This window comes from Leuconostoc sp. UCMA20149, assembly GCF_030400235.1.
GTDB lineage: Bacteria > Bacillota > Bacilli > Lactobacillales > Lactobacillaceae > Leuconostoc > Leuconostoc pseudomesenteroides.
The window spans coordinates 1-53,211 of record NZ_VJYC01000014.1; the positions used below are offsets into that span (position 1 = coordinate 1).

General features: G+C 38.8%; 50 protein-coding genes, 1 tRNA gene and 1 pseudogene. 13 read left to right on the forward strand and 39 right to left on the reverse strand.

Annotated elements, in window-relative coordinates; genetic code table 11:
- A partial coding sequence (locus tag FF105_RS11665) for an IS3 family transposase (RefSeq protein WP_143470347.1) occupies window positions 1-86 on the forward strand: 86 nt, incomplete at its 5' end.
- A gap of 42 nt (window positions 87-128) precedes the next feature.
- On the opposite strand, the pseudogene FF105_RS09255 reads toward FF105_RS11665, so the two are convergent.
- From FF105_RS09255 to FF105_RS09295, 9 genes and pseudogenes are all read right to left on the reverse strand, one after another.
- Window positions 129-548 (reverse strand): annotated as a pseudogene (locus FF105_RS09255) (CpsB/CapC family capsule biosynthesis tyrosine phosphatase); the annotation flags it as partial.
- Window positions 549-690: 142 nt separating this feature from the next.
- Window positions 691-1,479 (reverse strand): type I methionyl aminopeptidase, encoded by a 789-nt coding sequence (gene map / locus FF105_RS09260; protein ID WP_010296397.1) that lies wholly within the window; start codon window positions 1,477-1,479, stop codon window positions 691-693.
- Between the two features lie 84 nt (window positions 1,480-1,563).
- The gene (locus tag FF105_RS09265) at window positions 1,564-2,526 is read right to left on the reverse strand and encodes an LCP family protein (protein WP_010296400.1); all 963 of its coding nucleotides are present in this window, start codon (window positions 2,524-2,526) and stop codon (window positions 1,564-1,566) included.
- A 122-nt stretch (window positions 2,527-2,648) separates the two neighbouring features.
- A complete protein-coding gene (upp, locus tag FF105_RS09270; protein WP_010296403.1) occupies window positions 2,649-3,278 on the reverse strand; it encodes a uracil phosphoribosyltransferase in 630 nt (209 codons plus the stop codon).
- A gap of 140 nt (window positions 3,279-3,418) precedes the next feature.
- Complete coding sequence (brnQ, locus tag FF105_RS09275; RefSeq protein ID WP_010296406.1) at window positions 3,419-4,771, reverse strand: branched-chain amino acid transport system II carrier protein; 1,353 nt, start codon at window positions 4,769-4,771, stop codon at window positions 3,419-3,421.
- A 362-nt stretch (window positions 4,772-5,133) separates the two neighbouring features.
- Complete coding sequence (rplT, locus tag FF105_RS09280) at window positions 5,134-5,553, reverse strand: 50S ribosomal protein L20 (protein ID WP_004914648.1); 420 nt, start codon at window positions 5,551-5,553, stop codon at window positions 5,134-5,136.
- A 44-nt stretch (window positions 5,554-5,597) separates the two neighbouring features.
- A complete protein-coding gene (gene rpmI, locus FF105_RS09285; protein WP_002815120.1) occupies window positions 5,598-5,795 on the reverse strand; it encodes a 50S ribosomal protein L35 in 198 nt (65 codons plus the stop codon).
- Between the two features lie 65 nt (window positions 5,796-5,860).
- A complete protein-coding gene (gene infC / locus FF105_RS09290) occupies window positions 5,861-6,400 on the reverse strand; it encodes a translation initiation factor IF-3 (protein ID WP_336621646.1) in 540 nt (179 codons plus the stop codon).
- Between the two features lie 163 nt (window positions 6,401-6,563).
- Window positions 6,564-7,199: a DUF1361 domain-containing protein gene (locus FF105_RS09295; protein ID WP_010296416.1), complete on the reverse strand. Its 636-nt coding sequence runs from the start codon at window positions 7,197-7,199 to the stop codon at window positions 6,564-6,566.
- Between the two features lie 303 nt (window positions 7,200-7,502).
- On the opposite strand from FF105_RS09295, the gene rpmF reads away from it, so the two are divergent.
- The 6 genes from rpmF (at window position 7,503) to FF105_RS09325 (ending at window position 14,014) form a co-directional block, all read left to right on the forward strand.
- Complete coding sequence (rpmF, locus tag FF105_RS09300; protein WP_004914654.1) at window positions 7,503-7,676, forward strand: 50S ribosomal protein L32; 174 nt, start codon at window positions 7,503-7,505, stop codon at window positions 7,674-7,676.
- 66 nt (window positions 7,677-7,742) lie between these two features.
- Window positions 7,743-8,378, forward strand: coding sequence for a copper homeostasis protein CutC (locus tag FF105_RS09305; RefSeq protein ID WP_290046712.1), 636 nt, complete (start codon window positions 7,743-7,745; stop codon window positions 8,376-8,378).
- A gap of 132 nt (window positions 8,379-8,510) precedes the next feature.
- Window positions 8,511-9,416 (forward strand): hypothetical protein, encoded by a 906-nt coding sequence (locus FF105_RS09310; RefSeq protein WP_290046713.1) that lies wholly within the window; start codon window positions 8,511-8,513, stop codon window positions 9,414-9,416.
- A gap of 306 nt (window positions 9,417-9,722) precedes the next feature.
- The gene (locus tag FF105_RS09315; protein WP_010291797.1) at window positions 9,723-11,279 is read left to right on the forward strand and encodes a hypothetical protein; all 1,557 of its coding nucleotides are present in this window, start codon (window positions 9,723-9,725) and stop codon (window positions 11,277-11,279) included.
- 205 nt (window positions 11,280-11,484) lie between these two features.
- The gene (locus tag FF105_RS09320; protein ID WP_277950316.1) at window positions 11,485-11,613 is read left to right on the forward strand and encodes a hypothetical protein; all 129 of its coding nucleotides are present in this window, start codon (window positions 11,485-11,487) and stop codon (window positions 11,611-11,613) included.
- A gap of 703 nt (window positions 11,614-12,316) precedes the next feature.
- The gene (locus tag FF105_RS09325; protein WP_147651869.1) at window positions 12,317-14,014 is read left to right on the forward strand and encodes an NFACT RNA binding domain-containing protein; all 1,698 of its coding nucleotides are present in this window, start codon (window positions 12,317-12,319) and stop codon (window positions 14,012-14,014) included.
- A 21-nt stretch (window positions 14,015-14,035) separates the two neighbouring features.
- Here FF105_RS09325 and argF read toward each other — a convergent pair whose 3' ends face one another.
- From argF to serC, 9 genes are all read right to left on the reverse strand, one after another.
- Window positions 14,036-15,052 (reverse strand): ornithine carbamoyltransferase, encoded by a 1,017-nt coding sequence (gene argF / locus FF105_RS09330; RefSeq protein WP_010291807.1) that lies wholly within the window; start codon window positions 15,050-15,052, stop codon window positions 14,036-14,038.
- Complete coding sequence (gene argH, locus FF105_RS09335) at window positions 15,049-16,434, reverse strand: argininosuccinate lyase (protein WP_031941273.1); 1,386 nt, start codon at window positions 16,432-16,434, stop codon at window positions 15,049-15,051. Before argH ends, argF begins: the two co-directional genes overlap by 4 nt.
- Window positions 16,435-16,507: 73 nt before the next feature.
- Window positions 16,508-17,734, reverse strand: coding sequence for an argininosuccinate synthase (locus FF105_RS09340; protein ID WP_010291811.1), 1,227 nt, complete (start codon window positions 17,732-17,734; stop codon window positions 16,508-16,510).
- 168 nt (window positions 17,735-17,902) lie between these two features.
- Window positions 17,903-19,189, reverse strand: a complete 1,287-nt coding sequence (locus FF105_RS09345) for an adenylosuccinate synthase (protein WP_010291813.1) — start codon at window positions 19,187-19,189, stop codon at window positions 17,903-17,905.
- Between the two features lie 300 nt (window positions 19,190-19,489).
- On the reverse strand, window positions 19,490-20,212 hold the full coding sequence (locus tag FF105_RS09350; protein WP_290046716.1) for a YebC/PmpR family DNA-binding transcriptional regulator: 723 nt from the start codon (window positions 20,210-20,212) through the stop codon (window positions 19,490-19,492).
- An 81-nt stretch (window positions 20,213-20,293) separates the two neighbouring features.
- Window positions 20,294-22,063, reverse strand: coding sequence for a hypothetical protein (locus FF105_RS09355; protein ID WP_228934829.1), 1,770 nt, complete (start codon window positions 22,061-22,063; stop codon window positions 20,294-20,296).
- A 157-nt stretch (window positions 22,064-22,220) separates the two neighbouring features.
- Window positions 22,221-22,709, reverse strand: coding sequence for a phosphatidylglycerophosphatase A family protein (locus FF105_RS09360; protein WP_010291819.1), 489 nt, complete (start codon window positions 22,707-22,709; stop codon window positions 22,221-22,223).
- 10 nt (window positions 22,710-22,719) lie between these two features.
- Window positions 22,720-23,910 (reverse strand): 3-phosphoglycerate dehydrogenase family protein, encoded by a 1,191-nt coding sequence (locus FF105_RS09365; protein ID WP_010291821.1) that lies wholly within the window; start codon window positions 23,908-23,910, stop codon window positions 22,720-22,722.
- 3 nt (window positions 23,911-23,913) lie between these two features.
- Window positions 23,914-24,996: a 3-phosphoserine/phosphohydroxythreonine transaminase gene (gene serC / locus FF105_RS09370; protein ID WP_228934827.1), complete on the reverse strand. Its 1,083-nt coding sequence runs from the start codon at window positions 24,994-24,996 to the stop codon at window positions 23,914-23,916.
- Between the two features lie 235 nt (window positions 24,997-25,231).
- On the opposite strand from serC, the gene FF105_RS09375 reads away from it, so the two are divergent.
- Window positions 25,232-25,315 (forward strand) — tRNA-Leu (locus tag FF105_RS09375).
- A 181-nt stretch (window positions 25,316-25,496) separates the two neighbouring features.
- Here the strand turns inward: FF105_RS09375 and FF105_RS09380 are convergent.
- Window positions 25,497-25,781: a hypothetical protein gene (locus tag FF105_RS09380; protein WP_010291829.1), complete on the reverse strand. Its 285-nt coding sequence runs from the start codon at window positions 25,779-25,781 to the stop codon at window positions 25,497-25,499.
- A 406-nt stretch (window positions 25,782-26,187) separates the two neighbouring features.
- On the opposite strand from FF105_RS09380, the gene FF105_RS09385 reads away from it, so the two are divergent.
- Together FF105_RS09385 and FF105_RS09390 are read left to right on the forward strand one after the other, a co-directional pair.
- Window positions 26,188-27,984, forward strand: coding sequence for an ABC transporter ATP-binding protein (locus FF105_RS09385; protein ID WP_290046719.1), 1,797 nt, complete (start codon window positions 26,188-26,190; stop codon window positions 27,982-27,984).
- Between the two features lie 4 nt (window positions 27,985-27,988).
- Window positions 27,989-28,225 (forward strand): hypothetical protein, encoded by a 237-nt coding sequence (locus tag FF105_RS09390; RefSeq protein ID WP_031941276.1) that lies wholly within the window; start codon window positions 27,989-27,991, stop codon window positions 28,223-28,225.
- A 32-nt stretch (window positions 28,226-28,257) separates the two neighbouring features.
- Here the strand turns inward: FF105_RS09390 and pta are convergent, their stop codons facing one another.
- Both pta and FF105_RS09400 read right to left on the reverse strand, forming a co-directional pair.
- Entirely contained in the window at window positions 28,258-29,241 is a 984-nt protein-coding gene (gene pta, locus FF105_RS09395) for a phosphate acetyltransferase (RefSeq protein WP_010291835.1), read from the reverse strand.
- Between the two features lie 111 nt (window positions 29,242-29,352).
- Window positions 29,353-30,015: a uracil-DNA glycosylase gene (locus FF105_RS09400; protein WP_010291837.1), complete on the reverse strand. Its 663-nt coding sequence runs from the start codon at window positions 30,013-30,015 to the stop codon at window positions 29,353-29,355.
- A gap of 51 nt (window positions 30,016-30,066) precedes the next feature.
- Here FF105_RS09400 and FF105_RS09405 point away from each other — a divergent pair, with 51 nt between their 5' ends.
- A complete protein-coding gene (locus tag FF105_RS09405; protein ID WP_010291839.1) occupies window positions 30,067-30,606 on the forward strand; it encodes an LURP-one-related/scramblase family protein in 540 nt (179 codons plus the stop codon).
- Between the two features lie 67 nt (window positions 30,607-30,673).
- Here FF105_RS09405 and FF105_RS09410 read toward each other — a convergent pair whose 3' ends face one another.
- Window positions 30,674-31,813, reverse strand: a complete 1,140-nt coding sequence (locus FF105_RS09410; RefSeq protein WP_010291841.1) for a PTS transporter subunit IIC — start codon at window positions 31,811-31,813, stop codon at window positions 30,674-30,676.
- Window positions 31,814-32,183: 370 nt separating this feature from the next.
- Between FF105_RS09410 and FF105_RS09415 the strand changes: the two genes are divergently transcribed.
- Together FF105_RS09415 and FF105_RS09420 are read left to right on the forward strand one after the other, a co-directional pair.
- Complete coding sequence (locus FF105_RS09415) at window positions 32,184-32,510, forward strand: hypothetical protein (RefSeq protein ID WP_010291843.1); 327 nt, start codon at window positions 32,184-32,186, stop codon at window positions 32,508-32,510.
- The gene (locus FF105_RS09420; RefSeq protein WP_010291844.1) at window positions 32,494-33,201 is read left to right on the forward strand and encodes an SAM-dependent methyltransferase; all 708 of its coding nucleotides are present in this window, start codon (window positions 32,494-32,496) and stop codon (window positions 33,199-33,201) included. Before FF105_RS09415 ends, FF105_RS09420 begins: the two co-directional genes overlap by 17 nt.
- A 35-nt stretch (window positions 33,202-33,236) precedes the next feature.
- On the opposite strand, the gene FF105_RS09425 is transcribed toward FF105_RS09420, so the two are convergent.
- The 17 genes from FF105_RS09425 to FF105_RS09505 form a co-directional block, all read right to left on the reverse strand.
- Window positions 33,237-34,073, reverse strand: coding sequence for a DUF368 domain-containing protein (locus tag FF105_RS09425; protein ID WP_147651879.1), 837 nt, complete (start codon window positions 34,071-34,073; stop codon window positions 33,237-33,239).
- Window positions 34,074-34,138: 65 nt separating this feature from the next.
- The gene (locus FF105_RS09430; RefSeq protein WP_010291854.1) at window positions 34,139-34,669 is read right to left on the reverse strand and encodes an adenine phosphoribosyltransferase; all 531 of its coding nucleotides are present in this window, start codon (window positions 34,667-34,669) and stop codon (window positions 34,139-34,141) included.
- A gap of 35 nt (window positions 34,670-34,704) precedes the next feature.
- Window positions 34,705-36,672, reverse strand: a complete 1,968-nt coding sequence (recJ, locus tag FF105_RS09435; protein ID WP_010291856.1) for a single-stranded-DNA-specific exonuclease RecJ — start codon at window positions 36,670-36,672, stop codon at window positions 34,705-34,707.
- The gene (gene rnz, locus FF105_RS09440) at window positions 36,659-37,615 is read right to left on the reverse strand and encodes a ribonuclease Z (RefSeq protein ID WP_010291857.1); all 957 of its coding nucleotides are present in this window, start codon (window positions 37,613-37,615) and stop codon (window positions 36,659-36,661) included. The genes recJ and rnz overlap by 14 nt, the downstream gene beginning before the upstream one ends.
- Before the next feature lie 111 nt (window positions 37,616-37,726).
- The gene (gene msrA, locus FF105_RS09445) at window positions 37,727-38,248 is read right to left on the reverse strand and encodes a peptide-methionine (S)-S-oxide reductase MsrA (protein WP_010291863.1); all 522 of its coding nucleotides are present in this window, start codon (window positions 38,246-38,248) and stop codon (window positions 37,727-37,729) included.
- A 60-nt stretch (window positions 38,249-38,308) separates the two neighbouring features.
- Window positions 38,309-39,262 carry a ketopantoate reductase family protein gene (locus tag FF105_RS09450; RefSeq protein WP_010291869.1) on the reverse strand — a complete coding sequence of 318 codons (954 nt, stop codon included), beginning with the start codon at window positions 39,260-39,262 and terminating at the stop codon, window positions 38,309-38,311.
- Between the two features lie 118 nt (window positions 39,263-39,380).
- Window positions 39,381-40,121 carry a tRNA (guanosine(37)-N1)-methyltransferase TrmD gene (gene trmD, locus FF105_RS09455; RefSeq protein ID WP_010291875.1) on the reverse strand — a complete coding sequence of 247 codons (741 nt, stop codon included), beginning with the start codon at window positions 40,119-40,121 and terminating at the stop codon, window positions 39,381-39,383.
- A complete protein-coding gene (gene rimM, locus FF105_RS09460) occupies window positions 40,121-40,642 on the reverse strand; it encodes a ribosome maturation factor RimM (RefSeq protein WP_010291878.1) in 522 nt (173 codons plus the stop codon). The genes trmD and rimM overlap by 1 nt, the downstream gene beginning before the upstream one ends.
- A gap of 44 nt (window positions 40,643-40,686) precedes the next feature.
- Window positions 40,687-41,169: a methylated-DNA--[protein]-cysteine S-methyltransferase gene (locus FF105_RS09465; protein ID WP_290046723.1), complete on the reverse strand. Its 483-nt coding sequence runs from the start codon at window positions 41,167-41,169 to the stop codon at window positions 40,687-40,689.
- Between the two features lie 76 nt (window positions 41,170-41,245).
- Window positions 41,246-41,476, reverse strand: coding sequence for a hypothetical protein (locus tag FF105_RS09470; RefSeq protein ID WP_010291891.1), 231 nt, complete (start codon window positions 41,474-41,476; stop codon window positions 41,246-41,248).
- Window positions 41,477-42,218: 742 nt separating this feature from the next.
- Window positions 42,219-42,959, reverse strand: a complete 741-nt coding sequence (locus tag FF105_RS09475) for a hypothetical protein (protein ID WP_010291892.1) — start codon at window positions 42,957-42,959, stop codon at window positions 42,219-42,221.
- Between the two features lie 133 nt (window positions 42,960-43,092).
- Window positions 43,093-46,797 carry a helicase-exonuclease AddAB subunit AddA gene (gene addA / locus FF105_RS09480; RefSeq protein WP_290046725.1) on the reverse strand — a complete coding sequence of 1,235 codons (3,705 nt, stop codon included), beginning with the start codon at window positions 46,795-46,797 and terminating at the stop codon, window positions 43,093-43,095.
- On the reverse strand, window positions 46,797-50,279 hold the full coding sequence (locus FF105_RS09485; protein ID WP_147651885.1) for a PD-(D/E)XK nuclease family protein: 3,483 nt from the start codon (window positions 50,277-50,279) through the stop codon (window positions 46,797-46,799). Before FF105_RS09485 ends, addA begins: the two co-directional genes overlap by 1 nt.
- Window positions 50,279-51,070: an alpha/beta hydrolase gene (locus FF105_RS09490; protein ID WP_010291895.1), complete on the reverse strand. Its 792-nt coding sequence runs from the start codon at window positions 51,068-51,070 to the stop codon at window positions 50,279-50,281. The genes FF105_RS09485 and FF105_RS09490 overlap by 1 nt, the downstream gene beginning before the upstream one ends.
- 160 nt (window positions 51,071-51,230) lie before the next feature.
- Complete coding sequence (gene rpsP, locus FF105_RS09495) at window positions 51,231-51,659, reverse strand: 30S ribosomal protein S16 (protein ID WP_147651887.1); 429 nt, start codon at window positions 51,657-51,659, stop codon at window positions 51,231-51,233.
- 87 nt (window positions 51,660-51,746) lie between these two features.
- Window positions 51,747-51,953 carry a hypothetical protein gene (locus FF105_RS09500; RefSeq protein ID WP_010291897.1) on the reverse strand — a complete coding sequence of 69 codons (207 nt, stop codon included), beginning with the start codon at window positions 51,951-51,953 and terminating at the stop codon, window positions 51,747-51,749.
- Between the two features lie 114 nt (window positions 51,954-52,067).
- Window positions 52,068-53,030, reverse strand: coding sequence for a PH domain-containing protein (locus tag FF105_RS09505; RefSeq protein WP_290046726.1), 963 nt, complete (start codon window positions 53,028-53,030; stop codon window positions 52,068-52,070).
- Window positions 53,031-53,211: the final 181 nt, after the last annotated feature.

Here is a 53,211-nt window from a genome sequence, read left to right on the forward strand (position 1 = left end):
CATACCAAACATTAACTGAAGTCCAAGCAGCCATTGGTTGGTATATCAATTTTTATAATCGCAATCGTATCTCAAATGTCGCCTAATTAACTGAATAAAAATAGTCCAATTTATTGACTTCTGAGCATTCTTTCTGGATGAGCAATTTCGACCGTAATACCACGTTGCATGATTTGAAAAATCATATCTGTGCTGTAAGTAGGCACATCATCATCAGGAAACTCTAACAATAAGTAACGGTTAGACTCATCGGCAAACAAAATGTCATCATTATCTAAAGCTTGAAGTAAATCCCCGTTTATCCTAACTTCTTGCGAGGGAAAAACTTGCAATGGAATATGATTGTTATCTAAGTGACTTTGAAATTCTTCAGTTAACCGAATAACATCTGGTTTATGATTCACATAATGCCCATTCATATGATGGGGTGTCATAAGCGCGACCGTTACATCATTATCAACTGCTGCTTTTGCCATTCGAATCGACGCTCTAAGTGACTTTGAACCATCATCAACGTTGGGTAATAAGTGACTATGTAAATCGATCATGGTAATTACCCCTTCATTAGTAACACTTTTTATCAATAATAACACTTTTTATCAATAAAAAGACATATTTTATCATTAATTTGTTCACAAAAAAAGCACTATGCAACTGCATTAAATACAGTTGCATAGTGCTTTTTATAAATTACAAATATTTACTATCAAATTCAGGATCTTGACTGGTCAAAATTTTTGGACCATCTTTTGTGATCGCCAAAGTATGTTCATATTGTGCTGACCATGAACCATCAGCCGTTGTAACAGTCCAACCATCTTCTTCGGTATGATCTGTATTGACTTTCCAACCACCAATGTTAATCATCGGTTCGATTGTAATCACCATGCCTTCACGTAAACGAACGCCGTGACCCGGTGTCCCATAATGTGGTACATTAGGTTCTTCATGCATTGTTGGTCCAACACCATGACCAATATACTCACGCACATCGCCATAATGATGTTCAACTTCTGTATATTGTTGAATCGCATTGCCAATGTCACCAATGCGGTTGCCAACAACGGCTTGGTCAATGCCCAAGTACATTGCTTTCTTAGTAACAGCCATCAAGTCTTTAATTTCTGGTGTGACTTCGCCGACTGCATAAGACCAAGCGGAGTCTGACACAGCGCCATCTAATCCAACAACTGTATCAACTTTGACTAAGTCACCATTTTTGAGCTTCAACCCTTTACGAGGCAGTCCATGAGCAACTTCGTTATTGATACTAATTGTTGTGGCATACTTGAATCCCTCAAACCCGATTTGAAGTGGCACGCCACCATGACTTTCAATATACTCGCGTGATTTCGTTTCAATTTCCCAAGTGTCGATACCTGGCTTAATTAAGTCGCGCAACATAAGGTGCATACCAGCAATAATAGCGCCTGATTGACGCATAGCTTCAATTTCTCGTGGTGATTTTAACTGAATCATTTTTGACTTCTTTCCATTTTTAATACTCCATTTTATTATAGCATTTCACCCCCAAATAAAAAGCACGCAATTGCGTGCTTACTGTTACTGTACCATTTGCTGTGAGATAGACTCATGAACACGTTCAATCTCTGTTTGGCTCATCACTTCGGTTGAACCCAACCCACTAATAGTTTGAGTCGTTCCTTTGAGTTGATCCTGCTTGACCGTTCCGAAAGCATTACGATAGCTAAGCGCCAAATTTTTCATAGACGTTGTTGAAACATCTGTTTGAACATTGTTAGAAATTGTCGTTAGCAGTGAGTCATTAAATAATGTACCAACTTTTGCTGAGTTCTTCAAGACAGCCTTGATAACGAGTTGCTGCCTCATTTGACGACCATAATCACCATTAGGATCTTCGTGTCTCATTCGTGAGAATGCTAACGCTTCATTGCCATCCATGTGATAAGTCTTGCCGGAAACAAATGAGTATTGGCTTTTTGAATCCGCTTGTGTTGTGTCACCTGCGGTGGTAAACGTCAGTGGTGATGTGACATCAACGCCACCAACAGCGTCAACCATTTTTACCAAACCACCCATGTTAATCAAGATATAGCCACCATTGATATCAATATTCAGCAGATTTTCAACAGCTGACACCGCTGAATCAGCCGATCCATAAGCGTAGGCAGCATTGATTTTCATTTGTTGACCACCGACTGTTACTAACGTATCACGTGGGATTGATGTCATTGTCGTGACATTAGTTTTGGGATTGATGGTCATGACAATCATTGTATCTGTACGCCCTTTATAGTCGCGTCCCAATTCGCCAGTATCTGTTCCTAATAACAAATAAGAAACAGGTTTTTTGCTAGTCGTGATCTTATCCGCAGATTTTGTCGTCTTTGATGACTTCTGCATTTTAGTAATTGTGCTATTAACTTTATAATAAGCGTATGAACCTGTTGCAACGCCACCAACTACGAATAGTCCAATAATCGTTAAAATAATATTTCGTACTGTATGTCGCTTTTTTGGACGCATTTTTGAACGCCTTTGCATGAGCAATTCTCCCCTTTTATCGTTTGTTACATAATTGTAAAATAGTATAACACAAAATGAACCTTAATATTCAATACAGACAAAAAAGTTCACAAAATGTGAACTTTCATTAAACAAAAATATTACATTGTACCGAATAAACGATCACCAGCATCCCCTAGACCTGGAACAATATAGCCATGTTCATTCAGACCTTCATCTAATGATCCTGTATAGATATCAACATCTGGATGTGCATCTTGAACAGCCTTAACACCTTCTGGTGCTGACACCAATGTAATTAACTTAATATGCTTAGCACCACGCTTCTTTAAAGCAGAAATAGCATCCTTAGCTGATCCACCGGTTGCCAACATAGGATCAACCAACAATACGTCACGTTGATCAATATCTTCAGGTAATTTAATGAAATATTCCACCGGTTCAAGTGTTGTTTCATCACGATACATACCAATATGACCAATTTTGGCTGCTGGAATTAATTGTACAATGCCATCAACCATTCCCAATCCGGCACGCAGAATTGGCACGACTGCTAGCTTTTTACCTGCCAATTGCTTTTTAGTTGTTGTCGCTACTGGCGTCTCGACAACAACATCTTCGAGTTGCAAATCGCGACTAGCTTCATAAGTCATCAACATTGCAATTTCGTCGACTAATGCTCGAAAATCCTTAGTGCCAACATTTTTGTTACGAATCATTGTGAGCTTATGTTGGATCAACGGATGATCCATTTCAACAAATTTTCCCATGATAGTTTTTGAATGAACACAAACGAATCGACTGACAACGCCGTATTCATTATTTCCTTCCAATTCAATTTACTATCTTAAATTATACCAAAAAATTGCGGTATCCGGATAAAAATATCATTCACAGAATGATTTGGTGACTAATCAAGTGCGGTAGCGGCTTGTCGACTAGTAACAACATAGGCACACAAACCAACAAGCGCACCAACTGTTGCTGGGAAAACCCATCCAAATCCAAGTGCGGCAAATGGTACAAACTGGTGATAACCATTCACAACACGCTGTACACTACCCAACGACACCAAAGGCGAACTAGCAAGTGCATCTAAGGCAGCAGGTACAGTGACAGCAGCCACAACAACGCGATACACTAGCGCTGAGTGCTTGAAATATTTGCTGAAAAGTGACAATAAAATGAGCACTAAAGCGAATGGATACAATAGCATCAAAACCGGCACTGACCAAGCAACGATATTAGTCAATCCTGCATTAGCTGTGACAAATGATCCAAACGCAATCACACGCAACCACCAAAGATAACTCACTTTTGGAAACACACGATGCATGTCTTGTGAGAAGGAGACGAACAATCCCATAGCAGTAGTGAAAACCGCTAAGGTCACGATAACGCCAGTCAACGCCGTCCCAAAGTTACCCATGTAATGACCAACGATTTGAGCAAAGGCATCACCACCATTTGCTGATGGTTTGAACAATCCCAAACTACTAGTGCCAACCAGAACTAGCGCTGCGTAAATCACCGCTTCCGCGACGATACTTAACAAACCTGCCTTTGCTAATACAGTCGATACTTGATTTTTGTGGAATCCTAAGCCTTTGACAGCATATACAACTGAAACAGCTAATGCCAACAAGGCTATGCCATCCATTGTATTATACCCATCTAAAATCCCCTGAAAAGCGGCATTACTTTGATACGCCGCAGATACCGTTTGATGCGTGTTGCCCATTGGCATAACTAACGATAATACCAACACTAATAACAATAGTCCCAAGAATAGCGGATTAAGATATCGTCCCACCCATTTCAATAAGCCTGATTCTTTAACTGTTAGAAAGTAAGCCAATCCAAAGAAGACAGCCGAGAAAACTAACATTGCTAATCCTTGATATTTAACAGGCACAAATGGTGCTACGCCCATTGAAAACGCCGTTGCTGCTGTACGCGGTGTTCCAAAAAAAGGTCCGATTGTCATGTGAATAGCAACTAAAAATACTGTTCCAAACCAAGGTGCGACTGGTTTGGCAATATCGTAAACACTTTGACTATTGGTGACACTCACCGCCATCATTGCCAAAAATGGCACAATAGTACCAGTAATCAAAAATCCAACCGTTGCTGGTAGCCAGTTGCCACCCGATAATTGACCTAACTGAACAGGAAAAATTAAGTTTCCTGCTCCAAAAAACATTCCAAATATTAGTGATGCCACTAATACCAACTTTTGCCACGTTAATTTCTTTTCGTCCATTTCTTTTCTCCATAATAGTATACGTTTTTGCTTGATGTAACTCACTAAATCATCTGAATATTCATACCAATCCCTCTTCTCCCTGTATGATGAAAATAAAAAAGACTAGCCACCTTTTTTAGCAGCTAGTCTTTCAACATATCAAATCAGCTACCTATCATGTTTTGTCTGATAGGCGCAAAAAATTTCAGCACTTATCACTAACTAATGATAATAATGCTGATAATAATTTGTTTTGTTGTCGCGAATTGATTTGTCATGTTATCTTCTCATTTATTTATTACTAATATTAAACCAAATATCATTTATTTTGTCAACCTCTAATTTTAGTCAAAAAAAAAACGCTTATTGCGTTTTTTAAATTAGCGTTGTACGGCTACAGTCGTTTCAGTTGTTGCTGCAGTACGTTCTTGTACCAAAACATTTTCTGATGACAATGCAGACTTTGCTTGCTCAGCCAACTTTGAGAATGTGTCAAAATCAGAAACAGCAAGATCAGCTAACATCTTACGGTTCAATTCAACACCGGCCAATGTCAAACCATGCATCAACTTTGAGTATGACAAACCGTTCATACGGGCTGCTGCGTTGATACGAGCAATCCATAGCTTACGGAAGTTACGCTTTGTGTTCTTACGATCACGGTATGCATACAAGTATGACTTGTAAACTTGTTGCTTAGCAACCTTAAAATTAATACGACGTTGTCCACGGTAACCCTTGGCCAACTTAACAAACTTTTTACGACGTGCGCGTGATACTGTACCACCCTTAACTCGCATGGGTATTTCCTCCTAGAAATTAAATAATTAGACTTACCTTGAAATTAGAGCGTGCTCAACATCTTAGCGTATGTCTTAACAGTCGTTGAATCCATCATGCGTGTGCCACGCAATTGACGACGTTGCTTCTTTGTCTTACCGTGGAAACGGTGTGAAGTATAAGCTGAAGCTGACTTCAAGCCACCGTTAGCTGTCTTCTTAAAGCGCTTTGCTGATGCGCGGTGTGTCTTCATCTTTGGCATGTGACCAATTCTCCTACTTTACGATTTTTGTTTATGCTTGATTAAACAAGCGACTAAACCCTTACTTACTTGGCATCGCGTGGTGCCAAGACCAAAAACATTTGGCGGCCATCCATTTTGGCACGTTGTTCCACCTTGGCGATGTCATCAAGTTCTTCAGCCATGCGGTCTAAGACCCCACGCCCGATGTCTTGGTGAGTAATCATACGACCACGGAAACGCAAATTCAACTTAACCTTGTTGCCTTGCGACAAAAACTTAATCGCTGCTTTTTTGCGTGTTTCGAAATCGCCTGAATCAATCACCGGTGACATACGAACTTCTTTAACTTGAACAATTTTTTGGTTCTTACGTTGTTCTTTTTGCTTTTTTTGCGCTTCGAACTTTGCTTTACCCCAGTCCATGATTTTGGCAACTGGCACTTCAGCCTTAGCCTGTACCAATACCAAATCAAGGTCTGCATCATTCGCTAATTGTTGGGCATCACGTGTTGACATTTCTTCTTGCTTACCATCATGGATAAGCAAAACACGTGGTGCGCGGATATTTTCGTTGACTAGATCAACTTGTCGTGGTTGACGTGCTATTGTCTGGCACCTCCAAATTTATTTTGTGAATCAAGAAGAAAAGTGGGCAAGAACTTAATCTTTACCCACTTCAACACTTGCAGTACTTAACGTACAACTGTATCTGCCAAGCAACATTATCACTTGGCGAGAAGCGGGTGCTTCTACTTGTTCAACAGATACTAGTTTACTACCTCATTGATCATTTGTCAACTGTGTTCTGTATTAAACGAACGCCATAATGACTGATGACCAAAATAGCGAATTGAACGCCAGCAAACAACGTGACAAAAACAATCATATGCATGCTGAACGATTCAGCTATTAAACTTAAAACATGTTGTAATCTTGTGAAAACATCCCAAGAATTCAAGCGAAGAAAACGGCCGATATATATGCCAACACCCGATAATATCGACAAAACAGCCATAAGGAATAATTCTAACACATCGTGGCGTTTGTCAAAATAATGTTTAAAAATAAGCTCTAAACTTAAAATACCTAACACAACACCGATAAAGATACCTGCCGACAAAACCGCATAATTGAAATATTGCATACGGACTGTCAAACCAATACCGATGTATTGTAAATGAATATAATCTGTAATCATATACATCGTATTTGGATAGAATAGCAACCATAAAATACTAAAAATCGTCCCTAGCGTTACGCGCTTAGTATATGCCACGACCAAAGCAAAATCCAAAGGTAGCAGTGCCAAAAACACGTTCCAAATCAAAAACGTAAAATGTGTGGGTGTTAGGTAAACAAACAAAAAGAAAAGAACCACAATTATATGAATGGCACCTACACTAATTAAATTTTGTTTCTTCATCCGAACACCTCCTCAATTTGTTACATCTTATATTTTAACACGTCAATTCGTTATCGTTTGGCATACACACAAGGACTATAAATGTCTTTATTGTGACAAAAAGCCGGTTTCACTTGCTGTATCTACACTAACGATCGGAGTATGATATAATAACGATAATAAAGCTTTATCAAAACCTAAAATTTATAGTAACTTATGTCAAGTAAATACCCTTGACATTAAATAGAGTTTAACTATTGACAAATGTTATAAATTTCGGTAAACTTGACTAGTTGATAAATTGAAACGAAAGGAGGTGCTATCATGGCTACCCCATCAAACAAGAATTCAAAGTCTCACAAGCGCAATCGCCGCGGACACATTGGTTTGAATGTTCCAAACATTTTGTTGGATCAGACAACTGGTGAATACCGTGTTGCTCACCGCGTCTCACCTTCTGGTGTTTATAACGGCAAGCAAGTTGTTGATAAGAAGTAACAATGATGCCTGTTCTATTTGTAGAACAGGTTTTTTTGTTTGCGAAATAACTTTAATTTAGGATCTATGACTATAAAAATCAAAGAAGCCGCGGTTGACTCTGCTGATCGCGCCCAAGAAATGATTGCACGTGGTGCTAACCGAATTGAATTAAACGCCCGCCTTGATTTAGGCGGTATTACCCCTGATACTCGAACTGTCATTGACACATTAACTGTTGCTGGTAATATTCCGGTTGTCGTTATGGTTCGTCCTCGTGGCGGCGATTTTGCATACGACAATACTGAATTAAATCAAATGCTAGAAACGCTACAAATCATTGCAGATTTAGGCGGTCAATGTGTCACTTTTGGTGTCGTTCGAAACGGAGCACTCGACATGGATATGATGTCGACACTCATCGAAACGGCTAATACCCTCAAGCTAGATGTTGTTATGCACATGGCATTTGATGAGATTGTCAAAGACCAACAACAAGAAGCTATGAACTGGTTATTTACACATGGTGTTACGCGTATTTTGACCCATGGCGGCAGCCTAACAACGCCTATCACTGAACTTTTGCCACAATTAAAATTTCTTGTGGATCATGCACCGGTTGGTATGACCATTTTACCTGGCGGTGGCGTAACACGCGATAATGCTGACAAAATTGCTGATATACTCGGTATTTCTGAAGTACACGGTACTAAAATTGTATAATTACATTTAAGCTTTGGGATACATACTGATTAAGTGACTCATACGACAATCCAGAATTTTAAATCTCAAAATGACTATTGCCCGAATACGTGCCAAGCGTTCACGTTAAAAAGTTTTGGGAGAATTTTTGAGATGAAACAAAACAGTTCAAGGACTATGAATCATCATTCAAGTCCGATCATCATTTTTTTGCTGTCTATTTTTGTTAGTTTTTCTGCTTTTAATACAGTTAATTCTAATGTCGACGCAAGCACTTTTTTAACAAAACACAAACTGTATAAAGTTAAAATTACCAGTGTCAAAACAGACGACAAAGCAAAATGGATAATTAAGGGCACTTCTAAAGCCCCAACTGGCACAAAGATATATGCAACAACTGCAGATAAACAGAATGCTAACTATGGTATTAACGCTGCACAATCAACCAAAAATAAAACATGGGCAACTATGAATCATGGCAAATTCAGCTTAGCCATTGATCCGCATGTTCTAAAAAATGCAACAAATTATCAAATGAATCAGCGTTTTAAAGTATACTTATTCGCTGTTTCAAATCTAAAGTCTTCTTGGGCCAATTCAAATGCGATAGCACCGTCGGTAATGCATGATATCGCATCAAAAGCATCCTCAAAAAAACTGAAATATACTAAATCACAGTCAACGTATTATCAAAATTTAGCAGCGGAAGCGAGTTCTAAAGCAGTTAGTGCGTCAATTAAATCTTCATCCAGTATTGCTGCACGTGAATCAGCAGAAAATGAATCACGTGCAGCAAGTGAAGCTGCGTCACGGACTTCTTCAGAAGCGCTTGCATCATCGCAAGCGGCTGTTGCGGCAGCCAGCTCATCGGCAGCAGCACAACAAGCACAATCGACAGCTGCTGTAACCGATAATAATTCAGGTGCCAATGTTAATTCGACTGATCACGCTAAGTGGGCTATTCAAAATGGTTACACATGGGCTACCAGAAAAGGACATTCTCATATCATTGCACCGGGTCAACCTTTACCTGATGGTTACTACTGGCAAGTGCCTTAAACAAATTTAAAATCCAAAACCACCAACAGGTGGTTTTTTAATGTCAGCAAGTCGCTTATCATTACGTGATACAATGAAAGAGTCGATATTTAAAAATGGCAGATTGCAAAATTAAACCGAACTCTTTACATAAAAAAACTGCAGAGCCTTTAATGGTAATTGACTAAAATCAACCATAAAGGATCTGCAATCTATGTCTTACACTTTGCCGATAACGAAAAAAATTATGTTCCCATTAAAAAAATATTCACAACATTAATTTGTTTGCTAATATTGAGTTATTGAAAATAGAAAGATAACCTTAACATGACACCATTAATTTCTGAAAATAACAACTATAACCGTAATTATGTAAAATATATCGCTATATTTCTCCTTATCTTGGTTTCTTTAATAATAGTTCCGTCTAGTCCATTGAGCAAAGGAAATATTTGGGTGGATACTAATGCCATGCTAGAAATTGGCAGAGGTTGGTTATCAGGCAATATTCCATATTTACATATGTTTGAGCAGCGAGGTCCAATACTATTTATTTATAATTTAATTGCGAATGTGATAAGTTCTCACGGATATTTCGGATTGTTTTGTATTGAAATCGCTAACTTTTTAGCCATATTTTTTATAACAGATCGAATTTTAATGAAATGCTTTAACAATTCTATAAATCCCTTTATCGCTACTGTTCTACCATTTTTTATGATGATCGATAAGTCTTTTGAAACTGGTGGCTCTCCTGAAGAGTTCGCAATTACATGGTCACTGTTAGGTATATTAACCGCAATAAGTGTCAGCACTGAGCCAATGAAAAATGAATTTTATCGTGCTGTGATATTTGGAATAACAATTGGCATGGTATTCTGGATTAAATTTACGCTATTGGGCCCTTTAATTGGTGCATCCATATTTATTTTTTTATTCTTGTTAACCCATCAACGCTATAAATATTTAATAAAATTTGTGGTTGATTCGCTCCTCTCTTTTTCTGTAATGAGCTCGGTTATTTGTTTCTATTTTTTTTACCACCATGCTCTTAAGAATCTATATAACGTTTATTTTAAAGTAAACATTATGGCATATGGTGGTAATACCACTATCAACGAAAAAATTATCTCATTTATAAACACTTCATTTCAAACCATTACAACTAACAGTTGGCTATTTAGTTTAGCTTTAGCAGGCATATTTATATTATGGCGTTTACAAAAAAAATTAGCGGAACTATTGCTAGTAGTTTCGCTAATATCATTCATTGTCACATATTTAGTTGGCCAAGCAAGACTTTATTCCTTTTTACAGATTTATACAATACTAATCTTAATCATAATTATTAGCACAGTAGCATTGGTAAACAATATTAATAAATCATATCTTTGGATTTTGTTGCTTCTCGCTCTATTCCCGATTATACAAAACCCATTTTTTTCTAAAGCACCTTATATTTGGAGCAAAAATCCAGTTGCTCCAAAACTATTTGGAGAAATAATAAATAGAGAATGTTCTGATGCAAAATTAGAAAGTCTTGTATATTACAACATAGTTGATGCGGGAGTTGAAAGATATACACCAATAAAGGTGTCAGAAAAATTCAAATATTTTGAAAGGACCAATGTACCAGATAAAGCATATCCAGAACAAAAAATATATTTAGATAGGATTATCAACAATTCTGAAGCAACTTACGTTGTCATTGGATTAAATTGGGGGCGGCAAAAATCCATTAATTTAGAGAATAATCACGAAGTTGAAAGTAAAATTCCTGAACAAGTTCAAAAAAAATATAAAGTAATTTCAGCAAGTTATTCATACTACCCTGTTGAAACTGATATGAACCAATTTCAGTTAGCGTTATTAAAAAAACGGTAAAATGAACACACAGGGCGTTCTATTGGATTATAACAGATATAAGCCCCCCTTTTTTTAAGGAGGTCTTTACTATGGCTTCAATTTTCAAAACAGATACTGCTCCCACTATCTTGTTTCAATACAGAACATGGTATCAAAAAGTATTTATCAACTATGAGATTGGCTGATTTTGATAGGAGTGACTTTCAGAAGTTTGTAAATGACTATGGAAAGTAATCGCAGCAAAGAAACGGTTAACAAACGTCGTGTTCATATTGCTCAATCACTCAAAGGCGCCTATGCAGAGGGCATGATAAAACGTGACCCACCATCCGAGTTAAAACAGTTAATTTAGATGGAAAAGATAGCAATATGAAGTTTTTAGAGTTTGACGAGATGACAAAACTCGAAAACTACGCTTATGATCATTATTTAGAAAACTATGTTTTTTTGCAATGATAATTTCAATTCACACTGGATTGCGTTTTTGGTAAAGTAGCAGTACTACGATTACAAAAATAAAGAATTATCCATAACTAAGTCACTTGATAAGTTTCGCAATGAAAGAGCACCAAAAACAAAAAAAGTATCAGGACAATAAAAGTTGACGATACACTTTTAAAAATACTGAAAAATATTAAAACAAAAAAAATGATTATATTATCAATTCAAACGCTCAAGGAGTAACACGTTTTTACATGTTACAATAAAATAGTTGGGAATTAAAGATGTAACATTTCATGCATTGCGACATTTTCACGCTTCTCACTTAATTTCTAGAGGCGTTGTGATTCAATATTTATCAGAACAGAACGTTTCGGCCGTGCTGATGTGTCTATTACTCAACAAGTTTATTCTCATTTACTAAAGTCACTTCGTGACAAAGAAGAAGACAAAACGATATCTCTCTTAAACAATTTATGAAGTGTACAAATGATATAGAAAACAATAGTATTTAATAGTTATCTTTATTAAAAAAGAAACTTTATAAAACGTTGATATATCAAGGCTTAAACTGTTAAATCAACTTTTAAAAAAATTAGTCAGGAGCTAATCAAATGCCGTTAGATGGACTCTTCACTCATGCCATCGTTCATGAGCTTAATACATTGATAACGGGTGGCCGTATCACCAAAGTACATCAACCCTATTCAAACGAAATTGTCCTTGTCGTACGTAACAACGGGCAGAATTATCCACTACTTTTGAGCGCGCATCCAAGTTACGCACGCGCACAAATCACCTATATTCCGTACGAAAATCCACAAACCGCACCAAATTTTGTGATGTTTTTGCGACGCTATTTGGAAGGTACTAAAATACAACGAATTGAACAAGTTGACAATGATCGTATTATCAATTTTTATGTTAACGCACGCGACGAATTAGGCGATGTACAAGAAATCCGGCTCACGCTTGAAATGATGGGACGCCACTCTAACCTTTTTCTCGTACGTGAGCATGATAATCGTATTCTAGAACTCATCAAGCATGTACCTGCTGACCAAAATCGCGTGCGCTCATTGTTCCCAGGCGCAACTTATATTTTGCCGCCAGCGCAAAATTTGTTAAATCCTTTCCAGAGCGGTTTAGACAGCTTAGCTGCTATGATTTTAGATGAGCCGTTCGACAATTGGGCAAAGCAAATTCAAAGTACCTTTCAAGGATTTAGTCATGACAGTGCGCAGGCTTTAGCCCGCGCTATCAATCAGGATGGCGACCACTTGGCAAATGCACGCCATTGGTTGGCACAATTTGATAAGCCACAACCGACCTTGTTTACATCAGCCAACGGTGGACTCAGTTATGCAGCATTTAATTGGCAACAAGAATCTACAAGCGCGCAATCATTTGACACAATTGGCGAAATGTTAGATGCTTATTACGTTGGTAAAGCTGAGCGTGAGCGTGTTAATCAACAAGCCGGATCATTGGTCCGCGTTGTTAAAAACGAGCTCAAAAAAAATATCACAAAACGTAAAAAGCTTTTAAATACGCTATCAGACGCTGAAAATGCCGATGATTTGAAAGTCAAAGGCGACTTGCTCATCACCTATCCTCACCTTGTAGAAAAAGGCATGACAAGCGTACAAATCGAAAACTACTACGATAACAACAATTTACTGTCAATCACACTTGATCCTAAACTTAATGGGCTCAAAAATGCGGAAAAATATTTCACAAAATATCGAAAGTTGCGGACAGCAGTTGACTTTGTCAATGAACAGTTGGCGCTCACTGACGCTGAAATTTCATATTTCAACAATATTATGGCGCAATTAGATGTGGCTTCACCAAAAGATGTTGAGGATATCCGCATTGAATTAACAACAGAAGGCTATATTCGAACCAAAAAGAAAAGTAAACAGCGACCTAAAGTGTCACACCCCGACAGATTCGAAAGTAGCGATGGTACGCTCATTGAAGTCGGAAAGAATAATTTGCAGAATGAACGTCTCTCGTTTAAGCAAGCTGATCGTCGCGATATTTGGTTACACGTTCAGAAAATTCCTGGATCACACGTCATCATTCATGACGCCAATCCCTCAGAAGCAACACTTATCGAGGCAGCCAAATTAGCTGCTTATTATAGTAAAGCCAGAGATTCGGCTAATGTTCCTGTTGACTATTTACCTGCTGGTAAATTGCGAAAACCAAACGGTGCAAAACCTGGTTTTGTCATTTTTGAGGGTCAGCAAACACTCTATGTGACCCCTGATGCTGCACTTGTTTCACAATTGAAAATAAAAAAATAACAGCCTGACGGCTGTTTTTTGTTAGTTAGGATTTGGTAAATAAAGGTTCCCTAATGTCGCAGCTAACACTGCTTTAATTGTGTGCAAACGATTTTCTGCTTGTTGGAATTGATGTGCATAAGGTGCGTTAAAGACATCGTCAGTGATTTCCATTTCTGTCAGGCCGTATTTGTCATAAATATCTTGTGCCATTGTCGTTTGCACATCATGAAATGCTGGCAGGTCATGCAGGACAATGACTTGATCGTTGTGCGTTTTTACTACCAATTCATGATTGATTTGATAAGGTAACAATAGTTCGATTCGTTGTGCGAACTGGTCTTCCTCACCCATTGACGCCCAGACGTCTGTGTACAAAACATCTGCGCCTGAAACACCTAAATCAACATCATCGGTAATAGTTATTTTGGAACCAGATACGGCAGCTTTTTGTTTTGCCAAGTGTTGCACATCATCAGTTGGCTGCAAACTTTTAGGTGCCACGATATGAACATTAACACCCAAAATAGCGCCAGTCACCAACAAAGAGTGGGCAACATTATTGCGGCCATCCCCTAAATAAGCCAACGTAATACCTGACAAATGACCAAAATGTTCTTTGATGGTCAAAAAATCAGCTAACATTTGTGTCGGATGCCACTCATCTGTTAAACCATTCCACACCGGCACGCCACTCGTGCTTGCCAACTCTTCAACAATTTTCTGAGAAAAACCACGGTATTCAATACCATCATACATACTGCCTAAAACTTTTGCTGTATCTTGTAGCGATTCTTTTTTGCCAAATTGAATGTCATTGTGACCCAAAAATTCTGGATGTGCACCCAAATCATTGGCTGCAACTGTGAATGCCGAACGTGTCCGCGTTGACGTTTTTTCAAATAATAGGGCAATATTTTTACCCGCCAAATACTGGTGGGGAATATTTTGTTGTTTGAGTGACTTTAAATGCGCTGCCAAATCAATCAATGTTTCTAGCTCTGCTTTAGTATAGTCAATCTCTTTCAAAAATGATTTACCTTGGAAATGTGAATTCATTGGCGCTCCTCCAGAATTTTATAATTGCGTGTTACTTCTTTTTTGACGTTGGTTACAGCCGTACCACCAAGTGATGTGCGACGATTAACAGCCGTTTCTGAAGCCAAAATTTGATAAATATCAGCTTCGATTTGAGGTGCAGCAGCTTGTAAGTCGGTCAGAGTCATTTTCTGCAATGGTGTGTGTGTCTGAATGCCCTTCAATACTAGTTGACCAACAATCGCATGTGCTTCACGGAAAGGCACGCCTTTGGTGGCTAAATAGTCAGCGAGTTCTGTCGCATTTGAAAAGTCATCTTGCGTTGCAGCTAACATCTGTCCCTCATGAACCGTCAAGCCATTTAACATGCCAGTAAATATTTTCACCGAGGCAATCACGGTATCCATCACATCAAAAACTTGTTCCTTATCCTCTTGCATGTCTTTGTTATAAGCAAGTGGTAAAGATTTCATTGTCGTCAATAGCGCCAATAATGAACCATAAGTACGACCAGTTTTACCCCGCACCAATTCCGCGAAATCAGCGTTCTTTTTTTGAGGCATAATTGAAGAGCCTGTTGAAAAATCATCTGACAATTCAATATAATTAAATTCATAACTCGACCATAAAATTAACTCTTCAGCCATACGTGATAAATGCATCATCAAAATCGAGGCATTGCCGAGAAATTCCAATGCAAAATCACGGTCTGACACAGCATCTAACGAATTATGATAAATATCACTAAAGCCTAGCTCACCCGCAACAAATTCACGGTCAATGGGAAATGTGGTACCCGCCAAAGCTGCAGCACCTAGTGGCAGAATGTCTGTATGTTTTTGGTTAAATTCAAAACGTTCGTAATCACGTTGGAACATGTTGAAATACGCTAACAAATAATGACCATAAGTGATAGGTTGGGCATGTTGTAAGTGAGTATAGCCAGACATAATCGTGCCAGCGTGTTTATCTGCCAATGATAATAGCTCACTCTGCAAGTCGGTCACGGCTGACATCACATGTGGCAAACGGTGTTTTACCCAAAGATGAAAATCAGTTGCTACCTGATCATTTCGAGAACGCGCAGTATGAAGTTTGCCAGCAACAGCGCCAATTTTTTCTGTCAATAAAGCTTCCATATTCATATGGATGTCTTCATTTTTAACATCAAATGTCAAATTACCTGCTGTTAATTCTTGTTGCAAACTTTCTAAACCAGCCACAATTTGTGCTGATTCGTCACTTGATATAATAGCTTGTTTGCCCAGCATTTTTGCGTGGGCAATTGACCCTTCTAAATCTTCAGCCGCCATTTTTTGATCAAAATGAATCGACGCCCCAAACTCATCAACCCATTCAGATGCTTTGGCAGTAAAACGACCACCCCATAATTTATCACTCATATCAATTTTTTGCACTGCGCAATGCAACAGTGCTTTCCCTTCTTCAAAACTATGTACGCGCCGAAGCGCTTGTTTATTTCACTGTATCTTTTTTTGGTTGTGAATGAACATGGTTCACTTGTTCATACACCGTGTTACTCAACGTCCACAACTTGATGAAGCCAACAGCAGCTTCTTGATCAAAGGATGATGCAGCCGTGTAAGTTGCCAAATCTTCGTTATATAATGAATTTTGCTCTGATTGACGCGCAACAGCAATGGCATTACCTTTATAAAGCTTCATCTTAACGACACCGTTCACATTTTTTTGTGTATCATCAACGAAAGCCATCAAACTATCAAACAAAGGTGACACCCACTTTGCTTCATAAACGAGATTAGCTAATTGTTGCTCAATTAATGGCTTGAAATGAGCCACATCACGTTCGAGCGTCAAATCTTCGAGATCCTTGTGCGCGGTCATCAACACCGCAGCAGCAGGCGCTTCATAAATTTCACGAGACTTGATGCCTACCAGACGATTCTCAATATGGTCAATTCGACCAATACCATGTTGACCAGCAATTTCATTGACGGCAACAATTAGTTCAGCAAGTGGCAATTGTTCACCATTTAACGCTACCGGCACGCCTTGTTCAAATGTCACATCAATAAATTCTGGTACATCAGGTGTGTTTTCAATAGCCTGTGTTAAGGCGTATGCATCTTCAGGTGCCTGATTCCATGGGTTTTCAAGGATACCAGCTTCATTAGCACGTCCCCACAAGTTTTCATCAATTGAGTAAGGTGAGTCCAAATCAATAGGCACTGGCACGTCATGTGCATGGGCGTATTCAATTTCTTCTTCACGCGACCATTGGAAATCACGAATTGGTGCTTCAATTTTCATTTCAGGATCAAGCGCATGGATAGCTGCTTCAAACCGTACTTGATCATTACCGTGCCCAGTTGAACCGTGAGCAATGGCAACGGCATCATTTTCATGTGCAATGTCAACCAATTTTTTGATAATCAAAGGACGTGACAAAGCAGAAACCATTGGATATTCGCCTTCATACATCATGTTTGCTTTGATAACTGGTGCGACGTATTGCTCAGCAAATTCTGATTTTGCGTCAATAACAATCGACTGTGTGGCGCCAACCTGCAATGCCTTGGCTTGAATCATGTCCATATCTTTGCCATGTTGACCAACGTCTAAAACGACAGCGATAACGTCATAACCTTTTTCGTTCAACCAAGGAATGGCTACTGAGGTATCCAACCCACCTGAATAAGCTAATACTAATTTTTCTGTCATGATAATGTCCTCGCTGTTTTTTGTTTTAATTATTTGTTGATTCTATATTAGCGCGCCTTGTTTAAATATGCAATAAAATAATGATTATATACAATTTTAAGTTGTATAAAACAATTTTAAGTGTATATTTTTGCAATAAAAAAGAACCTTCGGTTCTATTGATGTACCTTATTCATGCCAAACAGGTTCCAACAAATGGGTTTGTTCCGGCGTTGGTCCTACGGCAAAGCTTAACAAATCAACTTCCAACAATTCAGAAATACGTTGGAGGTAATGTTGCGCGTTGACTGGTAATTCTTCAAATGTTGTCACACCAGTAATATCTTCATCCCAACCTGGCAATGTTTCACAGTTGATGTCCAATCCATTAAACCAAGTATCTGAAGCTGGGAAATGATGAATTTCTTCACCTTTATAAGTATACGAAGTCGCAATTTTTAATTCTTTCAAACCTGACAAAACATCCAATGAGTTAATGGCTAACTTAGTCAAACCAGAAACTTGCACCGCATGACGCAAAGCAACCGCGTCTAACCAGCCAATACGACGAGGACGCTTAGTAATCACGCCGTACTCGTGACCCACTTCGCGAATATGATCAGCAATATCATCAAACAATTCTGTTGGGAAAGGTCCTTCACCAACTCGAGATGTATAAGCTTTAATAACGCCAACAACATCTTGAATTTGCTTTGGTCCCACACCCGCACCATTCATCACACCACCTGCTGTTGGATTAGAGCTTGTCACATAAGGATACGTACCGTGGTCAACATCAAGCATCACACCTTGTGCACCTTCAAATACAACACGTTTGCCATCTTTCATCAACTGCCCCAACAAGTAAGATGTATCTGTCACATAAGGTGCCAACTGACGACCATATTCAACATAAGTTTGGTAAATGTCATCGTAATCTAACGCTTCTTCACCATACAATTTAGTCAATTGGGCATTTTTAAATGGCAAGTATTCTTTTAGCAACTTACCAAATACTTCTGGATCAATCAAATCAGCCACGCGAATACCAACACGTGAAATTTTATCCGTGTAGGCAGGACCGATACCTTTTTTGGTCGTACCAATTCGATTATTTGAAGCAGATTCAGAAGCCTTATCCAACGCAATGTGGTACGGCATAATAACATGTGCACGGTTTGAAATACGCAAATTCTCAATCGTAATTCCTTGGCTTTCAACTTCCTTAATTTCAGCTAAAAGTGCTTCGGGATTGACAACAACGCCGTTGCCAAGTACTGCTAGTTGACCTTTCGTGATGATTCCAGATGGTAATGCAGACAATTCAAATTTTGTTTGACCATGCCAGATCGTGTGTCCCGCATTGTTACCACCTTGGTAACGGACAACAGCATCCGCATGTTCAGCGAAAAAATCAACGATTTTTCCTTTACCTTCATCGCCCCATTGGGAACCAACAACAATTACACCAGACATATTTTTCTCCTGTTACGCCGATAGCTGCTTTCAGACGGGATAGGTTTGTCGGAGAAAGCCAGCATTCTGCATTCAGAATAACTAACCTGTTTGCGCCTATCCGTGAGTGTCCCTCTATCATCGTTCATTTTTGTGTAAAACACGAACATTAATTGTGATAAACGCCTTTTACCTATTTATTTTACCATAATCATAAATTTATTTTTGAGAAAAGTGATGTTAATTTCTAATATTATCGTTTAAAACGTTTGCCTCATCGAATTTATAAAAATAAAAAAGGACATATAATGTCCTTTTAAATCAGTCTGCCGTCGTATAAACAGCCAAAACGTCTTCGTTTTCTTCAAGTTCATCAACCAAATGATCTAGTTTTTCACGATCTTCATCGGTAATTGTCATTGGGTTCTGCGCAATCATCGTAATCTCTGCGTCTTCCAAGACAAAACCAGCTTCAGTCAAAGCGCCTTCAACCGTCTGAAAGTCTGCTGGATCAGTGTAAATTTCAAATACTTCATCAGCTGTTTGAACATCTTCAGCGCCTGCTTCTAATGCTGCTTCCAAAACGGTGTCTTCATCCAAATTAGGATACGCTTCACGATCAATTGCTAAGTAACCTTTTCGGTCAAATTGGAAAGCAACTGAACCAGATGTGCCTAAAGCACCACCAGCATGTTTGAATGAATTACGAACGGTAGAAACTGTACGATTAATGTTATCCGTTGATGCTTCAACTAACACAGCGACACCGGCTGTGCCATAACCTTCATAGGTCACTTCTTCAAACTTTGCACCACCGGCACCAGATGCTTTATCAAGTGCACGTTGAATGTTGTCCTTTGGCATGTTAGCTGCCTTAGCTTTTTCAACAACCAAACGCAATGATGCGTTCATCTCTGGATCTGCACCGCCAGCCTTTGCAGCAACATATAAGTCGTGTGCCAGCTTTTGAAAAATCTTACCACGCTTAGCATCTTGGGCGTTTTTACGACCTTGGATGTTATGCCATTTACTATGTCCTGACATTGTGTCATCTCCTTGAAATATGAATATTCAATCTATTTTATCAAAAAAACGAACGATTTACCAGCTTGACCGATATGATAGTTATCGGGCTAACCGTTGTAACCTCAGCTTTACTTGATCAAGGGCCCCACGTAGATTCCTGACAGCGGCTAAAATTTCAGCAGTCGTTGATGTATCATCTAATATAGACAACAACTGCTTCTGTGCTTTCTGCACGATTAACTCTTTTTTAAAAACACGTCTATTTGATTGTTTCAATAGCATAGTTGCCATCGCATTCACGCCTTGCCTAGCTGTTTGCAAATCAATAAATGTCTCTGACAAGTCACGATGTGTTTTTTTCATGGCGGCAAATCCCTCACAAGTATGAATGTGGGCAATTAATTTTTGTAAAGTGGGTTCATTGGCCACACTACTTTGATAAACTTCCTCTAAAAGAAGATCTAGCTGACTTTTCTCTGTTTTTGTTGATGCGCTAATCATTTTCTGAGTGGCTTGCAATTGCTGATAGGCAGCCATGATGGCTTTTGAATCTACTGACTTCATAGTTTGTTTTAAATATTTGATGTCGCTAACAATTTCTTTATCTTGACGCGAGCCATTCATTGTCGTGAGCAACTGACGTGCTAACTTCAACGCCTCATCCAACTCCGCTTGTTTCCGACGTACGGATGATCTCAATCGATTGGTTAGAGAATAGATAGAAGAGATTGTCGCCTTGCTATCGTATAATGTATTGTCCAACACAAGTGCATCAATTTGAACATCATTGTCTTCCGACCACCGACTCATGTAGAGACCATTAAGATAGGTCTCAGCAAACTCAACTGCTTTTTCACGTTCAATTGTTGCCTGTGTCACACGTTCAGATAATAATTTAAGCACAAATTGTTCATCTGCCATGGCGCCTTTATACATGGCTTGAATAAATTCAATGACAATTTTAACTTCAGGTTCCCTTGCAACGTTACTTGTCCCCATATTTGCCATTGTTTCTTCTAAATCACGATCGAATTTTTCACGTTGTTGCAATAATACGTCAAGTTCTTTTTCAGCATTTTGATACAATTCATCCCAATTTTCATGACGTTTTTTGGCTGCTTGCAGTAACATCGTGTTCAACTGTTGGTACACATTTTCGGAAGATAAAAGCTTATAATGCTTTAATAATGCGCCTAAATCACGACGGTATTTGGGTGCTAAATTTGTTAAATCACTAATTTGATTTGTTCGCAACAATTGTGCATCAGACATTCTCCTATATAACCTGGTACTTGGCCCCGCATTTAAATCGGTTAAAGCTATTTTTCTATCAATTCGTGCCAAAACAGTTGTACTTGTCAATTTAGAAATCGCTGCTTTTAATTCATCAACATTGGATTCAGGATGGAGTAATAACTGTGATAATGACAATACCGCTTGTCTAACTTTTGTCTCATTACCAACTGGCATGACGTCGTAAAGGGTCATCTTAGCTTGCCGAAGTGTTTTTTGATGCACTTTTTCTGATGCCAGCATTGTGTCGTGCAAGAAACGACGCGCTGTTATTAATTCATCATTGGATTTTGCTGTACTGAAACATTTTTTTAGTTTTTCCAGAGCAGTTTGAACGTCGGTATTATTAACGAGATGGGGTGGCACTTGCAATCTTCGTGTTGACTCAAGTACTTCATCTCGGACAATTTTATCAGGATGAAAAATTAAGTCAAAATCGAATTGATTCGTGAATTCGGCAGCATTTCTGTCCGAAACTTTATCAATTTTTGCTTCCCAATCTTTTTCTTTCGCTAACATAAGTGATGCAATTGTGCGCCGTTGATTGACCCAAACATAATGTTTTTGAGGTGCCATATCCATTGTTCTTTCTCCCCTTCACTTTCTAACCAGTCATATTATATTTCTATTTTAAAAAATGAAAGTGAATAATTATTGACCTAATCATGTTGAGATAAGTAAGAATTTTAGGCATTATGAAGAATTTGTGTCCAAAAAAAACGCATTGCTGCGTTTAATAGTTATTACCACCCAGTAATTCCAAGTAGGTCATAGCAGCACTGGCAATTAGCGCTGCCAAGATATCGTCAAGATAAACATTAATACTATCTGTTTTATCGTTGATAACACCAATCAATCCTGGCTTCAAGTCATCTAATAAACCGTAATGAACAGTTGCAGCTGCAGAGAATTGCTGGGTAATTGCAATCGCTAAAATTTCATCGACATTGTGGCCATTAGCATCTCGTTGCAGGCGACGTTTTAACGGTTGATCATCTGGCATCGTTTCCGCTTGCTCATCCAAATAAAGCGCTGTCAAAATAATATCTGCTACTTCATCTTTGTGTAACACACGTGAAATAGCTTGTGTCAATGTTTGTTCATCAAGCTCATCGTGGTATTTGTCAGTTAAGAAATTACGAGTGCCTTCTGCAATATCTTCAATTTCAACGCCACGCTTTGCTAACTGTGCAATGGCTTGCTCTTGTAATTCTTGTGTCATAATATCTCCTTTAATCACCAATCATCATATTTGGATTTTGATAACGTCTTGTTAAAATCACGTGTGGAATTTCATCCAAAGCTGTTTTGACATGTTCCTGTTGCGCTGATGTAAAATCATTGATGGCTACCAAAGTATAGGCGTATTGTCCAACAGCGCGGTTGCTCAATTGCTCAATGTTAATGCCATTATCTCCAAAAAAGGCAGAGATTTGACCAATCATGTTTGGTACATTCTCATGAATTATACCAACACGATAGTTGGTGGTAAATGGTTCATTAACATCAGGATAATTTACAGAATTAATAATATTACCGCTAGTTAAATATTCATCTAACTCCTTGGCTGCCATCAGAGCACTTGTATCTTCGGCTTCAATTGTTGAGCCCCCAATATGTGGTGTAATAATAACTTTAGGATTATCAAACAAAACATCATCGGCAAAATCAGTAATATACATACGAAGTTGATCACTATCTAATGCGGCTTTAGCCGCGTGATCGTCGACAATACCACCACGTGACAAATTCAATAATGCTGCTTCTGGTTTCATTAATTGCAATTTGCCAGCATCAATAAAGTGATCGTTCTTTTCTTCCATTGGAATATGGACGGTCACATAGTCGGCTCGGCGCAAAACCTCTTCAACATTACGCGCATGAACAATGTGTCGGTCTATTCGCCATGCTGTATTAGCATTTAGGCCGGGATCATAACCAATCACATCCATATCCAAAGCCAAAGCTGTGTTGGCGACCTTAGATCCCACATTCCCCAATCCAATCACGCCAAGCGTTTTACCAGCCAACTCTGTGCCTCGGTAGCCGCCTTTATTTGATTCAGTCCGCAGAGACACATCCCCACCACGTGTCTGGTTAGCAAATTTGATTGCCCCAACTACCGGACGAGCAGCTAAAATCAATGAGGCAATCGTTAATTCTTTAACAGCATTTGCGTTACCACCAGGCGTGTTAAAGACAACAATCCCCCGTTTTGACAAATCTGCAACCGGAATATTATTAAAACCAGCACCCGAGCGAACAACGGCTCTTACAGTATCTGGAATCACTTCGTCAAATAAATTTTGTGAACGTAACAAAATTCCCTTGGGTGAGTCTTGCGCATTAATATCGTAACCATGTTGCGATAAATAATCCAAACCCTTGCCGCTTATGGCATTATACGTTTTTATATTAGTCATTGCTTATCCTTTTTCTACTTTGTTTAAAAATTCAATCAGCGCATCAACGGCTGCCATTGGTTGAGCATTGTAAAGTGACGCTCTAAAACCACCAACAGAACGATGACCACCAAGATTAAACAAACCATTTTCTTTTGCTTGAGCAGTTATTTGTGCATCACGTTCCGCATCATTGGTCGTGAAAACAATATTCGTTAGTGAACGATCTGAAGCTTTTACTGGTGCTTCAAACAAACGGGATTCGTCCAAAAAGTCATACAGTTTAGCTGCTTTCAAGCGATTGCGACGCGTCATTTCATCAACACCGCCCTCTGTTTGTACCCAAGACAAGACTAAGTCAAGGGCGTAAATGGCAAATACTGGCGGTGTGTTATACATTGAATCTTTATCTAAATAATTTTGATAACGCATCATTGGACCGACGTTTTCAATAGATTGCGAAGCTAACCAATCTTTTTTGATAATTGCCAGTGTCACACCAGCAGGACCAAGATTCTTTTGAGCACCGGCAAAAACGGCATCGAATTGAGTTATATCATAAGGTTCTGCCAAAATGTTCGAGCTCATATCAGCCGTTAAACGACCAGTTGTTTGCGGCAATTTATCTTGATGATAGGTTGTGCCTTCAATTGTGTTGTTAGTCGTGATATGCAAGTAATCATAAGCATTCGCATCAAAATCACCCGCTAATTTTGGTAAATAACGATAATGTTGTGGCTTGCTTGAGCCAACAATTGTCGTTTTTTTACCTAGCATTTGAGCAGCTTGTGCCGCTTTAGCCGCAAAATTGCCGGAATCAAGAACCGCAATGCTTTGTTTGTCGGTTGCCAAATTCAACGGTACCATTTCGAATTGTAACGAACCACCGCCTTGAACAAATGCAACACCATATTCGTCGGGAATAGACATCAAATCGCGCAGGCGTTGCTGCGCACTGGCCATTATTGTTTCAAACTGTGCCGAACGATGTGAAATTTCCAAAATGGACAGATGTGTGAATTCATTTTGTGCCAAATCTGCCTGAATTTGGGAAATAACTGGGGTCGGAAGTACACCCGGACCCGCCGAAAAATTATACGTTACCATGACCATTCCTTTCAGTATACAAAAAGACGACATCAGTTGTTAAACTCATGTCGTCAGCAATTCCACGTTATCATACGCAAAGAATCCCAATCACACGAGTGATTGAGTGGAGGAAGAAGCTAGATTGAATGTGAATACTGTCATTACTATTTCCTTTTCTTACGTAACATTAGAATACCTTATTGAGAAAATTTGTCAACCCTCTTTTTTTCGGGTATAATAAGGGAGTTGATTTGCCGATGTGGCGGAACTGGCAGACGCGTACCGTTCAGGTCGGTATGATGGCAACATCGTGCAGGTTCGATTCCTGTCATCGGCATATTCCCCGTTTTCTCACAAATGTTGAGGAAACGTTTTTTTATTTGCATAAATGTTGATTTAACGACTTATCAATCATATATTGTCAAAACATTTGATCTCATCTATCATTACTAAAACGCCGTTTTTCAAACAAAAAACGACCTTACCACAAACATGGTTGCGTCGTTTTTTTCAATCATTTAAAACCACTCATCATCAACCCCTCTTTGTAATGTCAATGGTCCGGTTTGAGACTGGATTGTAAAATTATCAGAGGTTAATCCTGTCTTCTTTTCAAAAATCTTGATGAATGTACCAATATCTGTATTCGGATCTTCATTTGATCTTAATGTTAAAAGGTAATGCTTATTTTTAGGGTTACTCCAGATACCTAAGTCACCTAGCATATCTAAGTTTAATCCGCTAATTGTGTCATCAATTACAATTTTATATTGCCGACGATGCAAAACATTGTTTATTCCCATTTCACTCTCCTAAACTCATTAATATTTTAGTAATAGATTAACTAAAAATTATCATGAAAGCGCTTTCTTGTCAACCAACCTGCTCTCTTAAAGTATGGTAAAATCAAAACACTCAATTTTTCTGGAAGGTAATTTGAGCCTGTCAGGTGTTTAATTCATAAAGAATTTCTAAAAAAAGTTATCACTTTCTTAACTGCAATGCGCTTTCTTTGATTTTTCACAATTTGACATTATATTTAAGTGAGAGAATACTTTTTGAGGAGGCGATAATATGCGAATTACTTGGTGGTTAATGGCTGGCGTTTGTTATTTATGTGCTTTATTATTATTTGCACTTATCGTCATTGGTCGTTCTATTATGGATTGGTAGCCAATTATTCCTTGAAAAGCGTATAATAGCTTCATTATGAGAAATCCAAATGGACGAATGAGTCCCACAGAAATTAAAAAACAACTTGCCCAATCTGATACGACTGCTATTGAAATGTTACGGTTTGTATTTGGTTCGGTCTTAAAAAGACGTGGTTTAGTCATCTTAAATGTTTTTTTGTTGACTCTAATGGCTGTTTTAAATTTTGTGGTCCCACAGTTTACAAAAAACATTATCGATCACGCTTTACCTAATAGTCAACAACAGACGCTATACACTAATGTTATTGGTCTGTTAATAGTCACAATCTTTTTAGGCGTAGTCAGCTTTGCCTCAACTTACATGATGCAAATGCTTTCGCAACGTGCAATAACTGAATTACGTATCAAAACCTATCGCTTTATTTTAAAAGAAGATTACGCATTTTTTCAAGATGCCAAAACTGGTGATCTCATGGTGCGTTTAACGAGTGATATTGGCAATTTGCAAATGCTGATTAGCTCCAATACTTTTGGCATTATTGGCAATATTTTTACTTTCGTTGGTGTCCTAATTTTTTTGTTTATTCAAAATTGGCAACTCGCCTTAATGGTATCAATCACCTTCCCAATTTTGTTTGTCACAATTCGTTTTTTTCGCGGCCATATTCGAGAAGCTTATTCTAATGTCAGATACGCCCAAAGTAAAATTAATAATCAACTTCAAGCAACGCTAACTGAAATTGAGCTGATCAAAGCTTATACAACTGAAAATGCCGAAACGACTAAATTTGAATCAATCGCTGAAGAATCTAATGGTTACTCACTAGAAGCAACTAAATGGCAAGCCATTTTCCAACCACTAGTCACACTAATCAATACAATTGGTACAGCGATTGTGCTATTGTTTGGATCCTTATTAGTCATGAACAAAGCCATGACAATCGGTGATCTTGTTGCTTATTTGGCCTATGTGGCAATGCTACAAGATCCTATCCGTTCGTTTTCAATGCTCATGAATGTGTTTCAAACCGCCCAAGTTTCTTATGATCGCATTAAAAATATTTTGAGTTATGAGCCAAAGATACTTGAACCTACAACACCTCAACCTTTCCCAAATCCACTCCAGCAACATATTCAGCTTTCTAATGTAACTTTCGATTATGAAATGGGTTCAGATCATGCCTTAAATGATGTTAGTATGACAATGCCAGCCGGTAAAACCACCGCCTTAGTGGGGCGTTCCGGTTCAGGAAAATCAACAATCATCAAACTACTCACTCGTTTTTATGATCGTAGTAAAGGCGATATTTTATTTGACAACATTGATATTCGTACTTTTCAAATTTCAGACCTCAGACAACATATTTCTGTCGTTAGCCAAGATGTCACGATTGTCGATGGCACAATCGCTGACAATATTATGTATGGCAGTAACAATACCAATGAAGAAGCCATCTGGCAAGCAGCAAAGCGCGCTGACATTGCGGATTTCATAGCTAAACAACCCAATCAACTGGCAACGCAAGTTGGAGAACGCGGTTTAAAACTATCAGGTGGTCAAAAACAACGTTTATCAATTGCGCGTGCCCTACTCAAGGATGCACCGATTGTCATTCTTGATGAAGCAACTGCAGCACTTGATAATGAGTCCGAAAAAACAATTCAGCATGCACTCGACAATTTAATGGTAGCAAAGACGGCAATCGTCATTGCTCATCGACTGAGCACCGTTCATAAGGCTGATCAGATTATTGTGATGAACGACGGTCAAGTTGCTGAAACTGGTACACATGACTCACTATTGCAGAAACAAGGAATATACAAACGACTTTACGATGCCCAATTTGAATAATGATATGACAAAAAAGACTGTATACGATTTGATGGCTGATCATCAAGGTAAAATAGCAAAACTGCAATTTTACGACATGGCTGATCAGTATTTTTTAACGATTGGCGATTGGTCCGTGAAACTTTCTGAAAAGAATGCTACCGAACTATTTTCAATTTTTAAGGACGATGAACAAGCCACGTTTTCAACGTTTAACCAACGACAGTCGCTTATTGTGACACAAAAAAGGAATCCAGAATAATCTTGGATTCCTTTTTTTATCAATTAAACGATTTAAGCCAATGCTTGTGCTGCAGTAATAATAGCAACCTTATAAACATCTTCTTCATTGGCACCACGTGACAAATCAGAAACAGGTTTTGCCAAACCTTGCAAAATCGGACCAATTGCTTCGTAACCACCCAGTCGTTGGGCAATTTTGTAGCCAATATTTCCGGCTTCTAAACTTGGAAAAATAAATGTATTGGCGTGCCCAGCAACCTTTGAATCAGGTGCCTTAGCTGCACCAACTGTCGGCACAAAGGCAGCATCGAATTGCAACTCGCCATCAATCACGTCAGCAAATTCTGGCGCCAACTCTTTAGCTAACTTAGTCGCTTCGGCAACTTTATCTACCAAGGGTGATTTAGCTGAACCCTTTGTTGAAAATGACAACATGGCTACTCTAGGGTCAATTTCAAAGACTTTTGCAGTCTTGGCAGATTGCACAGCAATTTCAGCCATGGTTGGTGCGTCAATATCAATATTGATAGCCGCATCGGAGAAAACATAACGTTCATCACCTTTTTGCATGATGAAGGCACCAGAAATTCGGCTTGAGCCGGGTGCAGTTTTGATAATTTGCAACGCCGGACGAACCGTGTCGCCCGTTGGATGCGTTGCCCCAGAAACCATGCCATCAGCTTTACCGGTGTAAACAAGCATTGTACCAAAATAATTAACATCTTTTAGCCATTTGGCAGCAGTATCGGCGTCCGTCTTGCCTTTACGACGCTCAACCAATGCAGCATTTAATTGCGCTAGCGCACTTTCATCATAGTTGGCAGGGTCAATCACTTCTACCCCGGACAAATCAAAATTATTAGCGGTGGCAGTAGCTGCAATGGCTTTGCCATCTCCCAACAAAATTGGCTTCAAGAGACCATCTGCTACCAATCTAACTGCGGCGCCTTGGATACGAACATCTTCTCCTTCAGGAAACACAATCGTTTTATTTTGACCACTAATTTTGTTTTTAAGTTGCTCAAATAATTCCATAATTCCTCCAAATTCACTACTGTGAATCATTAAATTTTCATTTACACCTTAATTGTAACAGACCAAGTCATAATTGTCTGCGATTTTGTAGTTATTTTGTGAATGTTTTAACTATTCTATCCAATCAATCGGTTCTCGATTATGTGTCCTTAAATACGCATTCGCCTTTGAAAAGGGTTGGCTACCGAAAAAGCCGCGATATGCTGACAATGGACTAGGATGAGCACTCGTGATAACTAAATGTTTTGATTCATCAACAAAACGTCGCTTTGACTGCGCAAATTTCCCCCATAAAATAAAGACTTTCGGCGTACTATCTTCTGAAGCAATTTGAATCAAGGCATCAGTTAATGGTTCCCAAATTAAACCTTGATGTGCATTAGCGCGTCCTTCCGGAACAGTTAGTACAGCGTTGAGCAATAAAACGCCCTGCTCTGCCCAACTTGTTAAATCATGAGACTGACGCTGCCCGATATCTGTTGACAGTTCTTTTAAAATATTTTGCAAGGACGGCGGCGCAGGAACGGCGTCAGGAACTGAAAAACTAAGACCCTGCGCTTGTCCAACTTCATGATATGGATCTTGTCCCATTATCACTATTTTAGTCTCAGGTAGTGGTGTTGTTTCTAGAGCGGCAAATATTTTCTCTCTGGGCGGAAAAATATTTTCTGTTAAACGATAGGTTTGATTAATAAATATTGCCACACGATCTAAATAATCCGAAGTAAGTTTTGCTTTGACGGCTGGTGCCCAAGTTGTGTGAGTTAACGGCATTTTTTTCTTCTTTCATGATAAAATAATAGGTGAATGAGAGGTGCTTAGCAGATGACAAAATATTATTTGAGACAACGACATAGTATTGATGATGGTGTCAATATTGTTTTTGACTCCGACTTTAAGGCATCTTACCTTGTATCAGGTCGCTCTGGTAAAAAGTCTGATGAGCTTCATGTTCAAGACATGTCAGGCAATGTGCTAGTCCGTATTCGTCAAACTTCTTATGGCATTTTACCACGATTCACACTTAACTACCGTGGCCATATCGTTGGCTCAATCAGCTTTACATTTGGACATCTCGGTGACATTGTGTATGTTCGTCATCTTGGTTGGTTAATTTCTGGCAATTTTATTGCCAATCGCTACCTCATCTACCACAATACCAAAAAATTACTCAGTGTCAAACCCGAAAGTCGTCCTGATGGTATCTATAACCAGTTAACCGTTACTTTCGACTCACAAGCACCTGTTCATATTGCTATTGCTGCTCTATTGGATATTTGGGGCGTAAAATCTAACCCGCTAACAGCCATCAAATGGCTACCAGGCCAAAACCGCACCTACAAATTAACGACCAAAGTACACTAAAAAACCACCAATTTTCTCATTAAACAATGAAATTTGGTGGCTTTTATTATTTTAGAACTTGGTTAAATTAGATCATTTCCAAATGCAATTGTTGTGGCTTAGCCCAACCAATTTTGCGCATAATGCGATAACCGATAAATGAAACAACGATTGGTACGGCAACGCCGACGCCCATATAAGCAGCAAATGCAACTGGGTTAGATCCTGCCAATGCCAATGGCACAATGAATGAGTTAAATCCGATACCTGCCATCGCGAATGGTGCCGTCACATGGAAGACCATTGTTGCAATTGGGGCAGCAATGGCGGCGCCAATCATTGGTGGGATAATCAAAGCTGGGTTTTCTGTCAAATTAGGAAATTGAATTTTTGGGGTTACAATACCTTGTGCAATGGTTGCCCCAATCTTGTTTTCATGGAATGACATTGCAGGGAAACCAACGAATACTGCGGTTGTACCAATCAAGATAGCACCGGCTGCTTCAGGTGATGTTACACCCGTAGCACCAATAGCGACTGCTAATGCTGCCGCTGAAGCTGGTGTCATGGTCAAAGCACCGAATACCATCGCAACAACAGCTGTTCCAATAATTGGGTTAACTGCCACACTTGAGGCAATGAAAGCACCAATAGCAACCAAAATTGGTGTTGTTACAGCGGCCAAATAATAACCGGCAACTGTTCCAACAATTGTTGTTGCAGCAGGGACGATCACCATATCCAATGGTGTTTTACCGCTCAACCATTTACCAAACAATACAGCTATCAAACCAGCCAATACGGCTGAAATTGGTTGACCAGTTGTAATAATTGCCGATCCAGCAGCTTGTGCACCGGCATAACCAGTTGCGGTAACACCTTGGACAGCTTTATCAGTGAAAAATACAGCGTTAGCACCAACCGCTGATGCGGCCATAGCACTAAACATAACCATTGTGTTGGTCTTCATTTGTGAAGCAATCGCTGCGCCAAAAGCAGCTGGCAACATTACTTTGGTGATAGCGCCCATTTGTACCATTGGTGCCCAATGAATAAATCCTGCAATTGTTTGCAACAATAGGCCCATACCCAAAGTCACCAATATTGCATTAGAGACAGCAGCACTGACTTTGTAGACTGTATCGCGAATTGATTCTTTGTCGACAGCGGCTGACTTTTTGTTACTTGCTGATTTTACCTGTTCTGCTGTAATTGCATTTTGTGCCATAATTCTTTCTCCTTAAATGTGTGTTCTCCAATGTGAGCCCACAATCGTTGAGAAAAATAAAAATGCCCCAACGATTGCTCGTTAGGACATTCCTACCTAACCAGCTACCAAACTTATCAATGACGATAGTCTAGTAGCTGCTGTTGCTCAAATAACAACCTACTAGACTCAAATGAGTTGGAGGTTGAGGAGGAGGGCGTTATTGAATTTGATGGTCATGTGCTTTGTCATGATACGACTCCTTAAATTTGAGCGACGAATGCGCTATTACTTTATGAATATTAATGTACACTACTAATATTTACATGTCAATACTTTTTCTAAATTCTAATAAAAGTGTAGTATAATTGAATGATTGGAGGGTTTATCTATGAAAAAATTATTTCAATTCATTGGTGCTATTGTCACCATCATTGTTATGCTACTCATTCTCATCCCTATTTTACTTGTTGTTATTGGTGTTGCTGTGCCAGTTGTTTTAAGTATTATTGGTATCGCGTTGTTATTTGCCCTAATTGTTGCAGCTATTGGTGGTATCATCGCTATGCTGACAATGTGGCGTTTTAGACGTGATATTAAAAACAATGATTTTGACTTTGAACATCATGGCAAACATTATAATGTTCACATTGACAAACACGGTGCAAGCTTTAAAAATCGACGCGACGTGACTGAAGATGATGATACCCTATCTTGAACAACTCAATCAATGGGAAGAAAAGTTTGCAACAGCATCTGATGTTCTTTTTAAAATTCAGTCAGCTAAAAAAGCCATTGTCAGCTTGAAGCTCCAACAATTACCAAAAAATAACTTACCCCTACTATCCTTTTCAGAAAAAGAAATTTTTAGCAATTTTGCGTTAATGCCGCTTGATGATGATTTAGCTATGTTTCGACAAGAAATCATTCAAACATTTGGTATTTGGCATATTCCTAATCAGCGATGGTTAGTTGATTTACATCATTTTATCAATGGTCGTTCAGTATTAGAAATTATGGCTGGCAATGCTTTGATTTCTGCTGGACTCCGACAACTACAAGATGAAGTAACCAGCACAGACAATTTTGATTGGCGTGGTCAAGATATTTTGACGCCTAAACCATGGACTCATGTTGAACAAGAAGATGCACTAGAAAGTGTCAAGCGGAGATCCTTTGATGTTTTAATTTTAAGTTGGGCCCCTGACACTCAAAACATTGATTGGCAAATTTTAAACACCTTGCGTAACCAAGGATTTACAGGGGATTTTATTGTCATCGGTGAACAAAATGGCGTTACAAATTCTCCTGAATTTTGGCAAAATGCGATTTTGTCGCAACCAGAAATTCTCAATCAGAACCATCAACCCTTTGATACGATTAAAGACGCTGTTTGGTTAGTCAAATAAAAAACGATTACGTAAGAATTATACGTAATCGTTTTTTATTTGTATTTTTTTTCTAAGCCACTCATCCAGTACCCTACTACGATACCCAAAACAAACAGGATCGCACTAATTAAGACACTGGTCATGTTGAAACCACTATAATCGGCAACTGGCGGTATGACAATCAAGAATGTTGAAACAACAACAATCGCCAAAATAAAGTGATAAACAAGAGAATAAAAGTGCTGCAACAAGTAACTCATGACTTTAGAAAAGGAAATTAAAGTCACCATCGCTCCTACAGCAATTGGTATGAAAACACCCATGTCCGCGCGTTTGAAGCCAGCTAACATTGGATCAAACAGGCCAAGATATAACAAAAAATTCGATGGACTTAAACCAGGTACTATCACACCTAGTGCAATGAGTGCCCCTGCCAACAACCAAGAAAAGAAATTAATTGGCATTTGTCCAAAAATGGCAGTCATATTATACAAAAATAACCCGCCCACAACTGCTGTTACACCAAACATGATCCAATCACGATAGCTGCGCCCTTTTTTTGCACTTTCTTTGAATAGCGCAGGCAATGTCCCAACAATTGCACCAGCAAATCCCCAAAGCACTATTGCTTTATAGGAGACCAACAAAAACTCAAGCGGTCGGCTGAGTAAAATAATACCAGCAATTCCGCCCAAACCGACCGGCAAAAAAAACGCAAAATCTCGTTTGAAATTTTGACGAATATGAGCCATAAAACTGAGCATGCGCTCGTAAAGTCCTAATATAGCAGCCAAAACACCACCAGAAACGCCTGGCAAAATAAAACCTAAGGCAATAAAAACACCTTTAATAAAGCGAATAAACCAATTCGTGATTTGTTTTTTTTCCATAGCATTAAGATTAAAGGATAAATGAGAAGGTGTCAAGCTCTGCCACTATCCAATTTTTGACACTTTTAATACTCCATCAACGCTAAAAATGGTACTTCGCCGGCTTCCATGATCTTTTCACGACCATGTAAATCTTCCAACTCAATAATGAAAGCAACGCCGGCAACTATACCACCTAGTTTTTCAATGATTTCTCGTGTCGCATTAATTGTGCCGCCAGTAGCTAGTAAGTCATCAACAATTAGGACACGCTGACCTGGTTTGATGGCATCCTCATGAATTTCAAGTTCGTTAACGCCACCATACTCAAGTGTATAGGATGCACTGACGGCTTTACGCGGAAGTTTGCCACCTTTACGTGCTGGGACAAAACCAATGCCCAAAGTGTAGGCTAATGGTGACCCGACAATAAAGCCACGTGATTCAGGTCCTGCAATTAAAGCAACATTCAATTGCTTGGCAAAATCTGCTATCGCGTCAACCGCCTGTTTGTAAGCAACGCCATCTCCCATCAATGGTGAAATATCACGAAAATTGACACCCGGTTCAGGAAAGTTTTCTACTGTTGCAACGTAATCATGTAAATCTACTGTCATTCTTTTTCTCTGAGCCAAAGCTCATACTTTCTAAATTATCGACCAGCTAAATATTTTTGGTAGGTTGTGGAAGTTGTTAATGATTTTTGTGCGGCATTTGGGTTGATTTTGACAAAACCGTCATGTACTGTCACAAAATCTAACTCGATAAACACTTGCACCATAATATTAAGGTCCTTTTTGCTAATATTGAATTGCTTGGCAATTTTATCCAAATTTTCCGCAAAATTCAAGGTTTGATTGTGATATATAAATTTATATAAAGTCGCAAAAAACCTTTTATGCTCTTCATTATCATCTTTTTGAACCGGTAAATCAACATCAAGTAATAATAATTGTAATGTTTTTTTGCCTCGAAAATAATTCAAACCTAACGTACCAACCATGGCATGCCCATTAGGCTGTGCAACTACTGGCAACCAGTCGGGATGATTAAAGCCGAGCACCTCAACATTATTTTGCAATTTTAACTTGATATGCTGTTTAGCATTGCCCATTGTTACAGCACTGACGACACTCGGTGACTTTAAAGCAAAGACAGGCTGCGGATTATCTGTTCCAAATGGTTCCATCATTTGCAAATCATGATAAATTTCAGTAGTCATCGCTTCAGGTGGCAAAACCAAATTGACATCTATTGGCTCGGGTTTCACAATAATCTGATCATTTTGTGAACGTATTTGTTCAATTAGCTTTTTGAGGTTATCTGGGGTTATTGCCAAACCCAAAGCGCTTTTGTGACCACCAAACGTTGCATATAAATGACGATAATCATTCATCAACTGATACAAATCAAAATCACCAAACGTTCGACCCGACCCTTTATAGATACCGTCAACTAAACTCAAAACAATCACAGGTTTGTGAAGTATATCAACTAATCGACTAGCAACAATTCCTAAAATACCCTGATGCCAACTATCCCCAGCTACAATAACTACTTTATCTTGCTGATATTTTTCTGACAAAGCAACTTGTTTTGCTGCACCCAAAACTTCCTCAACAATTTCTTGGCGCTGAGCATTCAATGCTTCAACCTCAGAAGCTAAGGTGGCAGCTTCTTCTGGATCTTGAGACATCAACAGTTTTAGTGATAAATCAGCATCCCCCAATCGTCCTACCGCATTAATGCGTGGTGCAATTTTGAAGCCGACTGTTTCTGAAATGACTGGTTCATTATCTTTTTGACCAGCGTTCTTTAAAATGGCACTCAAGCCTGGACGCGGCGCTTGATTGATTTGTTGTAAACCAAGTGCCACAAGAACACGATTTTCGTCGGTTAGCGACACCATATCTGCTAATTCGCCTAATGCCACTAAATCCAAGAGCTCTGTGGGTAACTCAGAAATATCAGTGGCAGTTTGGCCATCGCTGAGTAAAGCCTGCGCCACTTTAAAAGCCACACCTGCTCCTGACAAGTCACCAAATGGATAGTTTCCTTCCGGATGTCTTGGATGTACAATTGCAAAAGCTTTTGGTAGTGTTGCAGGTAATTCATGATGGTCGGTAATAATCACATCAATACCTTGCGCCATTGCATATTCAACCGCTTCATTACCACTAACGCCATTATCAACTGTCACGATTAGTTGTGCACCATCTGCAATTAATTTTTGATAGGCCGCAACATTAGGCCCATATCCATCAGAAAAACGATTTGGAATATAGGCAGTCACATCAGCGCCCAAAACTTCTAATGCCTCAACCATAATGGCTGTACTGGTGACACCGTCCATATCATAATCGCCATACACAACAATTTTTTCACCGCCAAACGCTGCTTCTTGCAAACGCTCAATAGTGGCCGCCATATCATGGAGCGCCATCGGATCGTGGAGCGTAGACATACTAGGTTTTAAATACTGAAAAGCAGCCTCAGGCGAATCATAGCCTTTTTGGGCAACAATCATTGCGGAAAGTTGGCTAATATTTAATTGTGACACCAGTTGTTTAACAACTTTATCATTTGGTTTTGGCAACATATGCCAGTTACTTTGACTCATGAATTTCTTTCTTAAATGGAATTTCGATTACATCCAAATCTCGCGCAACGTATGTGTTTGGAAATACTTTTCGCACGTCTTGAATGAGATTTTTGACCAACGGACCAACATAACGTGCTGACAAATGTGTCAACACTAGCTTGCCAACTTGGGCTTTTCTGGCTACATTGGCCGCATTAATGCTAGTTGAATGGGCGTGTGCCCTCGCCATCTTTGATTCTTCATCACTTGCACCATAAGTACTTTCATGCACTAATACATCCGCATGATGCGCCAATAAAGCGATATTATCATTGGGCCGCGTGTCTAGTATCAATGTCACAACACGTCCTTTTTGTGTTTCCCCGATGTAATCCAGTCCGTTTATCGTACGACCGTCAGGCAATGTCACTGTTTTACCTGCCTTTAACCGACCATATAAAGGTCCAGATGGTATATTTTCAGCACGTAACTTGTCAACCAAGAGTTCCCCTGGATGATCTTTTTCAACAACGCGGAATCCCCAAGTTTCAATGCGGTGACGCATCGGTGCGGCAATCACTTGGAAGGTTGGATCATCAAAAATAACCCCTTCCTGCAAAGCTACATAATTAATAGGATAAGACAGACGAGTTTCAGAAACACGCAAAGCAGTCTGTACAAAATCTTTAATGCCTTTAGGACCATAGATCGTTAACGGTTCATTTTTATCAGCACCTTGAAACGAGCGTGAGCTCAAAAAACCAGGTAGCCCAAAAATATGATCACCGTGTAGATGAGATATGAAAATTTTTTCGACTTTACGTGGTCGAATTGTTGTTTTTAAAATTTGGTGCTGTGTGGCTTCCCCAACATCAAATAGCCAAACAGCGTTTCGTTCATCCAGTAGCCGTAAAGCAATACTAGTCACATTTCTAAATTTAGATGGCTGGCCAGATCCAGTCCCAAGAAATTCAAGTTGCATGTTTTTTTACCTACGGCGTGCTTTCCTTTTAACGTTCATAACGAAATCAATTATAACAAAAAAAAAGCGTCTCCGCTCATTTTCAGCGATTTTCAGTATCCTAAAAATCTGTTACTCTTGTTGCCAATTGGCTAGTTTGAAAGCTAATCGTTGCTCCATCTCAAGCGCTTCTCGAGTAGGATCTTTCTTGTAAAATTCTTGGTGATACTCTTCAGCTTCATAAAATGGTTTAACATTTTCAATCGTTGTGACAATTGGATCGGTAAATCGACCAGACGCAGCTAAATTAACTTTAGATTTTTCGGCAATTTGACGCTGTTTTTCGTCAGCAACAAAGATAACAGGTCGATAGTTATCACCACGATCTTGAAATTGCCCCATTGCGTCAGTTGGATCTGTTTGTTCCCAATAGATTTCAACTAATTCTGCATAAGTTATTTTTTCGGGATCAAACCAAATTTTAACTGCTTCTGTATGACCAGTGGTGTGTGATGATACTTCCTCATAAGTTGGATTAACCGTGTGTCCGCCTGTGTAGCCAGAACGTACCTTTTCAATTCCCGGTAACGAATCAAAAGGTTGCACCATGCACCAAAAGCAACCGCCTGCAAATACTGCTGTTTCAATTGCCATTATTTTCTCCTTACAAATTAAAAGTAAAATGATTTGATTCTAATTTTACTTTAATTCTCATCAAATTTCAAAGGTTTCTTGTTGCTTGGCCAATTTAACACGTTCAATATCTTCTTTTGCATGAATCAATCGTGTTACAAGTGCATTAAAAGGTGTGGCGATATGATTTTCACGTCCCAATTTAGCAAAATAACCATTCAAAAAATCGATTTCAGTTCGCTTACCAGCTTGAATATCTTGGTACATTGATGGGTAGTGATTACCTGCGTTTTCTGGTTTTAGCAAATTCGACAAGTCGCTTAAAATACTATTTACATCAACATTAACGCCAGCCGCGTCGCCAACTTGCTTAATCTCATCTAAAATGTTCAATGCAAGATCCATGCCATTCCCTGCTGTGCCGAACTCCGCAATGTTGGCATCAAGTAAGACTGTCAATGGGTTGAGGACAGAATTAATGCCCGCTTTGTGCCAAATAGCTTCTACAACATTATCGGATACTTCAGCATTAAGCCCTGCTTCATTCAAAGCAGTGACAACAGCGGTAATATCTGCGTGATCAATCGCTTGTAATTTAATTGAGCCTGTGCCTGTCACATGAATTTCACCAGGTTGGACCAAATCAGATGTCCACAGAGTTACCCCAGCGATAATTTGTTGTGATGACACATGCTTTGCCATTACTTCAACATTACCCAGTCCATTTGACAAGACTAATAACTGCGTTTGTTTTGTGATAAGCGGTTGAATATCAGTTAACATACGATCCAATTGTGGTGTTTTCGTCAATAAAATCACCAAATCAAATTCACCAGTAACTTCTTTGGGTGTCATGACTGGAATAAAATATTTTTTAGATGACCCGTCATCCTCTGTCACAGTCAATCCCTTGGTATTGATTGCCGCAATGTGCGCTGCCCAACCATCAATACCAATTACATCGTGACCAGCACGTTGCAACATTACACCAACTCGCGCACCTAATGCGCCAAAACCCGCAATTGCAATTTTCATGATTTATTGTCGCATATCATCCAATCGGAAACGATTGTGATACACTTCCTCCACTTTACTTATTAGTACCGTACCATATTTTCTCATCTATAAGTAAAATAAAAAGCTAAGATTTTTCTTAGCCTTCCGTCATTTCTTCAGTTTTAATGTCATCGAGTAAATCACGTTCTTGTGCGGTTAATTGACGATTTTCGAGCAAATCCGGTCGTCGCAAGTAGGTCCGTCGCAATGATTCTTTCAAACGCCACTCTGCAATTTTAGCATGATTGCCATTAGTCAAAACTTCTGGTACTTGTCGTCCTCTAAAGTCTGCTGGTCTAGTGTATTGCGGAAATTCAAGCAGGCCATTCTGAAATGAATCGTCATCAGCACTTGAAGCGTTGCCAAGAATTTCCGGTAAGAAGCGCACTGTGGCATCAATAATAACCATCGCGCCCAGTTCACCACCAGTTAAAACATAATCCCCAAGTGAGATTTCATCATCTACTAACTCGCGAATACGATCATCATAACCCTCATAATGGCCCGCAATAAATGTCAAATGGTCATATTGCGCCAGTTCTTGTGCAACAGAATGATTAAACTGTCGTCCGGCAGGGTCCAATAAAATGACATGTCCCTCATCACCGGCCTTTTTTTCAACATCGGCCATCGCATCAAAAATTGGTTGTGGCATCAATAACATGCCCGCACCACCGCCGAATGGATAGTCATCAACATTATTATGCTTGTTGTCCGTAAAATCACGAAAATCAGTCACATTAAAATCAAGTGCCTGTTTGTCAATCGCTTTTCCAATAATTGATTGTCGCATCGGCGCAAACATATCTGGAAAAAGGCTTAAAACATCAATTCGCATTAATCTAACAACCCTTCTAAAACATCAATGGTAATCAATTTGTCGTTGACGTTTATTTCCTTTACAACATCATCAATCAGCGGAATGAGTGCATCAGATTGACCTTCACGTTTAACAATCCAAACATCATTAGCACCAGTGGTCATAATCTCTTTAACAATACCGATATGATTGCCTGATAAGTCAACAACCTCACTATCAATGATTTCATCATAATAATATTCATCATCGCCGAGTTCTGGACGTGAATTGCCTTCTACGTAAACATCATCGCCTTTGTATTTTTCAATCTCGTTAATATTGCTGACACCGTCGAAGAGTACCAACCAAGCATTTTTGTGTAAACGTGAGGATTTAACTGTTACCGGTACGCGACCTTGTTTGGTATCAATAAAAAGAGACGCTCCTTTTTGGAAACGTTCTTCTGCAAAATCGGTGATAGCCATAATTTTGACTTCGCCACGGATACCATGCGTGTTAACAATTGTGCCCACTTTAAAAAAATTATCTGTATTAGTCATGACTCTATTGTATCAGGTTTTTAAGTAACAACCTATACTCCAAGTTAATCAATTTTAATGCCTTCTAGGGTTAATAGTTGCGTTTTGACTAAAGTACCATATCGAAATTTACCAACGCCACCACTTTTAGGCAAAATACGGTGACAAGCATTAATAATTGGCAATGGATTTTTACCAACAGCGCTTGCGACAGCGCGAATCGCCTTAGGACGACCCACTTTTTCTGCTAATTGACTATAAGTCAATGTGCCTTTGAACTGATTAAGCGTTCGCCAGACTGATTTTTGAAATTCAGTACCCGAAGGAAAATCAATTGGCACACGCGTCCAGTCAACTGACAAACCATTTTCGTATTGATGGAACAATTGCGCAACCGGCAGTGTATCTGGTTCTAACTCATATCCTTGATATTCAGACAGAAACTCAGCTACCCCATCGTTGGCCAAACTGATAAAAACTAAATGTCCATCACGCTCAAAAGCGGTTAAATGACCGCCCAAAAAATCAATTGTCTCATACTTAATCATACGTTTAGTTTATCATGATGATAATGATTCAACAATTATCTTGCATTAAAAGTTAACCTTGTTTGCCAAAATAGTTTTACTTATTTTTTTCAACTTTAAGCGATGTGAGTTGGCTTAATAATTTACGTATTCGTGAATGGCATATACCAGATTCTGTTTCATTAAAATCAGTACCGAAGACTTTCCATAGCAGATAAACAATGCCTAAGACCAACAAAAAACCACCAGCAACTTCAATAATAAGTATATCTGGAATTAGAATGACAATAACAATTGTTAAAAATATAGCAACTATGAATGCAGGCATAATAGTTCTCCATTCTGCGATAGTATTAATTGCTAAACTGCTGTTTAGTTACCATTTATAATATCATTAAATTTCTGTAATAGATATCTCATTTCAATCCCTTTTTTAGGATTCAAATAAAAAATTTTTTGGGGTGATTTTTGCCACTGAAACTTGATTGCTATTTGAAATGATTGCGGGTTTTTAATGGTGTGTGAAACAAGGTAAAATTATTGGAACATATAATCTGAAACGATTATATCTCGTTGGATATATACTCTGGAAGTTATTATAATATCAATTTCTAATTTTTGAAGTGACGAAAAACAACGACTGACATTATTCAAAACAGCCGTACATACTAATTATCAACAGCAGATGACAGTGCTGCACCATCTGTTGTACCGGAATTTTTAATATAGTCTACCACTTATTTCATTTACGGAACGGTTGTATCTAGTTGAATTTGCTCATTTTCTTATAATAATCAGTTTAAAAATTACTAGCTACCCCATGGTTGATTATTTTCAATTGGTCCTTTAACTTCACTGAGCAGTATAGTCCCTATCCAGTTTTTTTACATTTTGTAAAGAATTTTAGAACTTCGCGCATTAGTTTATCGTAATAATCCTATTCCAATTTGTGCTTTATATACAATTATTCCATAATTAAAATCTGATTTTTGTTACTCATTATTATTTGAATCTAAAAAATTCATTCACCTGGAAAAATTATGAGTAACACCTGATTAATTATTTTTTCATCATTCATCTATCGAATACCTGTTCATTCCATTATGTTCACTAATTTCTTTACCTTGACTATCAAATTTTGGTAATGCTGCACTTAGTTGTCCAATTCCATTATATTGAATAAATAGATATAGATATTGACCACTTTCTAATCCCATTTTTTCCGTATTTTTAAATGAAATAACAGTATTGACTTTATTATTTTCAATATTTTCACTATCTTTTTCAAAAACTTTAGCGTTGTATGTTGGTATTTCTTTTATATCAAATTTTGTACTAGCTAGGCCAGTTGGACCAATATTACCACTTGATGTTGAATATTGAAATTGAACATTATTATTATCAAAATCTATGATAATTCTTTGCGGCGCCTTGTTATTTCCATTTTCAGTAACTAAATTAAACGTTTTAGATCCCGTTAAAATTTCATCTCTGATTTTGTAAGGATAGTCTTTATCATCAGTAACATAAGCTCCGCCCATTCCTTGATTATTTTCTGTTTCTGAATCTGATTCACTTTGACTTTCAATACTGCTAGATGTTGCCGCTGAACTTGATTTATCACTACTTGATAAACTATCTTTTTTATCTGTTTTTATCACGCTTGATTTTGATAAAGTGTGATTATTACTGGTTTTGCCAGTGATAATAAAAAATGATACTATCAATAAACCTGATAATAAAAAGATAATAGCATATAATACGCCGTTACCTTTCCTTAATGCACCATGTCTATTATTGTACTTACTCATGATATTCACCCACTTATAAATGATATTATTACATAATATTTCAAATAAAACAAAAAATATCGTATTTTTTTATTAATTACGATATTTTTTTCACATTCAATAATATCATATTTTTGAGATAAATAAAGTTTTGTTAATTACGATTCCCCACATCTACCACCTCACCCACGCTCAAAGCAATCAGTTTAGGTGGGTTTATTTTGTATTCTGGATATTCTTGTCGTAGTGCTTCTTGATATAAATTTAGTTGTCCTTTATACCGCTGCTCTAGTTGTGCTAAGCCTTCTGCTAGACGTGCTGGTTGCACAAAATCTGTTTTGTAGTCAAATAGTGTCACGCTTTTGGTTGATTCATCGACAAAATAACCGTCAATTATACCGTGTATGAGTACAGGCGCATCGTCATTGACTTCTTGATAGATTTGATTAGCTGGTACAATCATGGCAAATGTAGCTTCTCGTTGTAATGTACGCTGATGTGCTGCAATTTCTTGAGCAAATGGTGTGTGTACAAAACGTAAAATGTCATCAACTTGTATCAATGCTGCCACGCTAGGCAAAATTTGCTCACTAGCCACTAATTTTGTTAATAAATTATCAACACTTTTAGCATCAACAGGTTGCGTTATATCAATCAATTGCAACAGCAAGTGTGTCGCTGTACCAATAGCGCTGCTTGATGGTTTTTGCTGACCATCACTCAAAAAAGTAGGTAATGGCAAAGTCTCTGACACGTAGGCATTAGCAGCTTGTGTATTACCCTGCTCATCAAGTATCAGCGTGCTCATATTCAAACGATCGGGATCTTCAAATAAACGCTTAATCTCACTAACAGATTGATAAGCTGCCGTTTTTGCTGCTGACATATTGGGATATCGGTACGATAGTAGTGCTTTAGCTTGATTATAGTCTTCAGCCGTATAATCATCTTGTTGCTCAGCTTCATTAGGCAAGCTTTCTGATACTATATTTGGTGCAACAATATCTGTTTGCGGTGTGATTACAATTGATGTTTTTGCGTTGGTTGGTGTTTCATTTCCCATCAAACGCGGTAGACTATCGTCGCCTAACCACGCGTTCAATACTTGATTCTCAGTTCGTGCAAAACTAATCAGTAACCATTGTAAATATGAATTTGCTTGTAATCGCAAGTTTTCTGACAAAAATTGACCGCTAGTTTGCTTCGCTGATTGCCATAATGCTTTAATTGCTTCGTTGCCCTCTTCGCCTTTAATTTTGACGGTTCCAACAATATAAAGTTGTTGCTCAGCGCGAGTTAATGCAACATACAGTAAACGCATTTCTTCGGACCAGCTTTGCCGTTTTAAGGCTTGTTTAACAACTAATTTCTGCAAGGTCGGCATCGTAACCAATGCGTCAGGTTGCAAATATTCCAGACCAACACCCGCATTTTTTTGAATTAATAGTCCCCCATTCAGGTCTTTGGTATTAAAAGCTTTATCAGCTTCCGGTAGCATGACAATCGGAAATTCTAATCCTTTTGACGCGTGAATCGTCATCAAACGAACCGCTTGTGCGTCAGCTTCTTGTGGTGCCTCACCCAAGTCGCCATCAGAACTTTGCAATTGTTCAATGTAACGAATAAATCGAAATAACCCAGCATGTGTGTTATTTTGGTAGCTTTGCGCATACGTGTACAAAGCGTGTAGATTAGCTTGGCGCTGGGAACCACCTGCCATACCACCAACATAATCCAACCAAGCTGTCTCGTCATAAATGCTCCAAATAAGCGTCACGAGGTCATTTTGAATCGCAATATCATGCCATTTGTTAATCATTGCAATCACGTTTTCAGCTTGTTCATTTGATTTGGCATAGCGATTAAATGCTGTCCAAAAATCATGTTTCTGATCCGCCGTCCGAATGGCCGCCAAATCATTCTCATTAAATCCAAACATGGGCGAACGCAAGATTGCCACTAACGGAATATCTTGATGTGGATTATCAATGACACGTAATATATCCAACATCAAGTATATTTCCATAGCCTGAAAATAATTGCCAACACCATCCACTTGGACGGGAATACCTGCTTGTCGCAATGTCGCAACCAAATCAATATAGCCAGTTTTAGAACGTGTTAAAATTGCAATATCGCCATAGGCAACCGGTCGCATTCCCGCTGGCTCAGCTTTGCGGTCATATATAGTTGTGCCGCGCAACTCTAATATTTTGTTAGCCAGTAAGGCATATTGTGCCTGACGTTTTTCAAATGTATCTTCTTCACTCGTTTCGTCAGCATTATCTTGGGTTATGATATCAAGATGAAAGACAGGTGCGACTTCCTCTGGGTATGAAGCTTTGGGCACTAATTTAGCATCCCCAACGTAAGCAATATCGCCCAATGTTTCATCCATCAGTTGAGTGAAAATTAAATTCGTCACACGCGTAACATTGTTTTGTGAACGAAAATTGTCAGCCAAATCTATTCGGCTATCATTATTTCCTGATTGTGCAAATTTTTTGTACTTGGCAGTAAATAATGATGGTTCTGCTTGACGAAAGCCATAAATACTTTGCTTCACATCGCCAACCATGTACATATTGTGTCCGTTGGAAACACTGGTTAGTAAAGTTTCTTGGAGCTGGTTAATATCTTGATACTCATCAACTAAAATTTCTTGGAATTGGCCTTGTATGGTTTGTTTGGTAACGTCATCAGATAAAATTTGTAAGGCTAACGTCCCCAAATCTGGAAAATCGAGTAACTTTGCGTCTCGTTTTGCTTGCTCAAAGGACTTCCGGAAAGACTCCGTCACAATAACTAACGTGTCAATTAATTGAAATGCCAACCCTTGAACTCGTAACCATGCCGACTCGTTTAATATGAAGTAGTCTTCCAGCCAAGGCTTTAATTGTGATTTTGATCCAATGACTTGCGCGCGTACTTGTCGCGCAGCAGCCACCAAAGCTGACAGATCTGGATCTTCTTTAATCGCTTTTGTTTGTGTGTTCATTTTAGCAGCTGGTACAGCTAAAATAGCAGATTGCAATGCGTCCCATGAACCCGTTTCAATCTGCTGAACAATTGACGATAGGTACGTCGCTATTTCTTCAAAGGCATCTTGTGTTTTTTGTAATTCGTCAACACCATCAACACCGAGCTGAATCTGTTGCACTTTTTCCGTTAAGTCAGCAATGTTCGCCTTCAAAAACGGTTTGATGTGTTTGGTGAATAAATCAGTTTTAACCAATGGCTCGCCACTAACGCGGTATGGATTCCGTAAGTTTTCTAACCATTGCGTGCCATCAGCTCGTGCTTCCGCAAAATCAGCTAATTTTAGGACAATATTTTGCAACGCATCATCATGATTGGGATTACCAAAATTATTGACCAAGGCTAAAAAGTCTTGATGGTTGTCATTTTCTTCCGCATAAAATTCAGCAAACACTTCAATTAAAACATCTTGACGCATCAGCTCACGCTCAGCTGTGTCAGATAAAAGACGGAATTGTGGATCTAAGCCTATCACGTGATAGTACATTTCAATGAGTCGTAAAGCATACGCATCAATAGTGGAAATGTTAGCTGCGGGCAACAACAACAATTGCTCTTGTAAAAATCGTTTTTGTTTCCCAGTTGCCGTCTGCAAACGCTTCTCAATGGCTATCTCTAGTCTTTGTCGCATTTCATGAGCAGCGGCGTTAGTAAATGTCACAATTAAAAAATTGTCAACGCTCGTCCCCGCCAAAATTTTTTGAATAATACGTTCAATTAAAACTGTTGTTTTACCAGAACCGGCTGAGGCAGCAACCAGAATATTATGGTCTGTTTCATCAATAGCGCGTTGTTGATTAGCTGTAAATGTGGTCGCCATTATTCACCCTCATCTTTCAATAATTCTAAAATACGATTCTTATCACCCGTGGTTTGCTCACGATAGCGATCGCCAAGCGCGCGATCAAAACGCATGATATCAAGGTATGGGGAATAGGTCAACCCACCTTCAACTGGTGAAAGCGGGAAGTGACCAGCTAATATTTGTTGTCCCGCTGTCACAATGTTTTGTCGATTCCGTTTTAAGAGCGTTTCAAATTCTTCAGCTGATACAGCGTCAACACCTGATTTTCCTAAATCACCATTTTTGAGACGCGCCAATGGATAATGGGGCGACTTTTCTGATGGTTCAATGTCAGCAAGTGCATCAACATAAGCTGAATCAGAAATGAATAGTCCGCGGTATTTGAAGTTTTCTGGTAAGATTTTACCTGCTAATAGTGCATCAATGTCCATACTACGCGTTAATGAGGTCTTATCAGGTACAATTTTTGCAAAAAACGCCCCACCCACTTTATCAAAACCGAGTTGACTAGCACTCTGTTGCGCAGCATCCCAATAAGTCAGTAACTGCATTTGTAAACCATCATAAGCTTGTGCCCAGCTAAATAGTTTGCCATTTGATTTATAGTCAATAATGGTCCCAAATTCACCCGCATTGTCTTGCAAATCTAAACGATCCAACTTACCACGGACATGTATTTTTGGTAACTGTAAGGCTGGCAATGAAGCTTTTGGAAAACCAAATAATTGTTCGACCGCTAATGGCCGACTCGTGTTTTCACGTGCCGCTGCTTGCAAATTCAATAATAAAATGTCACTAACACGTGTCAAATACTCACTGGTAGCACGCATTTTACCATCTTCGGTAAGCATCTCAAAAACTGGCAATGTTACTAATTCAGCCATTTGTTCGGAAACCAAATGTTTGATATCATCGCTAGTCAAGTCACGCAAACTTAAATTATTTTGAATGAGGTGCGCTAACACCTTTTCAACAATAGCATGATACAGTGTGCCTGTTTGCGCGACATCTAGGGTGTTTGTTGTGCGCTCTTTTAAACGCAGCCCATACTGCAAAAAGTAGGCATACGGATTATGGTAGTAACTTTCTAATTGAGAAATCGAGACATTTAACTGGTCACCAAACAGTGCTGCCACAAATTCTGGGCGCAATTGGACCGGCTTATTTTGATAATTTGGTGCAGAAAAAACACGATTAAGTCGTGATTTTACCGTTGTTTCAAGCAATGATTTCACTGCTTTAAACGCAGAGGTTTGCCTAGCAACCGGTAAAATTTTCACTAATTCAGATAATGTTGTTTGAGGTGTTCCAATATAGTGTTTAATTAAGGCTGAACTAGAAGCTGGCTGCCCGCTGACGGTTGTCACGTCAACACTGAAGGCATCAACCAAACGTTTGAAAAATGGCGACATTTCTGCTATTTGTCCACTGCTATCCAAGATTGGGTAAGATAACGTGATATGGTCAGTCGCTGACATCAGACTACCATAAAATAACAAATTTTCTTCTGCCATCTGCTGCTGCGCTGTATTTTGCAGGTATCGTGGCTGGTCACCTGACTGTAAGTCTGGCATAACCATTGTTCGCTCGGCATCATTAATTAAAGCTGTTGTTTTAGTTTGTGCCGGTAAGTTTTGGCGCGTACCGCCAATAAAAAATAATGCCCGATAGCTCGTACTTTGCACAATCCCAGCTTCAGATATGGTTAATTGATCTAGACTGTTTGGAATGCCTGAAAATTTAGCACCGGAAAAGCCAGCAATCAAAATATCAACCATGTCTGTCAAAACAAAATCATCATCGCCTTTGAAACTAACCATATCATCTAATGTCTGGCTGAACATCTGCCAAACTTCATCGTGTTGTTGGGCGTGCACTAAATCCCCTTGCGCCATTAAATTATCGCGTTGCTTAATCAAGGCTTCAACAACATGTTTTTTTTGTAGCCATTCAATCAACACAGTGGCTGCTTGACGGAAAGTTGTTGCTTTTTTAAAACCATCATCTAACTGATCAAATGATTTAACCACAAAGCGACGCAAAAACTCAAGCCGTTGATTAATTTTTTGATCTTGTGAAATTTCTGTTTCATCATTATCACGAGTCACTTGGAATAGTTGAAAAGGTCGATCAAACTGATGCCAAGTGGACTCATAAGGTCGATAAGCATATAAATAATTATCCAAATAGCCCACAATGTCGAAAAATTCATCACTATCAACCAATTTTCCGTCGACAGTTGGTCGCAACAAACCCGTTTTTAATATTGCTAACACATTTTGATAATTAAATTTTTGTGGCGATAAAAGTGTCAGAATCAGTTCGACCAACGGATGATTCATCATTGTGATATCAGTGTCCAGAAAAAAAGGCAGCTCAAATGCGGCCATCACAGCCGAAATATGTGGTTGATAAGGTCCCAAATCGCGAGCCAAAATCAAAATATCTCTTAAATGCAGTGACGGATCCTGTTGTAAAGCACGCCTGATGCGTCTGGCTACCTCCTGAATTTCCACAATCGGCGTTTCAGCTGCAAATGCTTGGAGTGCGGTTATATTATTATCAGTTGCTTGAAATGAACGATATTCCCCTAATTTCTCCCATGCGGATAAGACTTGCTCATTAGCAGAAGAGAGATTTCGTAAAATACTAGCACTACGCGTCTTTACTGATTGTTGATTGTTTGATGCCCATGAAATCAACTGTTGGGCAGTTGTCATAGGCTTGAAAAAGACATCCCCTGCTTGCTGTTTACCCAGTTTTGAAGTATCACCTAATAGCGCTATTGTCACTGGATAGCGGGCAATTAAAGCATTTACGACAGCTTGTTCCGCACTAGTAAAGCCATTGAAGCCGTCTAAATAAAACATCGTATTTGTCAGCTCAAAATCATTCAATTCCTCGACAAAATGCAACAACGTTTCTTGTGCAGTAATTCTTTGTTGTCCTAGTTGTTGTTCAAATGCTTCAGCGACAATTGCCAAATCACGAAGTTTAGCATTTAAAGTTTGTCGCAAAAAAATATTGTCAGCTGATTTAGCCACTATGTCGAGCAAATCTTGAGGTGATACGCGACTCACACGTAGCTCAATTAATTGTGAGACCAACGCTGTCACAAAACCGCTTTTAGCTTGTAGACGCGCAAAAACTGGCAATTGGCTTGCCTTCTCTCGCAAAATATCAGTGACCATCATAAATAATCCGGCCGTTGAAACCGTTTCTGGTTGTTTCGTTGGTCTATTTTTCATGAGGGCCCAAGCCAGCCGTGTTAACGAATATACCTGCAGCCGACTCTGCGAATAACGTTGCACCTGACTATAACCATTGATGACAGAAAAACGTTGAAGCACATCAACTTCGCTGTCAAATTTAACGTGATTAGGCACAATATAATATATGGTTAAACTAGCATTTTGCTGGAGCTGTTTTTGAATATCGGCCAACATTTCACCACGCATGTCATGCTCAGCACGCCCCATTAAAATATTGAGCGCCATTAACTTAGCCTTTCTTCAGGGACATAATTAATTGGTAACCATTCTAAGACACGCTCAATTTTTTTATCCCAATAATACCATTCATGCTTACCAGGTGCAGTTTCAAAAGTGATATCATAGTTTAAATCACGTAACTTTGGAATGAAGTCATCGTTAGTCGGCTTTAAATAATCCTGTTCTCCAATCCAAGCGTATAATTGTGGTTTATGCGTATTTTTTTTGGCTAGCGCAAGCAAGTCATTATCCGAACCAACAAATTTGTCCAAATCGCCAAAAATACCGGTCCAATAATCATGCGGCGTCTCATCTGGTATTGTACCAAATTGCGGATTACCTACTAACGCACCTGACAATGAAGCGGCATAGCTAAACCGAGTTGTGCCTAATCCAAGTTTGAAAGCACCGTAGCCACCCATCGATAAACCAGCGACAAAGTTTTTTTCGCGCTTGGTTGACAGTTGTGGGAACAATGAGGCTACTTTGTTCGGTAATTCTTCTGCCAAGGCATCAAAGTAATTCAGACCGTATGTTGTGTTAGTATACCAGGCCAAATCAGTTGACGGCATCACAACCGCCACAATTGTTTGACGAACTAATCGCTCAATCGATGTACGACGCTGCCAAATATCTTGATCGCCAGACATGCCATGTAGCAAATACAATACTGGTATGTCTTGCAGCATATCAGCTGTCCAACTCGGATTGTGATCAGATAATTCAGGTAAAATCACGTTCATGTGTCGATCCATTCCCAAAACCTGCGAATAATAATTAACTTGTAAAAATGCCATGCGTTGTTATCCCCTTTTAGTATTTACTGCTATTTTAACAGAAATAACCTGCAATTGTGATTGGAAACACCAGTTTTTTTCGCTATTGTCGCAAATCAAAACCTATTTTTGGCAAAAAAAAATGTGCCAAATTAATGGCAACATTTTTAAACTTTTTGAATTAAACAAGTGCTAACAAATCAGCCTTCTTTGCAGAAGATGCGTATTCAGTACCTTGTGCATCCAAATATGCTTTGATTTCAGCAACTGTATTCTTTTCTGTAGGCTTGTCAGTAGCAGGCTTAGCAGCAGCTTTTTTTGCTGACTTTGCAGCTGGCTTCTTACCTGACTTTGAGTCATTATACTTAGCCAAAATACCTGCGTTGCTCAACAAGTTGCGAACTGTGTCAGATGGTTGTGCACCATTGCCCAACCATGACAAAATCTTGTCTTCATCCAACTTGATTTCAGCAGGTTGTGCGATTGGGTTATAAGTACCAACTGTTTCAATAAAACGGCCGTCACGAGGTGAACGTGAATCAGCAATAACGACACGATAGAACGGACGCTTTTTTGCACCCATACGCTTCAAACGAATTTTAACTGCCATGTGGTAGTCCTCCAATTATCTTTGTGTTTGTACACATTTATTTTACTAGATAATTATGCCACTACTTCTAAGCTGTGTCAAGTGTTTTTACTTGACATCCTTTTGTTGTTCACGTGCAATATTGATTTCTTCACTCAAAATGATCAAATTATCTAATGCACGTCGCGCCAAAAAAGAATCATGTTTGCGATTGGCCTCATTGGTGATGCCACCAAGTGTGTGTGGTGTATTTAAATCATTAATAATTTTTACAAGCTGATTCTGCCAACTAGTGAGTTGCTCATTCTCCGTCATAAAAAATCCTCCAGTTGATATATCATTTATTCTACCAAATTAACAAGAAAATAACAAAAAATCTTCTTAAGATTAAATTATTACAATCAAAATTTTAAAAAGATGCGTTATTAGTTATAAAAGCAGCCATTTATTAATATTTTGTATTGTTTCTTCAGGAACATATCGTAAATGTATCATGTGTCCCCCATTATCATCACGAACAATGATGTCGAGATGTGTTGCCTTTTTTGTGGTTAAGGTAAACATACCATGAGTATTAACACCTTGTATTTTATCACGCGTGATAAAGTAACCCTCTTTCGTTAGACCATTACTACGCTGCAAGTAAATAACAGACTCATGATATCCGATTTTTTGGTCTTTTATTGTCATCGTGTTTTTTAAAATTAAAAACACTGCCACAACCAAAGTAATCAAAATACCAAGCAATATATTATGCCAATCCCAAAATTTTGGTAACCAGATCCTCAAAATACCACTCAAAACGACAATCGTAGTTGCCATCCGCAATAAACTAAATCTAACCTGATACCATGCAGCCGCCTTAATAGCGCTAGTTTGCCACTGCTTGATATCGAAGTCCCCAACTCCCAAAACTTTTCGCAACGTAGTTGTTACCTTTTGATTGCTAACTACTGGAATCAGTATAGTTTTCTTGTCATCTTGATCTCGACTTGCGGAAAGCAAAACGTTGGCATTCATCAACTTAACCATTCTTCTCAGCAAAGTTTGTCGCAATTGAACAGCTTGAATTCTACTAAACTTAAGTTGGACACTTTTACGTGCTAGTAAACCACGCGAAATCACAAGATGATTGTCTTCATGTAAAACTTTAAAATCAAAATATTGATTATAAATCCTGAAAAATCCAACGACAATACCTATCAATAGACCAATTACAATCAAAGAACTCAATACTATCACGGATTGATGATTCACAAAATTTGTAAATGTCGCTTTGAGATGTTTTGGTAAAAGATCGTCAATTTGCGTCCATAATGTGAACAAAGCCAAAAAGCCACCGAGACCACTCAGTGAGGTAACAGCGTATAACATCAAGTCACTATTTGTCACATGATATCTTAGCTCTGCTATAGATTGTTTTGGTCTAATTTCTTCAACACTGGCTTTTTTCTACCAGAAGTCAAGTGTTTCAATGCATTTAGCTTCTTTTTCTTATGATGCAATTGATAATAAAGTACTACTGAAATAAGCCGATGTCTTCACATTGGTTTTGCAAAATGTTAGGCTTATA

Excerpts from the sequence above, each read along its gene's own strand:
- rnz (WP_010291857.1), bottom strand. The coding sequence starts at position 37,615 with ATGCAACTTGAATTTCTTGGGACTGGATCTGGCCAGCCATCTAAATTT.
- FF105_RS09410 (WP_010291841.1), bottom strand. The coding sequence starts at position 31,813 with ATGGCACAAAATGCAATTACAGCAGAACAGGTAAAATCAGCAAGTAAC.
- brnQ (WP_010296406.1), bottom strand. The coding sequence starts at position 4,771 with ATGGACGAAAAGAAATTAACGTGGCAAAAGTTGGTATTAGTGGCATCA.
- FF105_RS09390 (WP_031941276.1), top strand. The coding sequence starts at position 27,989 with ATGACAAAAAAGACTGTATACGATTTGATGGCTGATCATCAAGGTAAA.
- FF105_RS09500 (WP_010291897.1), bottom strand. The coding sequence starts at position 51,953 with ATGACGGAGAATGAGCAACTCACTAGTTGGCAGAATCAGCTTGTAAAA.
- FF105_RS09470 (WP_010291891.1), bottom strand. The coding sequence starts at position 41,476 with ATGCCTGCATTCATAGTTGCTATATTTTTAACAATTGTTATTGTCATT.
- FF105_RS09350 (WP_290046716.1), bottom strand. The coding sequence starts at position 20,212 with ATGTCAGGACATAGTAAATGGCATAACATCCAAGGTCGTAAAAACGCC.
- FF105_RS09305 (WP_290046712.1), top strand. The coding sequence starts at position 7,743 with ATGACTATAAAAATCAAAGAAGCCGCGGTTGACTCTGCTGATCGCGCC.
- FF105_RS09490 (WP_010291895.1), bottom strand. The coding sequence starts at position 51,070 with ATGGCATTTTTACAAGTTAATTATTATTCGCAGGTTTTGGGAATGGAT.
- FF105_RS09475 (WP_010291892.1), bottom strand. The coding sequence starts at position 42,959 with ATGAGTAAGTACAATAATAGACATGGTGCATTAAGGAAAGGTAACGGC.
- FF105_RS09465 (WP_290046723.1), bottom strand. The coding sequence starts at position 41,169 with ATGATTAAGTATGAGACAATTGATTTTTTGGGCGGTCATTTAACCGCT.
- map (WP_010296397.1), bottom strand. The coding sequence starts at position 1,479 with ATGATTCAGTTAAAATCACCACGAGAAATTGAAGCTATGCGTCAATCA.
- rpsP (WP_147651887.1), bottom strand. The coding sequence starts at position 51,659 with ATGGCAGTTAAAATTCGTTTGAAGCGTATGGGTGCAAAAAAGCGTCCG.
- argH (WP_031941273.1), bottom strand. The coding sequence starts at position 16,434 with ATGAGTGATAAATTATGGGGTGGTCGTTTTACTGCCAAAGCATCTGAA.
- rpmI (WP_002815120.1), bottom strand. The coding sequence starts at position 5,795 with ATGCCAAAGATGAAGACACACCGCGCATCAGCAAAGCGCTTTAAGAAG.
- FF105_RS09365 (WP_010291821.1), bottom strand. The coding sequence starts at position 23,910 with ATGACTAATATAAAAACGTATAATGCCATAAGCGGCAAGGGTTTGGAT.
- rpmF (WP_004914654.1), top strand. The coding sequence starts at position 7,503 with ATGGCTACCCCATCAAACAAGAATTCAAAGTCTCACAAGCGCAATCGC.
- rimM (WP_010291878.1), bottom strand. The coding sequence starts at position 40,642 with ATGACTAATACAGATAATTTTTTTAAAGTGGGCACAATTGTTAACACG.
- addA (WP_290046725.1), bottom strand. The coding sequence starts at position 46,797 with ATGGCGACCACATTTACAGCTAATCAACAACGCGCTATTGATGAAACA.
- FF105_RS09340 (WP_010291811.1), bottom strand. The coding sequence starts at position 17,734 with ATGACAGAAAAATTAGTATTAGCTTATTCAGGTGGGTTGGATACCTCA.
- FF105_RS09450 (WP_010291869.1), bottom strand. The coding sequence starts at position 39,262 with ATGAAAATTGCAATTGCGGGTTTTGGCGCATTAGGTGCGCGAGTTGGT.
- FF105_RS09345 (WP_010291813.1), bottom strand. The coding sequence starts at position 19,189 with ATGTCTGGTGTAATTGTTGTTGGTTCCCAATGGGGCGATGAAGGTAAA.
- FF105_RS09355 (WP_228934829.1), bottom strand. The coding sequence starts at position 22,063 with ATGGCACCTCAAAAACATTATGTTTGGGTCAATCAACGGCGCACAATT.
- FF105_RS09485 (WP_147651885.1), bottom strand. The coding sequence starts at position 50,279 with ATGGCGCTCAATATTTTAATGGGGCGTGCTGAGCATGACATGCGTGGT.
- FF105_RS09315 (WP_010291797.1), top strand. The coding sequence starts at position 9,723 with ATGACACCATTAATTTCTGAAAATAACAACTATAACCGTAATTATGTA.
- FF105_RS09430 (WP_010291854.1), bottom strand. The coding sequence starts at position 34,669 with ATGACAGTAGATTTACATGATTACGTTGCAACAGTAGAAAACTTTCCT.
- msrA (WP_010291863.1), bottom strand. The coding sequence starts at position 38,248 with ATGGCAATTGAAACAGCAGTATTTGCAGGCGGTTGCTTTTGGTGCATG.
- FF105_RS09400 (WP_010291837.1), bottom strand. The coding sequence starts at position 30,015 with ATGCCGTTAACTCACACAACTTGGGCACCAGCCGTCAAAGCAAAACTT.
- FF105_RS09425 (WP_147651879.1), bottom strand. The coding sequence starts at position 34,073 with ATGGAAAAAAAACAAATCACGAATTGGTTTATTCGCTTTATTAAAGGT.
- serC (WP_228934827.1), bottom strand. The coding sequence starts at position 24,996 with ATGGTAACGTATAATTTTTCGGCGGGTCCGGGTGTACTTCCGACCCCA.
- FF105_RS09320 (WP_277950316.1), top strand. The coding sequence starts at position 11,485 with ATGGAAAGTAATCGCAGCAAAGAAACGGTTAACAAACGTCGTGTTCAT.
- trmD (WP_010291875.1), bottom strand. The coding sequence starts at position 40,121 with ATGCGAATTGATGTTTTAAGCCTTTTTCCAGATATGTTTGCGCCGATG.
- FF105_RS09325 (WP_147651869.1), top strand. The coding sequence starts at position 12,317 with ATGCCGTTAGATGGACTCTTCACTCATGCCATCGTTCATGAGCTTAAT.
- recJ (WP_010291856.1), bottom strand. The coding sequence starts at position 36,672 with ATGAGTCAAAGTAACTGGCATATGTTGCCAAAACCAAATGATAAAGTT.
- FF105_RS09360 (WP_010291819.1), bottom strand. The coding sequence starts at position 22,709 with ATGACACAAGAATTACAAGAGCAAGCCATTGCACAGTTAGCAAAGCGT.
- FF105_RS09420 (WP_010291844.1), top strand. The coding sequence starts at position 32,494 with ATGATACCCTATCTTGAACAACTCAATCAATGGGAAGAAAAGTTTGCA.
- FF105_RS09295 (WP_010296416.1), bottom strand. The coding sequence starts at position 7,199 with ATGAAGAAACAAAATTTAATTAGTGTAGGTGCCATTCATATAATTGTG.
- argF (WP_010291807.1), bottom strand. The coding sequence starts at position 15,052 with ATGAATTCACATTTCCAAGGTAAATCATTTTTGAAAGAGATTGACTAT.
- FF105_RS09385 (WP_290046719.1), top strand. The coding sequence starts at position 26,188 with ATGAGAAATCCAAATGGACGAATGAGTCCCACAGAAATTAAAAAACAA.
- rplT (WP_004914648.1), bottom strand. The coding sequence starts at position 5,553 with ATGCGAGTTAAGGGTGGTACAGTATCACGCGCACGTCGTAAAAAGTTT.
- FF105_RS09310 (WP_290046713.1), top strand. The coding sequence starts at position 8,511 with ATGAAACAAAACAGTTCAAGGACTATGAATCATCATTCAAGTCCGATC.
- pta (WP_010291835.1), bottom strand. The coding sequence starts at position 29,241 with ATGGAATTATTTGAGCAACTTAAAAACAAAATTAGTGGTCAAAATAAA.
- FF105_RS09405 (WP_010291839.1), top strand. The coding sequence starts at position 30,067 with ATGACAAAATATTATTTGAGACAACGACATAGTATTGATGATGGTGTC.
- FF105_RS09265 (WP_010296400.1), bottom strand. The coding sequence starts at position 2,526 with ATGCAAAGGCGTTCAAAAATGCGTCCAAAAAAGCGACATACAGTACGA.
- upp (WP_010296403.1), bottom strand. The coding sequence starts at position 3,278 with ATGGGAAAATTTGTTGAAATGGATCATCCGTTGATCCAACATAAGCTC.
- FF105_RS09380 (WP_010291829.1), bottom strand. The coding sequence starts at position 25,781 with ATGGGAATAAACAATGTTTTGCATCGTCGGCAATATAAAATTGTAATT.
- FF105_RS09415 (WP_010291843.1), top strand. The coding sequence starts at position 32,184 with ATGAAAAAATTATTTCAATTCATTGGTGCTATTGTCACCATCATTGTT.